A 57,671-nucleotide genomic window follows, 5' to 3' on the forward strand; every position below is an offset into this window, starting at 1 on the left:
CGACAAAAATTAGCAACTCGGGAAAAGATAATACACCTCGATAGTGATGGATAAATCAACGGCACAGCAAAAAACTTCCGGAAGACATTTTTGACATCACTCCGGCGACGGCCTGCAAAAATGACGGTCAAGGATGGCACGTCACGAAAAATAGCGGCTAATCATAGCTCACCAATGCTCCTTTGAGAATGCCGATGTGATCGCGGATGCGTTTATTGCCGCCTGTAAGGGGACGACATCAAGCGACCAATGCGCGACAGACCATGCCAGAAGTGAAGAAAGCGTCATTTCTTGCCCATTCTCCGGCAGTGGTTGATTTAAAAATTGCAACGCAGCAAGCAGCACAGGACGCGGATCGCTGTCCGGTAGTGCGGGGGCGTGATTCTGTTTGGAAAGCTTATTCCCCTCTGTATTCAGAACCAGCGGCAGATGAACATAGGTGGGGATCGCATAACCCAACTGTTGATAGAGCGAAATTTGCCGAACTGTCGGTTCGATAAGATCGGCACCGCGCACGATCTCCGTAATACCCTGATCGTTATCGTCGATGACTACGGCGAGATTATAAGCAAACAGCCCATCACGGCGGTGGATAATAAAATCTTCCTGAGCGAGAGCTTGGTCTGCATACAGCTCGCCACGCAATTTATCGTGAAAGTGAAATACTGGCGTCGTCTGCCGCAGGCGTAGCGCGGCATTGTCGGCGGGCAGGTTGCGTGTCCGACAATAGCCGTCATAGTGCCCGCCTAGCTGCTGAATACGGCTACGCGTGCAGGTGCAGTAATAGCTCATCCCCTGCTGTTGCAACTGCTGAAGAATCTCACGGTAACGCGCATGCCGCTGTGACTGGTAAATCACATCGCCGTCCCAGTACAGGCCGTAGTGTTCTAACTGTGTGAGTATGCGGGAAGCGGCTCCGGGAATTTCCCGTGGCGGATCGATGTCTTCAATGCGTACCAGCCAGCGCCCTTGCTGAGAGCGAGCCTGAAGGTAACTACCCAGTGCAGCGATCAGTGAGCCAAAATGCAGGTCACCAGAGGGAGAGGGAGCAAAACGCCCGACATAACGATGAGTTTCGGTAAAATGATTAATTTCAGTAAAGCGATCGGTTACGGACATAAGAAATTGGTGCTATCTCGTCAGTGTTTTATCCAGACAGAAGATAGAGCGATGAACATTATTCATCAGCGGTAGGTTATCGAAATTGGCCCCTGCGAGGGCAGGAGCCGATTCTGAGCAGGAAGATTATCCTGCCATTTGCTTTTCGCGTATCTCTGCCAATGTTTTGCAGTCGATACACAGATCGGCGGTCGGGCGTGCTTCCAGACGGCGGATGCCGATCTCGACGCCACAGGATTCGCAGAATCCGAAATCCTCATCTTCGATTTTCACCAGTGTTTTGGCGATTTTCTTGATCAGTTTGCGCTCACGGTCACGGTTACGCAGTTCGAGACTGAACTCTTCTTCCTGCGCTGCGCGATCCACGGGATCGGGAAAATTAGCAGCTTCATCGCGCATGTGCGATACAGTCCGATCCACTTCATCCATGAGTTGGTTGCGCCATGCTTCAAGAATACGCTTAAAGTGGGCCAGCTGAGCGTCGTTCATATACTCTTCGCCCGGCTTCTCCTGGTACGGCTCTACTCCGGCAATTGCGAGAATGCTCAGAGAAGATGTCTTACGGTTTTGACCTTCTTGCATGTTGCTTCTCCTACATAACACGACACGCATAATACCCTTTTATGCAGTGAAGTCGCGGCGTTGTTGGCCATAACTCCAGCTCTCTGGGTATATCGGCCCCAAAGGGGGGAAAAAACAGGCCGCTATAAATAGCAGATGAAGATGGGGTTGGCAATGCTTCCTGACACCGGCCTGATAAAGTGTCACGAACAACCTGCATACATTAAATAATAAACAATGTGTTACGCCTTGGGGGGTACGCCCGGCGTGTTATGTAATGCTTGTGCTTTATCCCAACAACGGTAGCTTATGCGTCAATTTAATACCGTCAGGGCATAATGTGGAGCCGTAACATAAAATTTCAACCCCTGCCTGCTGCGCTTCTGTAAATAATTCCGCATAGCGTGAGTCAATATGCCGAGCGGGAGAAACCAGCTGGATCCCTGAATGGAGAACGGCGAAAAAAAGAACGGCGCGTTTTCCATTGGAAACCATCTGTTGCAGTTCACGCAGATGCTTTTGCCCTCTGAGTGTAACCGCATCGGGAAAGTAACCACATTCATGTTGCAATAATGTGACGGATTTCACCTCAATATAGCAGTCAATCTTGTTTGGTGCCTGTAAAAGCAAGTCGATTCGGCTGTTTTCCGTACCGTACTTTACTTCCGTTTTTATGACCGGATAGCGTGCTAGCTCTTCTATGCGATTTTCCAATAAGGCTTCGTACAATAATGTGTTGGCACGCAGAGTATTGACACAAATCCAGTGATTTTGTTGTGTTTCAGTCAGTTCCCAACTGTGCGGATACTTACGTTTAGGATTATCGGACGTTGAATACCAGACGGTGTCGCCGGGTGTGGCACAGCCCGTCATCGCACCGGTATTGGCACAGTGCAGCGTAAGCGTCTCACCTTCCGGGGTCACGACATCGGCCAAAAAGCGTTTGTAGCGCTTAATCAGCCGAGCGGGTTGTAAGCGTGGGGTATAGTTCATGCGTATCCTGTTTTATTCGTTTATACCCGTCATACTTCAAGCTGCTTGTGCGTTGGCAATACTCGGCTCAGTTCTGAGCCTCGCCCTGAAGGGCCGCCGCAAGCGGCGTTCAAATCGGCTAAGCCGATTTGTCCTTACTTACCCCAGTCACTTACTTGTGTAAGCTCCTGGGGATTCGCTCGGTTGCCGCGTTACAAGGCCATAAATGAGCCTTGCCCTAAAGGGTCAACGCAGAGCGTTGCTCAAAACGCTAACGTTTTGTCATGCAACTCGAATTATTTAGGGTATATCTAACTATTCTCTTGTTTGATAAATGACCAACTTTCCAGCTTTTGATAGCGAGTTTTACCGTTGTCGAAAAGAGACTGATAAAGGGAAAAGTGTGTCATGTCGGCCTGCCAACTGAAGGTAGCGGGGGGAATCGCCACGGGACGAGTCGCGCCGCGCAATAGCGTAATATGTGGGTGAAAAGGTAATGCTGTTTGATAGCAGCCGTTGCGTGCCGCCTGAGAGCGCAACAGTTCCGCGAGCTGTAGCAATCCCCGCGGTGCACGGCGACAGCCCAGCCAGACAACGCCGGGACGTGGCCAGTGCCCAGCGTCATTCAGCGTAAGGGAAAAGGCGGGCTGACGGATACGGCTTGCTAAGGTCTGTAAAACCTGTGCCTTTGGCTCACTCACCTCGCCTAAAAACGCCAGCGTCAGATGCAGGTTGGTCGCAGCAACGGGACGGCCGGCTTCCAGAGGGAAGTGTTCGGCACGCCAGCGGATAATCTCTTGCTGTGTGGTTTCCGGTAGCGATAAGGCAAAAAACAGGCGGCGGGTGGCTGACATGGCGATCTCTCTTGTTCTGATTCCATCCGATGCTACATTCATCCAGATGCTACAATGCTCGCCGCTGAAAGTTAACCTTATACGGAGATGTCTGTGATTTTACCGCCCGTCAGCGCCGTGCTGGATGATGTGATAACGGCGCTACATACCGCGCCTCAGGTGCTGCTCAATGCGCCAACAGGGGCGGGGAAATCAACCTGGCTGCCGTTGCAATTACTGCAACAAGGCAACGTGAACGGGCGCATTATCATGCTGGAGCCGCGCCGCTTGGCGGCGAAGAGTGTTGCCTGGCGGTTGGCACAACAGCTCGGTGAGGAACCGGGGCAAACGATAGGCTATCGCATGCGTGCGGAAAGCCGAGTGAGCCACGCAACGAAGCTTGAAGTCGTCACCGAAGGGATGTTGACCCGTTTACTGCAACAGGATGCGGAACTGCAAGGTGTCGCGCTGATCATCGTTGATGAATTTCACGAACGTAGCGTGCAGGCGGATTTGGCATTGGCGCTGCTGCTGGATGTGCAGCAAGGGCTGCGTGAAGACTTAAAACTGCTGATTATGTCCGCGACGCTCGATAATGCGCGGCTGTCAGCGCTGTTGCCGGAAGCCATCTGCGTGGTTTCCGAAGGTCGCAGCTATCCAGTTGAGCGGTGTTATGCGCCGCTAAATAGTCAGGATCGCTTTGAAGACGGTGTTGCGCGGCAGGTGCGGCGTTTACTCAGTGAAGAGACTGGCTCGCTGCTGCTGTTTTTGCCCGGTGTCGCGGAGATTCGCCGCGTGCAGGCGCTGCTGGAAAATAACGTGTCGAGCGAAACCGATCTTTGCCCTTTATATGGCGCCTTGACGCTGGCGGAACAGCAAAAGGCCATTCTGCCCGCGGATCCGGGTCGTCGCAAGGTGGTGTTAGCCACCAACATCGCTGAAACCAGTCTGACAATTGAAGGGATCCGACTGGTGGTGGACAGCGGCCTTGAACGCGTAGCGAGCTTCGATGTGAAAAGCGGCGTGACTCGACTGGTGACGCAGCGAATCAGTCAAGCCTCGATGGTGCAGCGCGCGGGGCGTGCGGGGCGTTTAAGCCCCGGTATTTGTTGGCACCTATGCTCGCGTGAACAGGCAGAACGTGCGGCGGTACAAAGCGAAGCTGAGATACTGAATAGCGATTTAAGCAGCGTCTGGCTGGATTTATTACAGTGGGGCTGTACTGATGTGGCGCAGTTAATCTGGCTGGATACGCCACCGCCACCTGCGCTTTATGCCGCACGTCAATTACTACGCCAGCTTGGTATTACCGATGACCAAGGTCGGTTGACCGCCGAGGGGCGCAAGATTGCGGCACTAGGCAGCGATGCCCGACTGGCGACGATGCTGTATGCCGCGTCACAGCAGAGTGCAGAGGCGTTGGCGACAGCCGGATGTCTGGCGGCGATCCTCGAAGAGCCGCCGCGTAGCGGATCGATTAATCTGGCTGACTGGCTGCATCGTCCATTGCCACACTGGCTACGGCGGGCAAAACAGCTGACGCGCCGTTTATCGACGACCTTGGGGCATATTGACAGCGGGGAAGCCGACTGGCTGTTGGCGCAGGCTTTCCCCGACCGCATCGCCCGGCGGCGCAGTCAGGATGGACGCTACCAGCTTGCTAACGGCAGCGGCGCGATGATGTCGGCTGATGACGCGCTGTCGGGTACGGAGTGGTTGCTGGCTCCGGCGCTCTTACAGAACGATCGATTAGTGCAAAACAAGCAAAGCGCAGAGGCACGGATCCTGCTGGCGTTGCCGCTGGATATTGAACGGCTGGAGCGGCGGCTACCTGGATTAATAAATGAGCGTAACGTGGTGCACTGGGACGAAGAAAAGGGTACTCTGCGCGCCAGCCAGCGCGACCAGATTGGTTGCCTGACTCTGCGAACGCGCCCGCTGAACAAACCTTCTGACGAAGCATTACAGCAGGCGATGCTATTCTGGATTCGGGAGCAGGGACTCAAAGCATTAAATTGGGACGCTGCGGCGTTGCAGCTACGTGCCCGGCTACAGTGCGCTCACCAGTGGTTGCCTGAGGTTGACTGGCCGCGAGTGGATGACGACACGCTGTTGGCAACGTTGGAAATCTGGTTACAGCCGTCACTGTCCGGCGTGCGGGATTTACGTGCACTGCACCAGATTAATTTGAGCGATGCGTTGTTGCGGCTGTTGGATTGGTCGCTGCGCCAGCGGCTGGATAGCGCATTGCCCACGCACTACAGTGCGCCCGGCGGTAGTCGTTTGCCCATCGCCTATTATGACGATAAGCCACCGGTGCTGTCGGTACGGATGCAGGAAATGTTCGGCGAGCAGCAGAGCCCGTTGCTGGCAGAAGGTCGCGTGGCGCTGGTATTGGAACTTTTATCGCCAGCACTGCGTCCACTACAGATTACGCGGGATTTAGCGGCATTTTGGCAAGGCACGTACCGTGAGGTGCAAAAAGAGATGAAGGGGCGTTACCCCAAGCATGTCTGGCCGGACGATCCGGCAAATACGGCTCCAACGAGACGTACCAAGAAATATCAGAATCACTAATTTCAGACGTTTCCGCTTTCCCAAAAAAGGGGCTGGAAACAGAGTAGGCGGCTTGAGCGCAGAGCAGATAGCCGTGAACAACCTGATGGAGAAGTTATTGTAATGTCTCGGGATGACCGCGAACCTATCGGACGTAAAGGGAAAGCGCCAAAACGTAAGCCTGAACGCAAACAGGCCATACGACGTCGTAGGGATGACGACTATGATGATGAAGATTATGACGATTATCAGGACGACTATGACGATGATGACGACGACGGCGATGACACCATGACGCGTAAATCGCAGAGAAAACGGCGCTGGCTGGGGCTGGCGGTCAAGCTATTCCTGATCTTTGCCGTGGCGATGGCGATCTATGGTGTGTATCTCGACAGTCAGATCCGCAGCCGTATTGAAGGCAAAGTCTGGCAGTTGCCCGCCGCCGTCTATGGCCGCATGGTCAACCTCGAGCCGGGCATGGCCTATAGCCAGAAAGAGATGATTAGCCTGCTGGAAGGAATGCAATACCGTCAGGTGAGCCGTATTACCCGTCCGGGTGAATTCAGCGTGCGTGGCAAAAGCATCGATATGCTGCGCCGCCCGTTTGATTTCCCCGATGGGAAAGAAGGGCAGATTCAGGCGCGCCTGACGTTTGCCAACGATCGCCTGTCGCAGATTCAGAATCTAGACAACCAGCGTAACTTCGGCTTTTTCCGTCTCGATCCGAAACTGATCACCATGATGCAGTCGCCGAATGGCGAACAGCGTCTGTTTGTGCCGCGTGCCGGTTTCCCCGATCTGTTAGTGGATACGCTGGTGGCGACCGAAGATCGTCATTTCTATGAGCACGACGGCATCAGTCTGTACTCCATTGGTCGTGCGTTTTTAGCGAATATCACGGCGGGGCGCGCAGTGCAGGGCGGCAGTACGCTGACGCAGCAGTTGGTGAAGAACCTGTTCCTGACTAACGAACGTTCGCTGTGGCGTAAAGCCAACGAAGCCTATATGGCGTTGATCATGGATTATCGCTACAGCAAGGATCGCATCCTTGAACTGTATCTCAACGAGGTGTACCTCGGCCAGAGTGGTAACGATCAGATCCGTGGTTTCCCGCTTGCCAGCCTGTACTACTTTGGTCGTCCGGTGAATGAGCTGAGCCTCGATCAACAGGCGCTGCTGGTGGGGATGGTGAAAGGGGCGTCATTGTATAACCCGTGGCGTAATCCGCAGATTACATTAGAGCGACGTAATCTGGTGCTGCGCCTGTTGCAGAATCAGCAGGTGATTGATGCCGATCTGTACAACATGTTGAGTGCGCGTCCGCTGGGCGTGCAGCCGAAAGGCGGCGTAATCAGTCCTCAGCCCGCGTTTATGCAGATGGTACGTCAGGAACTGCAACAGCGGCTTGGCGACAAGGTTAACGACCTCTCTGGTGTGAAGGTCTTTACCACGCTCGATCCTGTCTCGCAGGATGCGGCGGAGAAGGCAGTAGAAGTGGGCGTTCCGGCACTGCGTGCAGGCCGCAACGTGAGCGATCTTGAAGCAGCGATGGTGATTGTCGATCGTTTCAGTGGCGAAGTTCGTGCGATGGTTGGTGGTGCTCAAACGCAGTACGCCGGATTTAACCGTGCGCTACAGGCGCGTCGTCCTGTCGGATCGCTGGCGAAGCCGCCGACCTACCTGACGGCGTTGAGCCAGCCTGACACCTATCGTATGAATACTTTGCTGGCAGATGAACCACTGTCGCTCAAGCAGTCTAACGGGCAGTTATGGCAGCCGAAGAACTACGATCGTGAATTCCGTGGCCGCGTCATGCTGGTCGATGCGTTGGCAAACTCGTTGAACGTCCCGACCGTCAATCTGGGTATGGCCGTCGGGCTGAATCAGATCACGGAAACACTAAAGCGTTTAGGGGTTCCTGAAAGTGTCATTCAGCCTGTTCCTGCGATGTTGCTGGGGGCGATCAGCCTGACGCCAATGGAAGTGGCGCAGGAATACCAGACGATTGCGAGCGGCGGTAATCGCGCTCCGCTTTCTTCACTGCGTTCAGTGATTGCGGAAGATGGCACGGTGCTGTATCAGAGCTTCCCACAGGCTGAACGAGCGGTGCCGGCACAGGCGGCCTATCTGACGCTATACGGCATGCAGCAGGTGGTCGAACGCGGTACGTCGCGGTCGCTGGCGGTGAAATTCCCGAATTATCATCTGGCAGCAAAAACCGGTACCACCAATGACCTGCGCGATAGCTGGTTTGCCGGGATTGACGGCAAAGAAGTGGCGATTAGCTGGGTAGGGCGTGATAACAACGGCCCAGCCAAGCTGACCGGGGCGAACGGTGCGCTGACGATTTATCGTCGCTATCTGGAAAACCAAACGCCGCTGCCGCTCATGCTGACGCCACCGGAAGGTATTACGACTATGACGGTGGATGCCAGCGGGAACTTTATCTGCAACGGCAGCAGCGCCGGACGCGTATTGCCAGTCTGGACAGATAACCCGCAGGCACTGTGTCAGGCTAGCCAGCCGCAGCCTTCAGCGCAGCAGAGCCAGCAAAATGGAGAAGGCGTCGCTGACTGGATCAAAGAAATGTTTGGTCAGTAATCACTTCTCACTGCCCCAAGGAATTACTGTCTCTTAGTCATATTTTTATGCAGACTGAGAGACAGTTTCGTGCGCTTACAAAACAGTTATTTCATGCTATCTCGTAGCACGCGCCCGACACGAGGCGGCTCAAACGCCGCCGCCCCGTGACCCCAGGCTTTCGGCAGCAATTATGCCGCTGACGCGGTGCCTTCGTCGGTATCTGGCTTAGCCGACCGCTTGCGACGCGTTTACTCGCCCCATTAATGGGGCTCGCCCTTTGGGCCAGCACGAGTGCTGTTCAAAAACGTCTCTGACGTTTTTGTCCGACGTGGCACAAGCTTTCGCCGCGTCCTGCGGCTCATCTGAAGCCAGTTATCTCCTCAGCATAATTTTTTACGCCGGATCACGGCAAAAATCGCGATACTTCTAGATTTGTGTATAAGGCGCAGTGTTAACCTAGTGCTGACAGGTAAAAGCCTTGCGATTGGCATTCCGTTGCGCCTATCATGCTGCCTTTATCGTAATCATTATCGTTCTCTTTTAGAGCGACGATTACGGGAATAGTGAATTCTGCTCACCCCTTTCCTTCGGTGACATGACAAACCAAAAGCGCTATGCAAAATCAAACTGTACTGCCTGATACCACTTTCAAACTGGACGACGTCAGCTTTTCCGTTGCCGGACGCACGCTGCTACACCCGCTCTCTATCACGTTCCCCGTCGGGAAAGTCTGTGGTCTGATTGGACACAACGGCTCGGGTAAATCGACGTTGTTGAAAATTCTGGGGCGTCATCAGCCCGCTAGCGGTGGTACTGCACTGTTGGGCGAACAGGCGACCGGAAGTTGGGACAACAAATTGTTCGCCCGTCAGGTGGCTTATTTACCGCAGCAGCTTCCCGCTGCCGAAGGGATGACCGTGCGTGAGCTGGTTGCCGTAGGGCGTTACCCGTGGCACGGCGCATTAGGCCGTTTCGGCAGCGTCGATCGAGAAAAGGTCGAAGAGGCCATCACGCTGGTGGGGTTGAAGCCGTTTGCTAACCGTTTGGTGGATAGCCTGTCTGGAGGTGAGCGGCAGCGGGCCTGGCTGGCGATGACGGTGGCACAGGACAGCCGCTGTCTGCTGTTGGATGAGCCGACTTCCGCATTGGATATTGCGCATCAGGTTGAGGTTCTGGCACTGATTCAGCGCATGAGCCACGAGCGGGGTATCACCGTGATTGCGGTGCTGCATGATATCAATATGGCTGCCCGCTATTGCGATCATCTGGTGGCATTACGCGGCGGAAAAATGATTGCGCAGGGTGAGCCTGTCGCGCTGATGCAAGGGGAGGTGCTGGAAAATATCTACGGCATTCCCATGGGCATTCTGCCTCATCCGGCTGGTGGCGCACCAGTCAGCTTCGTTTGTTAACTCGGTTTACCTGCTAATGATGCCTGAATTTTCTTCTTTCCCGCGTTCTCCCGATCCACTACGTCGTCGTTTATTGACGGCGCTGCTGCTGTCACCGCTGGTTTATTCAGCGGCGAGCAAGGGGGGGACAAGTGCTTCTCACGATCTAAACCGCATTGTGGCGCTGGAATGGTTGCCTGTTGAACTGCTTCTGGCGTTAGGCATCACACCCTTCGCGATTGCCGACAAACATAATTACAACCTGTGGGTGAAAGAACCCGCACTGCCAGAATCAGTGATTGATGTGGGGCTGCGTACCGAGCCTAACCTTGAATTGCTGACGCAGATTCGCCCATCGCTGATTCTTTATTCCAAAGGATACGGACCTTCGATCGAAAAAATGTCGCGTATTTCTCCACTGCTCGGTTTTGGCTTCAGCAGCGATCAGGGAAAGCCGCTGACGTCGGCACAGGCTTCAGTGATGCAACTGGCCGATGCGCTAAATATGAAGGCGGCTGGAGAACGGCATCTGACGGAGTTGGCGCAGTTTCTCCAGCAGGAAAGAATCACACTTCAGCCTTACACGGAGCGGCCGCTATTGCTTATCACGCTGATTGATAGCCGTCACGTACTGATCATCGCCAAGAACAGTCTTTTTCAGGAAGTGATGGATCATATCGGGATTGAGAATGCCTGGCGTGGTGAAACAAGTTTCTGGGGCAGCACGATTGTGGGCATTGAACGTCTGGCGGAAATCGGCGACGCCAACGTGCTCTGTTTCGAGCATGGCGATAGCGCCATTAGCGCACAGCTTGATAACAATCCGCTCTGGCAGGCTATGCCATTTGTGCGTCAACAGCGTTTACAGCGCGTACCTGCCGTCTGGCTGTATGGCGGAACGCTCTCGGCGATGCGCTTTTGCCGCATATTGAATCAGGCATTGGAGGCGAGAAAGCATGCCTAATTCTCTTTCTGTCGTGCACAAGCGTACTGTGTACCCGATGGTGCTTCCCATTGTTTTAATCGGTTTTCTGCTGTTCGTGATTCTGGGAGTGGGTAGCTACAATTTGCAGCAGCAATTGCCTGTGTCACAGTGGTTTGAGGCGCTGACGCAGCCCACGTTGAACAACATGCAGCAGCTTTTGTTCCACTACAGCCTGTTACCGCGCATGGTGCTGGCGCCGCTGATTGGCGCAGGGCTGGGGCTGTGTGGCGTGCTGTTCCAGCAGGTCTTGCGTAATCCTCTGGCTGAGCCGTCAACGCTGGGGATCGCCACTGGCGCACAGCTAGGCATCACGGTGGTAACGCTGTGGGCGCTGCCCGGTGGGGAATGGGTCCAACAGGCTGCGGCTATGATCGGCGCGCTGGTCGTTGGCGCGTTGGTGTTTGGCGTAGCCTGGGGCAAGCGATTATCACCCGTGACGCTGATACTGGCGGGGCTGGTGCTGAGTTTCTACTGTAGTGCGGTCAATCAACTGCTGGTGCTCTTTCATCATGAACAGCTTCAGGGCTTGTTCTTGTGGAGCAGCGGCGTGCTGAACCAGCAGGATTGGAGCAATGTGCAGTTTGTTCTCCCGCGCCTTCTGGCGTGTTTCTGTCTGTCGCTGCTTCTGATTCGTCCGCTAACGTTGCTGGGGCTGGATGACGGCGTTGCGCGTAATCTGGGGCTTGGGCTGTCGCTGGCACGTCTGAGCGCGCTTGGATTGGCGATTTTCCTGTGCGCGCAGTTGGTGAATGCAGCGGGCATTATTGGTTTTATTGGCCTGTTTGCGCCGCTGCTGGCGAAAATGCTGGGTGCGCGGCGTTTACTGCACCGCCTTTTATTAGCCCCGCTTCTGGGGGCGCTGCTGCTTGGTGTCACCGACCAGGGGGTTATCTGGCTGAGCCGGGTGTGGCTTGAAGTACCGACGGGCGCGGCGACGGCGCTGATTGGCGCGCCGCTATTACTATGGCTGCTGCCGCGTCTGCGTAATAGCGCTCAACCCGCGTTGGTGGACAGTAACAGCACGCCGACGCTCGAACGTAGCCTGTGGGGAAAGTGGTTGCTGCTTGGTATCGTGCTGCTGGGAATGGTGGTCATCACGGCGCTGATGCTGGGGAAAGATGCGCAAGGCTGGCAGTGGGGCGGTGGTGATGTGTTAGCGCAATTGCTCTCGTGGCGCTGGCCTCGCGTGCTGGCGGCGCTAACAGCTGGGGTCATACTGGCGGTGGCGGGAACCCTAATACAAAAATTAACCGGTAACCCGATGGGAAGCCCAGAAGTGTTAGGGATTAGCTCCGGCGCATCGTTCGGCGTCATTATTTTGCTGTTCTTTATCCCCGGCAACGCGTTCGTGTGGTTGCTTCCTGCCGGTAGCGCAGGGGCAGCATTGACGTTGTTGGTCATGGTGATTATCGCCGGACGAGGCGGTTTCTCCACGCAGCGTATGCTGCTGGCGGGGATCGCACTGAGTATGGCGTTCTCTACCGTGATCGCGCTCCTGCTAGCCAGTGGCGATCCACGCATGGCGACGGTGCTGACCTGGCTGTCGGGATCAACCTATGCGGTCGAACCTGTAGACGCGATCCGCACGGCAGCGATCGCGATTCTGCTGCTATTGATCGTCCCGTTGTGTCAGCGCTGGCTGCGTATTCTGCCGCTTGGTACTACAACTGCCAGATCGCTTGGCGTGGCCGTCACGCCAGTTCGCTTGTTGGTTTTGCTGTTGGCTTCGGTGCTGACTGCAATGGCAACCATGATGGTTGGGCCGATGAGCTTTGTGGGCCTCATGGCACCACACATGGCACGGATGCTGGGCTTTAGCCGTGTGTTGCCGCAAATCGCCAGCTCTGCGCTGATTGGCGGAGCGCTGATGGTGATTGCGGACTGGTTTGGCCGGATGATTCTCTTTCCGGCGCAGATTCCGGCAGGGTTGCTCGCGACGTTTATCGGAGCACCTTACTTTGTTTATCTATTACGCAAACAGGTGAAGTAACGCGATCGTTGGCGGGAAGGGAAACTCGCCGATGCCGTGTGATTAGCCGGAGACGTTGATGGCTTCGACCAGCATCCAAAACGTGGTGAGCACCAGAGAAAGCGCCATGATGCCGTTGAAGGCTTTCAGTTTCCACGGTTCCTGAAGATGTTTACCGATGCGATCGCCGAGTAGCGCCCAGACTAAAATGCAGGGCAGATTGAGCGCCATAAAGGCGATCATAATGGTGAAAATGCCGTTGCTGGCGGTATAAAGCAGCGCAATGTTGCTGGACATCAGCCAGGCTTTCGGGTTTACCGCCTGAAATAATGTCCCTTGCAGTACAGTCATCGGCTGTACTCGCCCTTGTAATTCTGGTGCCGACGAGCGCACAATTTTCCACGATAGCCACAGTAAATAGGCGCATCCCAACACCGTAAGGGGAAGGCGGATCGCGCCCAGCCAGCTCAGCAAAAGCTCCAATGCCACGCCCATCAACACCGTTTGGAGCGCACAGCCAATTAAAATACCCATCAGCATCGGTAGCGTACGACGCAGGCCAAAATTGACGCCTGACGTTGCCAGCAGCAGATTATTTGGCCCCGGTGTGATCGACATGACGGTGACGTAACTGAAAAAAGAAGGATCGAGCATGGTGTTATCCTGATGATGGGGAAGATCACTATAGTAGGCAGAAAAAATAAATGGTTACAGATACACAAAATGTTTATTGTTATGGGTACAAAATGCATTAGTTGTTAACTGTACTCATCGGCTGGCGGAGGAACTGTGTCCATCATCGACTCACAAGAAAGTACGCTCTATCAACAACTGGCAGAAACCTTCGCCACGGCCATTCATCAAGGGACGTTAGCGCCAGGAAGCCGCTTGCCGTCGATTCGCCGTGTCGCCGGATCGCATCAGGTGAGTGTGAATACGGTGCTGAATGCCTGGCGTATTCTCGAAGATCGCGGGTTGATCGAAGCGCGACCGCAGTCTGGCTACTTTGTGCGAGGACGTCTGCCGTCGCTGACAGAGAGCAAACCTCACCGTGCACAGGTAATTGTGCCGGGCAGTGAGAAACTGGATCTGATTGATACCGTGTTTGCTGCTCAAACTCACCCCGACTACATCAACATTTCTCTGGCGTGCCCGCAGCATACTGATTTCTACCCTACCGAAAAGATCGGTCGTATTGCCGCTTCGCTGCTGCGGCGACAGCCTGAGCTGATTGGCCGCTATGCGCTGCCGCCGGGCAGTGAACGGCTGCGGCGTGAAGTAGCGCGGCGAGCGATGGATTTAGGTATGACATTGACCCGCGAAGACATCACGATTACGCATGGCTGCATGGAGGCGCTACAGCTGGCGCTACGTACGGTTACGCAGCCGGGTGACTGCGTGGGGTTGGAAACGCCAACCTATTTTTATCTCTTTCCTCTGTTAGCGAGTCTGGGATTGAAAACGGTAGAGATTCCTACCGATCCGCAGCGTGGCCTCTCGCTGGATGCGCTGGAACTGCTGCTATCAGAAAATCGGTTACAGGCGATTATTGCCATGCCGAACGCGCAGAATCCGTTAGGGTGTAGCATGACGCTGGCGGATAAAAAGCGGCTGGCCAAGCTGGTCAATGATTATCAGGTGCCACTTATTGAGGATGGGTTATACAGCGAACTCCAGTTTACCTGGCCGCTGTCGCCGACGGTGAAAGCCTTTGACCGCGAGGGGTGGGTTATTTACTGTTCCAGCTTTACGAAAACGCTGGCACCTGATTTTCGTATCGGCTGGATGGCGTCGGGGCGTTTTCGGGCACAAGTGGCGCGGCTGAAAGCGGTATCGTCAATGGCGGAATCGGCGCTGTTATCGGAAACGCTGGCGCAGTTTCTGGAGTCCGGTGGTTACGATCACCATCTGCGCACGCTGCGTCGCCGCTATGCTGCGCAGATGGATGAGGCGCGTGGACTGATTGCCCGGTATTTTCCACAGGGCACGCGCGCGACGCAGCCGCAGGGCGGGTTTGTCTTTTGGCTGGAATTACCGGGCGGTGTAGATGGGGTTGAGTTATTCCATCGTCTGTTGCAAGAGAAGATTTGCGTCACGCCCGGCGAACTCTACACGCTGAGCGGCCGCTGTAAGCATGCGCTTCGGCTGTCTTGCTGCTACCCGTTTGATGAACGATACACGTATGCGCTTAAGCGTGCGGGCGCGCTGGCGTGTGAAATGAGCGGCATCGATCCAAATAATGAAAGCTAGCTATACGGTCTATTGAATCTGGTTTATAAGCAAATGACGGCGTCAGTGAATGACGCCGTTGTACAGTAAATTCGCTTTACAGGCGTGAGAAGCAGAGCTGTGCCGCTTCGATAGTGCGTTCGATGTCCTGTGGCGTATGCGCCAGAGACATGAAACCGGCTTCAAAAGCGGACGGTGCGAGATAAATCCCTTCTTCCAGCATCATGTGGAAGAAAAGCTTAAAGCGTTCGACGTCGCACTTCATCACATCCTGATAGCAGGTAACGCTGTCGGCATCGGTAAAGAACAGGCCGAACATGCCGCCCGCCTGATTAACCACCAGCGGAATGTTTTCGGCTTTCGCAGTAGCCAGCAGGCCATCGGCCAACTGATTGGTCAACGCGGTGAGCTTTTCATGTACACCGGGTTTCGCCACTTCGGTCAAACAGGCAAAGCCTGCCGCCATGGCAATCGGGTTGCCGGACAGCGTTCCCGCCTGATAAACCGGGCCCGTTGGTGCCAGTGCCTGCATGACTTCACGCTTACCGCCGAATGCGCCGACTGGCATGCCGCCGCCGATGATTTTCCCCAGACAGGTCAGATCCGGCACGACGCCATAGTGCGACTGTGCACCCGCCAGCGCGACACGAAAGCCAGTCATGACTTCATCGATGATGAACAGAGCACCAAACTCGTCGCACAGGGCACGCAGGCCGGGAAGGAAATCTGGCAGCGGTGGAACGCAGTTCATGTTGCCTGCGACGGGCTCGACGATGATCGCGGCGATCTCGTCAGGATATTGCTCAAAGGCGGCGCGTACCGATGACAGATCGTTATAGACGCAGGTCAGCGTATGACGAGCGAAATCGGCCGGAACGCCGGGAGAGTTCGGTTGACCTAACGTTAGCGCACCGGAACCGGCTTTTACCAGCAGGCAGTCGGCGTGACCATGATAGCAGCCTTCAAATTTGATGATTTTATCGCGGCTCGTATAACCCCGCGCCAGACGGATTGCACTCATGGTGGCTTCTGTGCCGGAGTTGACCATCCGCACCATATCCATACTGGGCACCAGCGAGGTGACCAGACGTGCCATCTGTACTTCCATCTCGGTAGGCGCACCAAAACTCAGACCGCGTTCTGCGGCAGCAATCACTGCATCACGAATCGCCGGGTGATTATGACCCAGTACCATTGGGCCCCACGATCCCACGTAATCAATGTACGCGTGTTGGTCGACGTCGTAGAGGTAGGCACCGTCTGCTCGCTCGATGAACAACGGCGTGCCGCCGACGCCGTTAAAGGCGCGAACAGGTGAATTCACACCGCCGGGAATAAGTTGCTGTGCCGCAGCATACAGGCTTTCAGATTTGTTCATTACGCGGTCCTGACTGGTCTTGATCGTAAAATGTAGGGGTATTCTAATGAACTGACCGCTGTTATGAAATCGCTGTACAGGTTTTCACTTGAAAACGCATAGCGTCATACCCACTGAGAGTACTGGCTAGGGGAGAGATGACTCGGCATAATGCGGCGATTATTTAAACAATTTACCCGTCATACTTCAAGTTGCATGTGCGTTGGCTTCCCTTGCTCACCCCAGTCACTTACTTGAGTAAGCTCCTGGGGATTCGTGCGGTTGCCGCCTTCCTGAAACTCGAATTATTTAGGGTATGGCTGTCAAATCTTGAACGTTTTCTAATCCTGCCGGATAATAAGCGTATGAATATGGGTCTATCACCTGATAAGCCCTGAGTTGGGAGTAAAAATATGAGCGACGATATAGCAGCACTGCCTCTGCAATTTACCGATGCGGCGGCAAGCAAGGTGAAAAACCTGATTGCTGATGAAGAAAACCCAGAGCTGAAACTGCGCGTGTATATCACGGGCGGCGGCTGTAGCGGTTTCCAGTATGGTTTTACCTTTGACGATCAAATCAACGATGGCGACATGACCATTGAGAAACAGGGTGTGGCGCTGGTGGTTGATCCGATGAGCCTGCAATATCTGGTTGGCGGTGCGGTTGATTATACCGAAGGGCTTGAAGGTTCTCGTTTTATCGTGACGAATCCGAATGCGAAATCTACCTGCGGCTGTGGTTCCTCTTTCAGCGTCTGATCCCATATTGCGGTTATTCACCGACTAAAAAATAAAAACCGTGTCTTACTGAGACACGGTTTTTTTATAGCAGACATTTTTTATAGTAGACAATAAGCCTGTCACAGCGGTGTTGAAACATCCCCGTGTTTTACTGTGATTACCATTCGACCGTAATTAAACGTGTTTCCATACCTTGCGTCGTTTTTGTCGCAGAGGATGAGAATTTGGCCTGATTGACCTGAATACGTGACTCAGTAATTTTAGGTTGGGGTACAGAGGTTACGTTACAGTTCATTTGATGTTGACCGGATTGCGGCGTTACACCACACGACGGCAATATCGTCAATTGAGCATTAATTTGCCCGCCGCTACTTCCTGCATAGGCAGTTCCACAAGCCGCGATCAGCAGGCTTGCGCAAAGCAACGCACTTTTCATGTTTATTTTACCTGGTGTTAAAGGAACCGATATCGGTTCAAAATTTTCTAATTTTGCATTGCTTTGGCTTTATCGCCGGGTGGTAATCAACACCTTTTATTGATGTCTATGATTCCACCGTTACGGTCAGATTATCGGCAAATGTTGGCGAAATAAAAGTTTGCTAGTGTTACAACTTGTATATTAATGAAGCTATTGTTATCAGAATGATTTCATAGTGTTAATTAACGATCATTTTGCTGACGAAGAGGTGGGCCTTAATTCTGCTAATTGAGAACAAATTTGCTGTGCAGCCAATAGCAAACGGGGGCCGCTGCGGCTAAACCAGTCTTCATTGACAGTAATAATCGGAACCGCTAACTGTGGTTGCCAAAATGCCTGTGCAGTGGCAATTTTGTCTGGCTCGCCGCTGATGATAATGGCCTGCGGCTGCCGTCTTAACACCTGCTCACGACTTACCTGCGGCCAGGGCACTGGGCTGTCGCCAAAGATATTTTCTGCGCCGCACAGTGAAACGATCTGGCTCTGTAGCGTCGCTTTTGAAGAGGTAAATAGCGGCTGAGTGCCAAATTGAATGAAGACTCGCAATGGCGCTGTGTGTGCCGCCTTATGCTTCTCATCCGCGAGTTGTTGTTCGCCTATTTGCTGCTGAAAATCTGTCGCAGCCTGTTCGGCTTGTTCAGGGTGACGGCTATAGGCTGCCAATTGTCGCAATGACGCTGGGATATCGTCTAAGGTTTTCGCGTCCAGATAGATGATGGGAATCGAGAAATTAGCGAGCTGTTCCAGCGGACGCTGCGGGTTACCCTCGCGCCAGGCCAGAATAAGATCGGGCTTGAGTGCGAGGATCCGCTCAAGGTTGATTCCCTGCCAGGAGGCAACCTGTTCCAGCTTTTTCGCTTCTGGCGGGTAATCTGACCAGGCGCTGACGGCAATCAGCTGTTCGCCCATTCCAGCCGCATAGGCCATTTCCGTCGCGTGTGGTGCGAGGCTGATAACACGCTGTGGAATAGCATAAGCGGCGGCGCAGAACAGCAGCCCTGTCAGCCAGCAGAGGAGCCTGAAGGTCATCGATTAGTGAGCAGTCAGCTTGGCCAGAATGGCTTCTACCATCCGCGTTGATTGCTGTGCCGCAACGCTCAGGAACTCATCAAAACTCAGGTGTGAGGCTTTATCCGCCACATCAGAAATCGCGCGAACCACTACAAACGGTACGCCAAATTGATGGCAGACATGTGCGATTGCGGTGGCTTCCATTTCCACGGCAATAGCCTTCGGGAAGGTGGTACGGATGCGTGCTAACGGCTCTGCGCCGTTAATGAAGGCATCGCCGCTGACAACTAAACCGCGCACGGCGTTCAGCTGTAAATCGGCAATGGCTTCCTGTGCCAGCGCGATGAGTTTTTCATCGGCAGAGAAAGCGGCAGGGCAGCCCGCCATCTGACCAGGTTCATAGCCAAAGGCCGTCACGTCGGCATCGTGGTAGCGTACTTCATCGGAAACGACGATATCACCGACGTTCAGTGTGGATGCCAGGCCGCCAGCGGAACCGGTGTTAATCACTACATCCGGCTTGCTATGTTCCAGCAGCAGCGTGGTACCCAGTGCGGCGGAGACTTTACCGATACCGGATTTCAGCAGTGCGACGTCTACGCCGTTGATTTGTCCGGTGTAGATTTCGCAACCCGCACGCTGGAAGGTCTGACGATTTTCAATCCGATCGCGCAGCAGCGTTACTTCTTGTTCCATCGCGCCGATAATGCCGACTTTCATAAGGTTCCCCGAAAATTCTGTTATAAATGGATGGTGTATACCTAATACTGGTCACTGAAATCCCATTTTAGGGGAAACACAGGGGGAGGTTCCCGCAGGGATGCATTACCCTGTGGTCGCACCGTGTATCTCGATCGTTAAATGACCAGCATTAGGTGTATATCGCGGACGTTAGTCTATCATGGCTAGTGGGATGAGATGGAGTATCCATCATTGTACTGTTGCGGGATGACAGGGAGAACCGTATGTCTGATATCGATTTCGCCAAAAAAATGAGCTTTCAGCGGCATTTCAGCCGACCTAAAACAGTTGATAGCGAATATGCGATTGTGCGTCAGTTCGAGAGCGATCGCGGTCGTATCATTAACTCCGCTGCCATTCGCCGCTTACAGCAAAAAACCCAGGTTTTTCCGCTGGAACGTAATGCAGCCGTCCGTTCCCGTCTAACCCACTCGATGGAAGTTCAGCAGGTTGGCCGTTACATCGCAAAAGAGATTTTGCACCGTCTGCAAGCCGACGGCCGACTGGAATCGCTCGGGCTAGCGGATAGACAAACGCCGTTTGAAAGTCTGGTTGAAATGGCCTGTCTGATGCACGACATCGGCAATCCGCCGTTTGGCCATTTTGGAGAATCCGCGATTAATCAATGGTTCAGAAAATTGCTGGATAGCCATTATCTGGACAGTGAATCCCCGGAACGTGTTGATGATTGTAACGTCCCTACGCTGCGGATGCAGCAGGATGGGCTGGACGATCTGCGCAGGCAGATCCGGCAGGATCTGAGCCATTTTGAAGGCAATGCGCAGGCGATCCGACTGGTGCATACGTTGCTGAAACTTAATCTCACCTACGGTCAGGTGGCCTGTATCCTGAAATATACCCGCCCCGCATATTGGCACGGCAAGCTTCCGGAGGATTACAACTATTTGATGAAGAAGCCGGGTTACTATCTGGCAGAAGAAGCGTTTGTCTTACGGTTGCGTGAAGAGCTGGATATGGGGGAATTTCATCGCCACCCGCTGAGCTACATTATGGAAGCAGCCGATGATGTCTCGTACTGTATCGCGGATTTAGAAGATGCCGTCGAGAAAGATATCCTCACAATAGAAGAACTGTATGATCTGTTGCGTGAAAATTGGGGGGAAGGAACGGAGAAAGACATTTTCGCCAAAACGATTGAATATGCCTACAAAGAGCGTGAGCGTTTAAAATGGCGCAGTCACGACGACCAGTTCTTTATGAATCTCCGCGTTAACACCGTGCAGCAGATGGTGCCCCATGCCGCGAAGCGTTTTATCGATAACCTGCCAGCGATCTATGCCGGATCGTTCAATCAGGCATTGCTTGAGGACGATAGCCCGCAGAACCGTCTGTTAGGCATCTTCAAGCGTGTCGCCTTAAAGCACGTTTTTAATCATCATGAAGTTGAGCAACTGGAGTTACAGGGCGACCGCGTGATTCGCGGCCTGCTGGATATCTATAGCCCGCTGCTCGACATGCCCTATCAGGATTTTAGCCAGCTTGTCAGCGACGATATGCACAAACGTTATCCGATTGAAACTCGGCTTTATCACAAGTTATCCAGCAAGCATTGTCTGGCCTATCGCGAAGCTGTCACTGCGTTGGAAGGTGTCGCCGAACCTGAGCGGATCGTCCGTGAATATTATTATCGGGCGCGTCTGATTCAGGATTACATCAGCGGTATGACGGATTTGTACGCCTACGACGAATACCGCAAGCTGATGGCGGCGGATTAGCGATGAACAGGCTGCAACGGAAATCGCGAGTTTTGTAAAGCCTTTCAATATTTCCTTACGCTTCACGATCTTCCCCTCGGGAACATTGTTGGTTCATATTTATCTCATACAACGACCACTGAGTGTACCCGGTGTCGGGTACACGGGCCGTAAGACTCGCGTGTTGATTACTATGAGATAACCTCCTATGAAAAGAAAATCACTGGTTCTGAGTGCGCTGGCGTTAAGTCTGGCGATGGCGATGGGCTCCACCACGGCGAATGCGGCTGAGTCAGCGGCGTCTGCTGCGTCATCGGGTCAATTGCCCAGCCTGGCCCCTATGCTGGAAAATGTTATGCCTTCTGTCGTAAGTATCTACGTGGAAGGGCATACCACCAATGCGGGTAAAGAAAACAATGCAGGCAAAGACGGTATTCCGCCGCAGCTTCAGCCGTTTTTTGGTGAGAACTCGCCGTTCTGCCAGGAAGGATCGCCGTTCCAGTCGTCGCCGATGTGTCAGGGCGATAGTGACGACGGTGATGACAGCGGCCAACCGCAACCCAAACAGGAAAACTTCCAGGCGCTGGGCGCGGGCGTCGTGATTAATGCGGAAAAAGGCTACGTGGTGACCAATAGCCACGTGGTGGATAACGCCGATAAGATTCAGATTCGACTCAGTGATGGCCGCAAATATGACGGCAAAGTGTTAGGCAAAGATCCGCGTTCAGATATCGCGCTGGTGCAACTGAAAGACTTTAAAAATCTGACGGCCATTAAGGTTGCGGATTCCGACCAACTGCGGGTCGGTGATTACACTGTAGCGATTGGTAACCCGTATGGTCTGGGGGAAACCGCGACATCGGGTATTGTGTCCGCGTTGGGACGTAGTGGCTTGAATATTGAAAACTATGAAAACTTTATTCAGACCGATGCAGCGATCAATCGGGGGAATTCCGGCGGCGCGCTGGTGAACCTGAATGGGGAGCTGATTGGGCTGAATACCGCGATTCTTGCCCCGGATGGCGGCAGTATCGGGATTGGTTTCGCTATCCCCAGCAATATGGTGAAAAGCGTCGTCGCACAGATTGTCGAATTTGGTGAAGTGAAGCGCGGCGAACTGGGCATCACGGGTACCGAGCTGAACTCTGAACTGGCGCAGGCGATGAAGATTGATGCACAGCGCGGCGCGTTTGTGAGTCAGGTGCGAGCGAAATCGGCAGCAGATACAGCGGGTATCAAGGCGGGCGATGTGATCGTCACGCTGAATGGCAAAGCAGTTAGCAGTTTCTCCGCGCTGCGTGCACAGGTCGGTTCGCTGCCAGTAGGAAGCAAAGTCGCACTGGGGCTGCTGCGTGATGGCAAACCGCTGACGGTTGATGTGACGCTGCAACAGAGCAATCAGACTCAGGTGGCTTCCGGTAATCTCTACTCCGGCATTGAAGGTGCTGAACTGAGTAATACTCAGGTTGACGATAAAAAAGGCGTTAAGGTGGATAACGTTAAACCCGGTTCCGCAGCGGCTAAAGTGGGGCTGAAGAAGGACGACATTATCCTCGGCGTTAACCAACAGGCGGTACAGAATATCGGCGAATTGCGTAAAATTCTGGACAGCAAACCGGCTGTCTTGGCGCTGAACGTTCGCCGCGGTGACAGCACGATTTATCTTCTGGCTCAGTAATCGAAATGTTTAACGTGTAAGTTAATAATTACCTTTTAATACAATGTCTTGATTTGATTTCCTAGTCGGGTGCTGAGGTGCCCGGCTATTTCTTATTTCTGCATAAAAGCGTTTTTGTGAGTTCTTCCACAGATTTAACCTAATTCCTATTTCTTTGTTAATTTGCACAATGTGTGGCGCACGGTGCGGCGGTATGCTGGTGCAATTGTCAATGTTCCTCTCAGAGGTAAAAATGGCGTCGTATCATCTCAATGCCAAGATGGCACAGGATATTGTCGCGCGAACCATGCAGATCATTGATAGCAATATCAACGTAATGGATGCTCGCGGTAAGATTATCGGCAGTGGCGATCAGGAGCGATTGGGGGAATTGCACGAAGGGGCGCTGCTGGCGCTTTCGCAGGGTCGGGTCGTCGATATTGATGACGCCGTGGCGCGTCACCTGCACGGCGTGCGTCCGGGTATCAATTTACCCCTGCGCATCGACGGTGAAATCGTTGGGGTTATCGGCCTGACGGGGAACCCTAGCCAACTGCGGCAATACGGTGAGCTTGTCTGCATGACGGCGGAAATGATGCTGGAGCAGGCAAGGCTACTGCATATGCTGGCACAGGATAGCCGCTTGCGCGAAGAGCTGGTGTTGAACCTGATCCGTACCGACGATCTGTCTCCCGCTCTTATGGAGTGGGCGCAGCGCCTAGGTATCGATATGAATAAACCCCGCGTTGCAGCGGTGATTGAAGTGGATAGCGGGCAGCTTGGTGTAGATTCGGCAATGGCAGAGCTACAGCAGTTGCAGACGCTGCTGACCACGCCGGAGCGTGACAATCTGATCGCTATTGTCTCCCTGACGGAAATGGTGGTACTAAAACCGGCGCTGAACAGCCACGGGCGTTGGGATGCGGAAGAACACCGCAGACGCGTGGATACGCTAATGTCACGGATGGCAGAAAGCAGTCGGCTGCGGGTGCGACTAGCGCTGGGGAACTATTTTGCTGGTCCCGGCAGTATTGCACGCTCTTACCGTACGGCGCGTACGACAATGAGCGTAGGCAAGCAGCGAATGCCCACCCAGCGTTGTTATTACTATCAGGATCTGATGTTGCCTGTGTTGTTGGATAGTTTGCGCGGTGGGTGGCAGGCAAACGAACTGGTGCGTCCGCTTTCGAAGCTCAAGGCAATGGACGGTAATGGCCTGCTGCGCCGGACGCTAGGTGCCTGGTTCCGTAATAACGTTCAACCCGGTGCGACGGCGAAAGCGCTGTTTATTCACCGTAATACGCTGGAGTATCGTCTTAATCGTATTTCTGAACTGACGGGATTAGATTTGGGGAATTTTGACGACCGCCTGCTGCTGTATGTCGCCTTGCAACTGGATGAAGAAGAGTAGGGCAGAAGAGAAACGGCTTTACGCCCACGTTTAGGTAATCTGAATTTCTACCGTGTCCCCTGATGCCGTATAGCAGCAGGGTTAACCGTTGCGGTCTTCAGTCGTAACAAAATTGCTTAGACTGAAAACTATGACATAACCATTAACAATATAACGCGATAGCATAAATTATCGCGAAACAATATTTTTGCCCCTTCATTATATCCACTATTGTCACTTCCATGTTGTCAGCCTGATAGCCGCATCAACGGCGTCAATCGATCGCATTCATCATTATTTTATCTAAATACTTTCAAGCATTAAGGTTAGGGAGTGATAAGAATGTCAATACGTCGTCTGGGGTTATCTGTTGCTACGGCAGCGCTGTTATTTTCTGGTGTGGCCTCGGCGGCTACCGAATTATTAAACGTGTCTTACGATCCGACGCGTGAACTGTATCAGCAATACAATGCAGCGTTTATCAAGCATTGGAAAGCGACCTCGGGTGAAGATATCACAATCAAAAACTCGCACGGAGGCTCTGGAAAGCAGGCGCGTTCTGTCATTGATGGCTTACAGGCTGATGTGGTGACGCTGGCGCTGGCAGGTGACATTGACGCATTAAACCTGAACCAACCGCTGATCGATCCTAAGTGGCAGGCGCGTTTACCTGACAACAGCACGCCTTACACTTCCACCATCGTTTTTCTGGTGCGTAAAGGTAATCCGAAGCAAATCAAAGACTGGAACGATCTGGTGAAACCGGGCGTTGAAGTGATCACGCCAAACCCGAAAACGTCCGGTGGTGCTCGCTGGAACTTCCTCGCTGCATGGGCTTATGCCAAAGCGCAACCGGGCGGCAATGAAGAAAGCGCACTGAAATTTGTCACCGAATTGTATCGTCACGCTCCAGTACTGGATACCGGTGCGCGTGGCGCGACCATCAGCTTTGTACAACGTCAGTTGGGTGATGTGCTGCTGGCGTGGGAAAACGAAGCTTACCTGTCTCTGAAAGAGCAGGGCGGCGACCAGCTTGAGATCGTCACACCGTCTCTGTCAATTCTGGCTGAACCTCCGGTTGCTGTCGTCGATAAAGTTGTTGAGCGTAAAGGGACGCAGAAACAGGCTGAAGCTTATCTGCAATATCTCTACAGCGATGAAGCACAACGCATCATCGGTAAGAACTTCTACCGCCCACGTAACGCCAAGATTGCCGAAGAGTTTAAAGATCAGTTTGCTCCGGTGAATCTGGTCACGATCGACAAGGATTTCGGCGGCTGGAAAGCGGCACAGGACAAATTCTTTAACGATGGTGGCGTGTTCGACAAAATCTTTAAAGAGATTAATAAGTAAGTTTGTAATGTCTGACGGATTAAGGCCGCTATTACCGTAGCGGCTTTTTCAGGTTAAAAAGGCAGGTAACAACCTGCCTGAAATGCTCTGTCAGGTAGTGCGTGTCGGCAAGCAGTTGTTGGCTGGATAGTGAGTATGAAAATTAAAGGCACGGTATGTCACAGCGTTCTTCCTCAGTGATCCCCGGTTTCGGGCTAACGTTAGGGTTTAGTCTGAGCTATTTAGGATTAATCGTTCTTATTCCGTTGGCAGCGATGTTTTTGTATGCCAGCCAACTAACCTTCGGTCAGTTTTGGGATCTGATCACCAGCCGCCAAGTGCTGTTTTCTCTGCGGCTTTCGTTTGGTACGGCGCTGGCAGCAGCTTTTATTAACGGTATTCTTGGGACGCTGCTGGCGTGGGTGCTCGTTCGTTATACTTTCCCAGGTCGTAAAGTGATCGATGCCATGATCGACATGCCCTTCGCGCTGCCAACCGCTGTGGCAGGGATTGCCCTGACGGCGTTGTATGCACCGAATGGCCTGGTTGGTTCGTTGTTTCCTTTCAAAATTGCCTATACCAGCATTGGTATCACGCTGGCGCTGATCTTCGTTACGTTACCTTTCGTCGTCAGAACGCTGCAACCGGTGTTGGCTGATATTCCCAAAGAAGTGGAAGAGGCCGCCGCCTGCCTTGGCGCACGCCCGCTTCAGGTTTTCCGTCATGTGTTACTTCCCGCGCTGTTACCAGCATGGCTGACTGGCTTTGCTTTAGCTTTTGCCCGCGGCGTAGGGGAATACGGTTCTGTGGTGTTTATCGCGGGAAATATTCCCTTTAAAACCGAAATCCTACCGCTGCTGATTGTCTCTAAGCTCGATCAGTATGACTACAAGGGAGCAACCGGGATTGGCGTGTTCATGCTGCTGGTTTCTTTCATTATGCTGCTGCTGATTAACGTGTTGCAGCGCCGCATTCAACCGAAACTGTAAGGGCTGGTCGTCATGGAACAGGTTATTTCCGCTCAGGACAGCGCGGCTAAAAGAAAAAAACAGCCCGCAGCCTATTACATTCTGGTTTCACTAGCGTGGATCGTTTTTTTCCTGATTCTGGTGTTGCCGCTGATGATGGTAGTGACTCAGGGTCTGGATAAAGGTATTGGCGCATTTTGGGACGCGATTAGCGAACCGGATGCGATCTCTGCGCTTAAACTGACGTTACTCGCAACCGTCATTTCCGTGCCGTTAAACGTTGTGTTCGGGCTGGCGACGGCGTGGTGTGTGACGAAATTCGAATTTCGTGGTAAGAGCTTTCTGCTGGCACTAATCGATTTGCCATTTTCCGTATCACCCGTTGTTGCGGGGCTGGTGTATGTGCTGCTGTTTGGGGCGCAAAGCAAGATCTATCCCTTCCTGCTTGAACACGATCTGCAAATTGTTTACGCCGTTCCGGGTATTGTACTGGCGACGATTTTCGTCACATTGCCTTACGTTGCCCGTGAGCTGATTCCGCTGATGGAAGAGCAAGGTTCGCAGGAAGAAGAAGCCGCACGGCTGCTGGGAGCGAATGGCTGGCAAATGTTCTGGCACATTACGCTGCCGAATGTGAAATGGGCGCTGATTTACGGCGTAGTGCTGTGTACCGCACGTGCAATGGGGGAGTTTGGTGCCGTTTCCGTCATTTCCGGTCATATTCGCGGCCTGACTAATACGCTGCCGCTGCATATCGAAATTCTTTATAACGAGTACAACATCGTTGCTGCCTTCAGCGTGGCGATTCTGCTGCTGATGATGTCGCTGGTGGTACTGTTACTGCGCCAGTGGAGTGAAGGTCGATTGACGAAGCAAATACAGAAACAACAGGAGTTGGCCAAAAATGAGCATTGAGATTCGCAATATTAATAAACAATTTGGCCAGTTTCGGGCGCTGAACGAGATTAATTTGTCGATCCACAGCGGCGAGCTGGTGGCGCTGCTGGGGCCATCGGGCTGTGGTAAGACGACGTTGCTGCGTATTATCGCCGGGCTGGAGCAGCCGGATAGTGGCAGTATCATCTTTCACGGTCAGGATGTATCCGTCCACGATGTGCGTAAACGTAACGTAGGATTTGTCTTCCAGCATTACGCTCTGTTCCGCCACATGACGGTGTTCGATAACGTCGCCTTTGGGCTGCGGATGAAGCCGAAGAATATTCGCCCATCGAAGAGTGACATCGAAAAGAAAGTGCATGAGTTGCTGAATCTGGTGCAGTTGGACTGGCTGGGAGATCGCTATCCTGAACAGCTTTCCGGCGGCCAGCGTCAGCGTATTGCGCTGGCACGTGCGCTAATCGTTGAACCGAGTATTCTGCTGTTGGATGAACCTTTTGGTGCACTGGATGCCAAGGTGCGTAAAGAGCTGCGTCGCTGGCTATCTCAGTTGCATGAAGATATCGATCTGACATCGGTATTTGTGACACACGATCAGGAAGAGGCGATGGAAGTCGCTGACCGTATCGTGCTGATGAATAAAGGCGTGATTGAGCAAATTGGTACGCCAGCAGAGGTATATAACAACCCGGCCAGCGAATTTGTTTACCATTTCCTTGGCGACAGTAACCGGTTGAAAGTGGCGCAAACGGAAGAAACCATTCTGTTCCGTCCGCATGAAGTGTCGTTGTCTGTTCAGGCTCAGGATGGCTATCAGGCGGTGACGGTTCGCGATATTCGTCCGCTAGGCGCCTTGACGCGCCTGTCGTTGAAATTGGGTGAGCAGTCGGAGCTAATTGAAGCCGAAGTCGCAAAAGACGATGTGAGTCTGGAAGGATTGCAGAAAGGTGACGTTATTCAGTTCAAGCCCAAGCGCTATAATCACGACTGGGAAATCTGATCGGCAGGCCGACGATAGCAATAAAAAAACCCGCGAAATTCGCGGGTTTTTTGCGTTTTCGGTTAATACTTTCGGCTGAAAGTATTAACGATAAGCAGGATTAGAGGCAACAGAGTAACGACCGCTGCCAACCAGCATGATGATAATGCCAGCAAAGAAATAGAGTGCTTCGACTTCCAGTGCCCATGCGCCGACATTGGTCAGGGTGAAGAATTTACCTGTACCTACCATCAGCGTAGCGACAACCAACGTCAACGCGGCAATCAGGCCAGAAATACGGGTAAACACGCCCAGAATAATCAGAATCGGCGCAACGACCTCACCCACATAAACACCATAAGCGATAAAACCTGGCAGGCCAGCGCCTTGCAGCATCTGTACGATCCAGCCTACGCCGTGCTCAACTTTTGCTACACCGTGAAACAGCAGCAAAATACCCACGGTTAAACGCAGTAAAAGTTTACCTGCATCGGGATGATCGGTTAAACGCGTGAACCACTGATTCAACTGAGAAATCATACTAGACAACCTCATGAGTAAGCGAAAAGTGCTATTGGATATAAGGCGGCAGTGTCGTCGATTTAGCGCCTGAATAGAAAACAAATAAATTTGATATTTTCTGTCAAAAAATTAGGTGAAGCGTTTCAACGCGGATAAGCATAGCACCGCAATTGTGGCGGTCTAATGATGATGAGAATAACGCAATAACAATACATTATGAAAAACATGTTATGAAAAACGCCCACAACCTGAACTGCTGAAGGTCAGAGAATAGCTTATAGAGAATCGTTTATAGGGAATGCTGCTCGGGGCTTATCACGGATGCGATAGGCCCCTTTTCATAACCTGTTTATGCTTCGCCAAGCAGGGCTTTTTTAGCGGCGTTGAGAAAGTCGTCCGATAAGGTATCGCCAGCCGTTGCACGGGCTAATGTCAGTGCGCCGGATAACAGTGCTAATTGCGCCAGAGCATGCATCCTGCGCTGTTCTTTATCTTCTATCGTGGAGATGGACTCCAGTCTGTCCAGCATGGCTCTGACGCCGCTGAGATAAACCTCACGTACCGGCTTGCCTTCACTTTCTCTGGCGATGTCGCTAGCTAAGGCGGTGATTGCACAGCCATCTTTGGCTCCGTCACGGTGGGCGGGGGAGAGGTAATGTTCAACAAGCGTTTGCAGGCCATGATGATTTGGCTGATGGCTTATTTCCTGCCAGCGGGAACCGGAATCTTCAAGCGCTTTACGGCTGGCGATAGCGACGAGTTCATCTTTAGAGGCAAAATGACCATAAAAGCCGCCATGGGTTAACCCAGCCGCAGCCATCAAGTCGTTCACGCTGACGCCGTTGAGGCCCTGTTCACGAAAGAGCTGTGAGGAAACCTGGATAATTTCCTCTCGGTTACGCTCCATCTGCTGTTTTGATACACGGGCCACTTTGTTCTCCTTCCTCTGTCAGGCATCATCTTAAAGTATGAAAAAACCAGACTCAATAGATGATGCCTTTCATCAATAGTCAGATCAGGCTCGCGGTGGCCACGCTGTATTGATATGGGCGCTGTCTCCTCCCTGAGCCCGAGGCAACGTCCCCGCGATCTGATCGTGCGGCGTTCCTAGCGAAATAGCACTGACTTCATCCAGTCGCGCGACCTGAGCTTCGCTTAGCGTCACATTTAATGCGAGTAGCGTATCGTCCAGCTGTGCCAGCGTGCGAGAACCCAGAATGGGGATCAGGCTGGTGCTGGAGCGGGCGGATTTATGCCGTAACCAGGCGATGGCAACCTGTATTGGCATGACGTTCAAATCATTTGCAACGCGAAATACTTCATCCAGCAAGGTCGTATCTTGCTCGATGTGCACTAATCTTCCACCAAAACCGATCAGACGGCCTTCTTTACTTTGACGGTATTTACCCGTCAGCAAGCCACCGCCCAGCGGAGACCAAAGCGTTGCTGCCAGCCCCATTGCTTCTGCCATCGGCAGCAGTTCTCGCTCTGCCGTACGCTGTACCAGACTGTATTCCACCTGAATACCCGCAATTCGCGACCAGCCGCGCAGTTCCGCGATGGTGTCCGCTCGGGCAATGCGCCAGGCTGGGAAATTAGAGAAGCCTGCGTACTGGATTTTCCCAGCCCGAATGAGATCGTCGAAAGCACGAACAATCTCTTCAAGCGGGGTTAATTGATCATCAAAGTGCGCCCACAGCACATCGATACGATCGGTTTGTAGCCGTTTAAGGCTGTTTTCTACCGACGAAATCATATTCTTACGGCTATTGCCGGTTCGGGAAATTCCGGCATCCGCGATGGCACTTAAGGTGTATTTCGTCGCCACGACAAAATGATCGCGGTCTGCGGCAATGAACTCTCCGACCATCTGCTCAGATTGACCAAACTGGTAAGCATCAGCCGTATCGATGAAGTTGCCGCCAGCATTCGCATAACGATCAAATACCTGTTTAGCCTGTTCTTTTTCAGAACCATAGCCCCAGCCAGTGCCAAAATTTCCTGTTCCGAGAGCCAACTCAGAGACGCGTAAGCCCGTATTCCGTCCAAACGTCGTGTATTTCATACTGTTCATCCATATTTAAATGTTGATTGACATTTATTATATATGTCACACATCATTTATGAGTGCAAGCAAGGTGGCATTATCTTTACAAGGGGTGATGCTGATAGGGTTGCTTAACTGAATGAATTGCGTTTTTAATCTATATTCAACGCCGCTATGACATAAACCTTAAAAAGGAAATATCCATGTCTGACGATATTCTGTTTAGTCCCTTCACGGTAAAAGGGTTAACCCTTCCCAATCGCATCGTTATGGCGCCCATGACGCGTAGTATGGCGCAAGAGGGGATTCCCGGCCCAGCGAATGCGCAATATTACCAGCGACGTGCTGAGGGAGGTGTAGGACTGATTCTAACGGAGGGGACTGTGGTCGATCGTCCCGCTTCGCGTAACATGCCAGGAATTCCATTTTTCCATGGTGAGGCGGCGCTGGCAGGCTGGGATGCGGTGGCTAAAGCAGTTCATGCCGCAGGTGGTCGTATTGGTCCACAAATTTGGCATACGGGCTCAACGCACGGTCGCGGTTGGGAACCTGATGCTCCTGTTGAGAGCCCTTCTGGGTTGGTTGGGCCTGATGAGCCTCGTGGTGTGGTGATGACGGAAGAAGATATCGCCGATACCGTGGCGGCTTTCGCCCGTGCGGCAGCCGATGCTAAGCGGCTGGGGTTTGACACGCTGGAGTTGCATGGGGCGCATGGCTATCTGATCGATCAATTTTTCTGGCCGGGCACGAATAAGCGTGAAGATGCCTTTGGTGGTGCAACGATCCGCGAACGCTCTCGCTTTGCCGCTGAGGTAATTCGTGCTGTCCGGGCCGCTGTTGGTGAGGATTTCCCGCTGATTCTGCGCGTGAGTCAGTGGAAGCAGCAAGATTACAGCGCACGGCTTGCCACCTCTCCACAGGAGATGACGGACTGGTTGGCACCGCTAGTTGAGGCTGGTGTGGATGTTCTCCACTGTTCCCAGCGCCGTTTCTGGGAGCCGGAATTCCCTGAGATTGATGGGGATGAAGGGCTGAACTTCGCTGGTTGGGCGAAGAAGCTGACAGGTGCGGCGACAATCAGCGTTGGCTCGGTAGGGTTAAGCTCGGATTTCTTTGCTGCGTTTGGTGGTGAAGGTTCTGGTGCGGCGGCGCTGGACAATCTGTATGCACGAATGGAGCGGGAAGAATTTGATTTGATCGCGGTCGGCCGGGTACTGCTCTCGGATGCGCAATGGGTGCAAAAAGTGCGTTCTGGACAGACTGATAAATTACGCGGTTTTGATGCAGCGGATTTAGCCGTACTGGCGTGATGTTTGGGGGCCGTGGCTGATAAGTCGCGGTACTTCAATTGCGTATTGGAAAGGTTAATACAGAAAGATTAGCGCAGGTTCTCACCTACACGACACGTGCAATAGATAACGTTTAGTGGGTTTACTTCAGAGATGAGTCACTTTGCGGAAGTGGTGGGTCGTGCAGGATGACTCGGCCTTTGGCCTCGCCCCTTCGGGGTCAACGCTAGCGCGTTGTTGTCTCGTTTCACTCGGCTCGAACCTGAGCGCAGGTTCTCACCTACACGACACGTGCAATAGATAACGTTTAGTGGATTTACTTCAGAGATGAGTCACTTTGCGGAAGTGGTGGGTCGTGCAGGATGACTCGGCCTTTGGCCTCGCCCCTTCGGGGTCAACGCTAGCGCGTTGCTGTCTCGTTTCACTCGGCTCGAACCTGAGCGCAGGTTCTCACCTACACGACACGTGCAATAGATAACGTTTAGTGGATTTACTTCAGGGATGAGTCACTTTGCGGAAGTGGTGGGTCGTGCAGGATTCGAACCTGCGACCAATTGATTAAAAGTCAACTGCTCTACCGACTGAGCTAACGACCCGCAGAAGTGGTGGGTGATGACGGGATCGAACCGCCGACCCCCTCCTTGTAAGGGAGGTGCTCTCCCAGCTGAGCTAATCACCCACTTCTGTACTACATTTACTTCAACTTCTAATAAGAAGACCAGCTGGTAGAGATTGGTGGGTGATGACGGGATCGAACCGCCGACCCCCTCCTTGTAAGGGAGGTGCTCTCCCAGCTGAGCTAATCACCCAATCTCAAATCTTCTTACTCTACACAGCGAGCAACTCTTACTTAAAATCCGTAAGGAGTGGTGGGTGATGACGGGATCGAACCGCCGACCCCCTCCTTGTAAGGGAGGTGCTCTCCCAGCTGAGCTAATCACCCCCGCTGTGTGGAGTCGCATTATAGGGATCCTTGAATATGAGTCAACGCTTTTTAAAACTAAAATGGTTGTTCGTTGCAAAATTAGGCAAGGCGTCGTATTTATCGCCGTTAGCGCTGTATCCTTGTGCAATTCAGTCAGCTATCTTGCTCCTTCAACCACAATAAAAGCGCGTGCGGCATGTTACGGCGTTGAGGAATCGAAGCAGAGTGATAGAATGTTGCCCACTTTTGTTCTCTGAGCTCATGTCGGTCTATGCCGACAGCCGTTGCGTAATAAGGCTGTAATCCCAAATGAAAATCAAAACCCGTTTCGCCCCTAGCCCTACTGGCTATCTTCACGTTGGCGGCGCTCGTACCGCACTGTATTCTTGGCTATTTGCCCGTCACCAGGACGGCGAGTTCGTGCTGCGTATTGAAGATACCGATCTGGAGCGTTCAACTCAGGACGCGATTGATGCCATTATGGATGGTATGAACTGGCTGAGCCTGAACTGGGATGAAGGCCCGTACTACCAGACTAAACGTTTTGACCGCTACAACGCCGTTATCGATCAGATGCTGGAAAACGGTACGGCATATAGATGCTACTGTTCGAAAGAGCGTCTGGAAGCACTGCGCGAGCAGCAGATGGAAAATGGTGATAAGCCACGTTACGACGGCTGCTGTCGTGGTTCTCACAAGCATCATGCTGACAGTGAGCCGCATGTTGTGCGTTTTCTTAACCCACAGGAAGGTTCAGTCATCTTTAATGACCGAATTCGTGGGCCGATCGAATTCAGCAATCAGGAACTCGACGATCTGATCATCCGCCGTACCGACGGCTCGCCGACCTACAACTTCTGTGTCGTCATCGATGACTGGGATATGGAAATTACGCACGTTATCCGTGGTGAAGATCATATCAACAATACGCCGCGCCAGATCAACATCCTGAAAGCTTTGGGCGCACCGGTACCGGAATATGCGCATGTGTCGATGATTTTGGGTGACGACGGTAAGAAGTTGTCCAAGCGTCACGGTGCTGTCGGTGTGATGCAATACCGCGATGATGGCTATCTGCCGGAAGCATTGCTGAATTATCTGGTGCGTTTAGGCTGGTCATCTGGCGATCAGGAAATTTTCTCTATTGATGAGATGAAATCTCTGTTCTCACTGGATGCGGTCAGCAAATCCGCAAGTGCCTTCAATACTGAGAAGCTGCAATGGCTGAACCATCATTATATTAACCATCTGCCAGCAGAATACGTGGCAACACATCTGTCATGGCATATTGAGCAGGCAGGAATTGATACTCGCACCGGACCACAGTTGAGCGAACTGGTCGGCCTGTTGGGCGAACGTTGTAAAACGCTGAAAGAAATAGCGGATTCTTGCCGCTATTTCTATGAAGATTTTGCTGAGTTTGATGCGGATGCCGCGAAGAAGCATTTGCGTCCGGTTGCGCGTCAGCCACTTGAACTGGTACGTGAGAAGCTGGCAGCGATTACTAGCTGGACGCCGGAGAACATTCACCATGCTATTCAGGGCACGGCAGATGAACTGGGTCAGGGTATGGGTAAAGTCGGCATGCCGCTGCGCGTTGCGGTAACAGGGGCTGGTCAGTCTCCGGGCGTTGACGTGACTGTACATGCGATTGGCCAACAGCGTTCGCTGGCGCGTATTGATAAAGCACTGGCTTTCATTACCGAGCGTGAAGCACAGCAGTAATCGCTATCGCGTAAATAGCATTGCACAAAATAAGCCCCGGCCTGAGAGCCGGGGTTTTTTATTGTTTTATCTGAGAGCGGTGTTGCCTGATAACTATTGACCGGCGATAGCCACCGCTTTGCCGATGGCATCGGGAATCACGTCACCATGTCCCTTTCCAGGGAACAGAATAAAGTCGGCTTTTGTGCCTTGTTCATTGAGTTGTGTGGCTAGCGTTTTTGCTCTTTCCACCATTTTTCTTTGGCTGAGTCGTTCTGCCCGTTTTTCATCAACGGGTTGACCCGCCCGCGTTTTGACTTGCTCATCTTCATTTGCCCCTGCTGTAACGGTAATTGACAGCGGTGGTGTAGCGAGCAGCGGCGTTCTTGCCGGAATCACAATGCCATTTCCCCACCAGATAGATGGGCTTGCAGCAACATAACGCTGGAAAGATTCGGTGTGGTTAAAAAGCGTATAGAGAGTAAATAGGCCACCGAAAGAGTGCCCGGCAAGCGTTTGTTTTTGTTTATTAACGGCATAGTTTGCTTCAACCCAGGATTTTACCGTGGATTGCAGGAATTGATAAAACGCCTCGGCCTCACCGCCTGTAGCAAAATCTGGATCGGTGAGTGTGGTTGGTGGCGTGTAGTCTCGCGTTCTGGCGGGAACATCGTAAGGCTTATCGATCGGATAACCGATAGCGACAATCAGCGGTGCTGCGCCATTTTTCGCGTTATAGCTGTTTATAGCAACAGGAAACTGCGCATTGCCGTCCAGCATGTACAGCATCGGATAACCGCCTTCTGGCGCGGGTTGGCGGGGAAGTGCGATGAAAATCCGATAGGTATGCTGTGCATCACTTTGTATCTCAATCTGTTTGATCTCAAATTGAGCTTTTGCTTGTTCGGTAATATCAGGAATAGTTGGCTCAGCCCGAACGGGCGAGATGCTAGATGCGGATACCATCAGAGAAAATACAATCATAGGAAAATAGCGCATGTGCTGGGGCTTAATAGAAGACAAAAGCGTAACGTGAATCAATGATAATAAATCGCGTTATCGTTGGCAGCTTTTATTGTGCTTGTGATGATATGACACCGGAATTGCCGCCTGTTTTTTCTTACCTTTGGCGTCTTTTTCAGCGGTTGACCGGATAACCGGATTTAGCCGTTGACACTGCTAATCGGGTTTCATATTATGCGACGCGTTCGCACAGTACTTGCCTTTATGGTGACGCTGTAAGATACGGGGCTATAGCTCAGCTGGGAGAGCGCTTGCATGGCATGCAAGAGGTCAGCGGTTCGATCCCGCTTAGCTCCACCAAACACTCCCTTTGTTTGGTTAGTTATCACGAACATTTCACACGTTGTGGGGCTATAGCTCAGCTGGGAGAGCGCTTGCATGGCATGCAAGAGGTCAGCGGTTCGATCCCGCTTAGCTCCACCAAATCATCGCATTACTTCTGATTTCATTCCGTTTTTTCAATTTCTCCGTATTCAATCAACGTTTTTCATTTGCTTAATACGTTTGTCAGTGATTCCCTGTAAACGGTTCTTGGTAAACGCTAGTTGGCTGCCTTCATTTTTTGAAGACAACCAAACCGTTATCGCTTAAGCCTCTTCCGGGAGCCTTGGCGTCCAGTCTATTGGCGACAATCCTTGCTGTTCCAGAAGCTGATTAGCCTGCGAAAAATGCTTGCAACCCAAAAAACCACGATGTGCAGACAGTGGAGAAGGGTGTGGCGATTTCAGAATATGGTGACGCTGTTGGTCAATGATGTTGCCTTTTTTCTGTGCATGCGAGCCCCACAAAAGAAAGACCACACCTTCCCGCTGTTCATTCAATGCAGCAATAACGCGGTCAGTAAAGGTTTCCCAGCCCAGATTGGCGTGAGAGTGCGCCTGTCCAGCTTCAACGGTTAGTACTGTGTTTAACAGTAAAACGCCTTGCTCCGCCCAGCTTTGCAGAAAACCGTGTCGTGGGATTTCAAATCCAGGGATATCGCTCGCCAGTTCTTTATAAATATTACCCAGAGAAGGCGGAGCGGGTACACCCGGACGTACCGAGAACGACAGCCCATGTGCCTGATTCGGGCCGTGATAAGGGTCTTGCCCCAGAATGACGACTTTGACCTGATGCAGTTCGGTAAAGCGAAATGCGTTAAAAACATCTTTCTGCGGGGGATAGATCGTCTTACCAGCAGCCCGCTCTTTCCCTACGAACTCAAGGGTATTGATGAAATAAGGCTGCTGCTTTTCTTGTGCTAGCACGTCATGCCAGGTAAGGAGGGTCGCCATCATGCACTCTTTTTTACAGGTTGAATGGTGTTGTAGGTAGCTTACCGATCTATTGTGCTGAGGTAAAACCGTAACCGCTATTGTCGGGTGAAAGAACGTTTTTTTGAAAAAAAATTGAAAATTTACAAAAATATTTGCAATTCGGTGTCTTGGTAAAATTGATATAAAACAATAAATTGCCTTCGTGTGGTTAAATGGTGGGTTTTTAAAATTGATTTAAGTCAAGGATGCCTAGCTATCAGGCTGGTATATAAGGGAGTAGATACAAACAGTTTTATACGATCGTTACGAAATCTGGCCGTTTTTAACTAAGTCAGTTTTTAACTACGTTCGTTTTTAACTAAGACAATAACACGCCGTTTTACGGAGGCAATTATGGTTACTGGTATTCAAATCACCAAGGCTAACGACAGCGCGCTGATCAATTCTTTCTGGTTGCTGGATGAAGAAAAATCACAGGCGCGTTGCGTGTGTGCTAAATCGGGTTATAGCGAAGATCAAATCGTTCCGGTGAGCGATCTGGGGCAGATTGAGTATCGTGAAATTCCGCTGGAAATCAAACCTGAAGTGCGTGTGGAAGGCGGTCAACACCTGAACGTAAATGTTCTGCGCCGTGAGACGCTGGAAGATGCCGTTAAGCATCCGGAAAACTATCCACAGCTGACTATCCGCGTATCTGGCTACGCTGTGCGTTTCAATTCACTGACGCCAGAGCAGCAGCGCGACGTTATCGCGCGTACTTTTACCGCAAGCCTGTAAGTTGTTACTTAAGCTTTAACAGAAAGGGAGCCGAAGCTCCCTTTTTTATGTCTCTATTTTATAGAAACTTTATTCAGCCGACGGTTCGTCGGTTTTCTTTGTTGGTTGACGACGCTTACCAACATTTTTACTGTCGCGATCGCGAACCTTCACTTTAATTTTTTCTTTTTCCTTCTCTTTTTTCTCTTTCCGCTTGGCGAGCACTTTTTTCGACGGTTTGCCCGTCGTTTTGGCGCTTGGCGCTTTGGTCTCTGGGCGAAGCTCTTCAATGACGCGCGGTTTTAGCGGCTCATTCAGGTAGCGGCTGATTTTTCCCAGCAGCAGGTGATCGTGAGCTTCAACGAAAGAGATGGCACAGCCTTTGCGACCCGCGCGGCCGGTGCGGCCGATACGGTGAAGGTAAGTATCTGCTGTGCGCGGCAAGTCGAAGTTAAATACGTGGCTGACATCGTCAATATCGATGCCACGCGCTGCGATATCGGTTGCCACCAGCACGTTAACCCGACCGTCGCTCATGCGTTTGATCGCCTCGTTGCGCTTGGCTTGCACCATTTCGCCTTCGAGATAGCATGAGTTAATGCCAGCTTCATGCAGCCAGGATACGAGCTCATGCACCCGCTCACGCTTGCGTACAAAGATGATAGAACGCGTAACATCTGGCTGTTTTAACTGATGGCAAAGCAGGGCCGTTTTGTGTTTGAGATCGTCGGCACGGTAATACCATTGCAGAATTTTTTTACGTTCCCGACGTGATGGATCGGACTCGATCTCAACCGGTTCGTTGAGCAGACGCTCGGCGAAATCCTTGATCGCGTCCCCTTCCAGCGTCGCAGAAAACAGCAGGGTTTGCTTGCGCCAGCGGGTTTCTCCGGCGATGTGTTCAATATCTTGGGCAAAGCCCATATCCAGCATTCTGTCCGCTTCGTCCAGAATCAGCGTTTCTACCGCGCGGCAATCAAAGTTTTCTTCTTTGATGTATTGCATCAGACGGCCAGTTGTCGCGACGACGACATCCTGATTTTCACTGAACACTTCCGCGTGGTTCATATATGCCACGCCGCCAGTGATAGTGGCGATATCCAGATGCGTATGTGCTGCGAATGCTCGCGCCTGATCGGCTACCTGCATGGCGAGTTCACGCGTTGGCGTGAGGATCAGAATACGAGGTGGACCTGATTTTTTACGAGGGAAATCGATAAGATGCTGCAAAACCGGCAGCAGATAAGCGGCGGTTTTACCTGTTCCTGTTGGCGCGGAGCCCAGTACGTCACGGCCTTCCATCGCCGGAGGAATTGCCTCGGCTTGAATCGCAGTCGGACGTTCATAACCCATATCACGCAGGGCGTCTAACAGGCTTTCATCAAGATCGAGCTCGGAAAAATTGGTTACAGTCATGGTCTACCTCTATTTGGGGCGCCGATTATAGACGGATTGGCCGGTTTCTTCACCTGTTTAAGCAGACATCGGCACTTTTCCTGCATTGATGTTTCACCTATGCTACTGCGGTTTGCGTTTGGAATCTTATTTTCATGAGTCATCAGGCTGATAATAAACTGACATTGCGTCGGGATGGATTTACCTTCAAGCAATTCTTTGTGGCGCACGATCGCTGTGCAATGAAGGTGGGGACCGATGGCATTCTTCTGGGTGCGTGGACACCGGTGTCCTCAGCCACGCGGGTCCTGGATATCGGCAGTGGTTCTGGCCTCCTCGCGTTGATGCTGGCGCAACGTTCCGAGCCGCATGTTCGGATTGATGCCGTTGAGCTGGATAGCGCCGCCAGTCAGCAGGCGAGAGAAAACGTTGCCGTTTCTCCATGGGCGGAAAGAATAGCGGTTTATACTGAAGATATCGTGGATTTCACCGCGACGCGATTCTCTGAGTATTCGTTGATTATAAGCAATCCGCCTTATTTCTCGCCGGGGATCGCGTGTGGTTCAGCTCAGCGTGAGCAGGCGCGCTACACCACATTGTTAACCCATGAAGTGCTATTGGGCTGCGCTCATCAACTCTTGATGCCTGAGGGGATTTTTTGCGTAGTGCTGCCCGTTCAGGTTGCGGAGCACTTTATCCCGCTGGCGCAGCAACACAATTGGCACGTCCAACAGCAGCTTCTCGTATCTGAACAGGAAGATAGACCAGCGCATCGCGTTTTGCTGGCGCTGTCTCGCGAAGAAAAGGAGTGTGTGAGTTCTTGGTTGGCTATACGTGATGCAGAAAGACGTTATTCGACGGATTTTCAGCAACTGACAAAAGATTTTTATCTTTTCATGTAGGTGGCAGACGCTTTGTTGCCGCGTCTGCCTTTTCTGAACTACGATTTTTATGAATTATGGCACCAGAATCGTTGGTGTCGGTGCTTCGAACTGTTCTGGATAGTCCAGCGTATAATGCAGCCCGCGGCTTTCTTTCCTTTCCAACGCACAGCGGACGATGAGTTCGGCGACCTGCACCAGATTACGTAGCTCCAGCAAATTGTTGGAAATGCGGAAGTGGGAGTAGTACTCATTAATTTCCTGCTGAAGCAGATGGATTCGGCGTTGCGCCCGTTCCAGCCGCTTGGTGGTCCGCACGATCCCAACGTAGTCCCACATAAACAGACGCAGTTCGTGCCAGTTATGCTGGATCACTACCTGTTCGTCGGAGTTGTCGACCTGGCTTTCATCCCAATCCGGCAATTTTTTTACCGCTTTGATTTGCGGTAAACGCTGCAAAATATCCTCGGCGGCTGACCAGCCATAAACCAGGCATTCCAGCAGTGAATTGGATGCCATGCGGTTTGCGCCGTGCAATCCGGTATAGCTGACTTCGCCAATCGCATACAGGCCGTCAAGGTCGGTACGCCCATGCTGGTCGACCATCACTCCGCCACAGGTATAGTGCGCTGCCGGGACGATCGGTATGGCTTCTCGCGTCAGATCAATGCCGAGAGACTGTAGCTTTTCATCGATAGTAGGGAAGTGCTGTTTGATGAACGCTTCCGGCTTGTGGCTGATATCCAGATACATACAGTCTGCACCAAGCCGTTTCATCTCATGGTCAATCGCTCGGGCGACCACATCACGCGGAGCCAACTCGCCCCTTGCATCGAAATCGGGCATAAAGCGGGAGCCGTCAGGGCGCTTGAGGTATGCGCCTTCACCGCGTAACGCTTCCGTTAGCAGGAAATTTCGCGCCTGCGGATGGAACAGGCAGGTCGGGTGAAATTGATTGAATTCCAGATTTGCCACACGACAACCCGCACGCCACGCCATGGCGATACCGTCGCCGGAGGAAATATCCGGATTCGTGGTGTATTGATAAACTTTGGATGCGCCACCGGTCGCTAAAACTACCGTTTTCGCCCGGCAGGATTCGACGCGTTCCCGTTCACGGCTCCATATATAAGCACCAATAATACGACGAGTACCGGGCAAACCCAGCTTATTGGAGGTAATTAAATCGACGGCGTTACAGCGTTCCATAATCTTAATATTCGGATGGGATAACGCTCTCTGCACCAGCGTATTTTCCACTTCTTTTCCGGTTGCATCCGCTGCGTGCAGAATCCGACGGTGGCTATGTCCACCTTCGCGCGTGAGATGATAGCGTTCTTCGCCGCTGGTGCTGGTTTCGGTATCGAATAGCACGCCTTGTTCTATCAGCCATTGCACGCAGTGTTTGGCATTACTGGCGATGAATTCAACGGCCTCCCTTTCACACAGGCCATCACCAGCGATCAATGTATCGTCGATATGAGAATCAATTGTGTCGGTTTCATCGAAAACGGCTGCGATGCCGCCTTGAGCATAAAACGTCGCGCCTTCGTTGAGTGGGCCTTTGCTTAGTACCGTCACGTTGGCCTGTGAAGCCAGCCGCAGCGCGAGTGAAAGCCCGGCAGCACCGCTGCCAATGATTAAAACATCACAGACGTGTTCAGTGGTCGTTTGCATGGTCGTGTCGTGGATGCAAAAAGAAGAGGAATTCCGATGTTAGCACCCAACGGTTGATTGCAGTATGGGTTTTTAGCCCCTTACGCTATAAAGAATAAGCGGATGATGGAGCATGGTGAATCGTGCGAATACCTTGGATTTATCGTATCATCCTCGCAAGAACGTAGAACCCTCAGATGAAGACAATTTTTTTGATGAAGACAATGTGTAATGAAGAGAATGCGTCATGATACGCATCGCAAAGACGAGTAACGGCGCTAAGTAAAAGAAAAATGATGGCTCGGAACTTTATTGAATGTCTTGGTTCTAATGAGGAGCTTGCTCTAAATATGACTTATATAGCTGGCAGTACTATTTTATGTGTGGAGAACGGTTTGAGTAGAGATTACCTCGGATGAGCGAGCAACTGGCAGATCAGGTTCTGGTCGAGCGAGTCCAAAAAGGCGATCAAAAATCGTTTAACTTGTTGGTCGTTCGTTATCAGCATAAGGTAGCGAGCCTGGTATCGCGGTATGTTCCTCAAGGGGACGTGCCGGACGTGGTACAGGAATCGTTTATTAAAGCGTATCGCGCGCTGGAATCATTCCGCGGCGATAGTGCGTTCTATACGTGGCTGTATCGTATTGCAGTGAATACGGCCAAGAATTATCTGGTAGCTCAGGGCCGCCGCCCGCCTTCCAGCGACATTGATGCTAATGACGCAGAAAACTACGAAAATGCGGGCGCACTGAAAGAAATATCGAACCCTGAGAATTTAATGTTGTCAGAAGAATTACGAAGCATAGTTTTCCGAACCATCGAGTCTTTGCCGGAAGATTTACGTTTAGCGATTACGCTGCGTGAGTTGGACGGTTTAAGTTACGAAGAGATTGCTGTGATTATGGATTGTCCCGTCGGCACTGTTCGTTCTCGTATTTTCCGAGCGCGGGAAGCTATTGATAATAAAGTACAACCGCTTATTCAGCGCTAACGAGTGTTTTCTGTTATGCGCATGACTAATGATGGATTTGACAAGGTAAGGGTGTCGGTATGCAGAAAGAGAAACTTTCCGCTTTAATGGATGGCGAAGCAGTAGATTCCGAACTGTTAGGCGCATTGTCACGCGATGACGCGTTACAGCAAAGTTGGCAAAGTTATCATCTAATTCGTGATACGTTGCGGGGTGATGTCAGTGAAAACGTGATTCACCTGGACATCGCTTCTCGCGTTGCCGCTGCAATCGAAAAAGAGCCTGTTCGTCTGGTTCCACAAGCGCAGCCTGAATCTCAGCCACAACCTGTCGAATGGACGAAAATGCCTTTCTGGCACAAAATCCGTCCGTGGGGTAGCCAACTGACGCAAGTCGGTGTCGCCGCCTGCGTGTCCTTAGCGGTGATCGTCGGCGTACAAAATTATCAGCAGGGTAACGCACCTGAACATGTTGTCGAATCCGGCGTGTTTAGCACCTTACCCGCTATGGGAACTGCCTCTCCAGTGAGTCTGGGCGTGCCGTCTGAAAATGTTGCCCCTCACAGTGGTCAACAGAAATCCGATATGCAGCGTAATCGTCTTAACGCCATTTTACAGGACTACGAATTACAGCGCCGGCTACATGCTGAGCACGCTCTGCCGCAAGACGATCAGCAAGCGGCCATTCAGGTTCCCGGCACTCAATCATTAGGAACACAGTCTCGTTAATGAAGCGTGTTTGGTCCGCCGTCTGTTTTCTGATTGGCAGCCTGTTTTATTCTACCTTCGCCCCGGCTCAGAATGTTGAGCCGGGCGCGTTGCTGCAACAGATGAATAGCGCCGTTCGTTCTCTGAATTACGAAATTTCATTTATTAACATCACTCTGCAAGGATTTGAGTCAGTGCGGTATCGCCATGCCGTAGTCAATAATCGTTCCTTGGCGCAGTTGCTGTTTATGGATGGGCCGCGACGCGAAATTTTGCAGCGTGGTAATGAGGTCAGCTACTTTGATCCCGGTTTTGAGCCGTTTACGCTAGCCAGCGATCATATCGTAGATTCTCTCCCTTCTCTGGTTTTCGCTGATTTCCAGAAACTCTCGCCTTATTATGATTTTATTCCCGCCGACGGAAGGGTGCGTATTGCCGATCGTCTGGCATCAGGGATTCGAGTCATTTCCCGAGATGGTACGCGCTACAGCTACATGGTGTGGATTGATGCGGAATCGAAACTTCCCTTGCGCATTGATCTACAGGATCGCAATGGTGACAAACGGTTGGAGCAATTCTTAACAACATCGCTGATTGTTGATGATGATGTGGTTAGCGTGATGCGTCCGTTGGAAGGGATCAAACTTCCCCCTGTGTTACCCACGCCTGCTACAGAAAAAGGTGATTTTACCTGGGAGCCAGAATGGCTGCCTGCGGGGATGAAAGCGCTTTCGCACAGCAAAAAAGTATTGCCCGGCTCGTCTATTCCGATTGAAACACGTCTGTACAGCGATGGTTTGTTTAGCTTCTCGATTAACATTAGCCCGTCTTCTGACGTGAGTGAGGAACAGTCTCTGCTCACGGGACGACGTTCTATTCATACCGTCATGCGGGGAAATCGCGAGATTACCGTTGTCGGTGATATTCCCCCCTCGACGGCTAAGCGCGTGGCTGACAGTATCGTTCTGAAGGCGCAACCATGATCAAAGAGTGGGCAACGGTTGTGTCATGGCAGGATGGCATCGCAGAGTTGCGGTGTGAGCCGAGTGCGGGATGTGGCAGTTGTAAATCCCGTTCGTCGTGTGGGACGGGCTTGTTAAGCCAGCTCGGGCTTTCCGCTGAAAATACGCTGTATGTTCCTTACGATCGACCTTTAGAGGTCGGGCAAAAAGTGGAATTGGGTATTTCAGAAGGGCGATTACTACTTTCTGCTGCTCTGGTTTACTTCGTCCCGCTGGTTGGATTGCTGATCGGGGCGGCGATATTCCAAACGCTATTCGGTACCGATTTGGCTGCCGTTATCGGCGCGTTGTTGGGCGGGGGGGGCGCGTTTATCGGCGTGAAGCAATGGGCAAAACGGTTAGGTAAAAATAAGCGTTATGAGCCTGTTATCCTGCAAATTGCGTTGTCTGGCACTCTCTTACAAAATTGACCTGTGAGCCTGAGCATAAATGGCGTGCGATGCGGAGACTGTGTTCAGTATTTTGTTATCTTTCGACACGATGTTTACCACGTAATGACACTTTACTTCCTGCTTTCCTCTTGTTGTCCTGCTATTCCAAATAAAACCGTCATAATCAAGGGGAATGCACCGGACATGACTAGGTTTTCACGCTTCTCGCATGTAGAATGCTGCGATTCAGGTGGAATAACATCGCTGCTGTTTCCACCTATGCGCATGCCCATCGGCAAGAATTTCAGGAATATCAAGGTAGAAAAATTTTTATAATGAAGCATATACGAAATTTCTCCATTATTGCCCATATCGACCACGGTAAATCAACGCTATCTGACCGTATTATCCAGATTTGTGGCGGTTTAACCGAGCGTGAAATGGCTGCGCAGGTTCTGGATTCCATGGATCTGGAGCGTGAACGCGGAATAACGATTAAAGCACAAAGCGTGACGCTGGATTATAAAGCGCAGGACGGCCAAACCTACCAGCTAAACTTCATTGATACGCCTGGGCACGTTGACTTCTCTTATGAGGTTTCCCGCTCGCTCGCTGCCTGTGAGGGCGCGTTGCTTGTTGTTGATGCTGGGCAGGGGGTTGAAGCTCAAACGTTGGCCAACTGCTATACCGCGTTGGATATGAATCTGGAAGTGGTGCCGGTTCTGAACAAGATCGACCTGCCTGCTGCTGACCCAGATCGTGTTGCTCAGGAAATTGAAGATATCGTCGGTATTGATGCTACCGATGCTGTGCGCTGTTCTGCAAAAACAGGGATTGGCGTGCCGGATGTATTGGAGCGCCTGGTTCGTGATATTCCAGCGCCGGAAGGCAGCCCTGATGAACCGTTGCAGGCGCTGATTATCGACTCTTGGTTCGATAACTACCTTGGCGTTGTGTCGCTGGTACGTATCAAAAACGGCACAATGCGCAAAGGCGACAAAATTAAGGTAATGAGTACAGGTCAGGTTTATAACGCCGACCGTCTCGGTATTTTTACACCGAAGCAGATCGACCGCGATGTATTGAACTGTGGCGAAGTAGGCTGGCTGGTTTGCGCCATCAAAGATATTTTGGGTGCGCCAGTCGGGGATACGCTAACGTTGGCGCGCCATCCGGCTGAAAAAGCGCTGCCGGGCTTCAAAAAAGTCAAACCTCAGGTTTATGCCGGTCTGTTCCCGATCAGTTCCGACGACTATGAAGCATTCCGTGATGCGTTAGGCAAGTTGAGCCTCAATGATGCCTCTCTGTTCTATGAGCCGGAAAGCTCCACTGCGCTAGGCTTTGGCTTCCGCTGTGGCTTTCTTGGTCTGTTGCACATGGAGATCATTCAGGAACGTCTGGAGCGTGAGTACGATCTGGAACTGATCACCACGGCACCAACAGTAGTGTATGAAGTAGAAACGACGGCGAAAGAAACCATTTATGTTGATAGCCCGTCTAAACTGCCGCCGTTGAATAATATCCAGGAACTGCGCGAACCGATTGCCGAGTGTCACATGCTGATGCCTCAGGAATATTTGGGCAACGTAATTACGCTCTGTATTGAGAAGCGTGGCGTGCAGACGAACATGGTGTATCACGGTAATCAGGTGGCGTTGACGTATGAAATCCCGATGGCTGAAGTGGTGCTCGATTTCTTTGATCGCCTGAAATCAACCTCTCGTGGCTATGCATCGCTGGATTACGGCTTCAAACGTTTCCAGACATCGGACATGGTGCGCGTTGATGTATTAATCAACAACGAGCGTGTCGATGCATTAGCTCTGATTACTCACCGTGATAATTCACAATATCGTGGTCGTGAATTCGTCGAAAAGATGAAAGAACTTATTCCGCGTCAGCAGTTTGATATTGCGATTCAGGCTGCGATTGGTAACCACATTATTGCGCGCTCTACGGTTAAGCAATTGCGTAAAAACGTACTGGCCAAGTGTTATGGTGGCGACGTCAGCCGTAAGAAGAAACTGTTGCAGAAACAGAAAGACGGTAAGAAACGGATGAAGCAGGTCGGCAACGTCGAACTGCCGCAAGAGGCGTTTCTGGCAATTTTGCACGTCGGCAAAGACAGTAAATAAATTCTGAGGAGTTGGCATGGCCAATATGTTTGCCGTAATTCTGGCATTGGTGACGCTGGTCACGGGGATTGTCTGGTGTTTAGAGCGCTTCGTCTGGGAACCCGCTCGTCGGAAAAAATTTGCCGCTATGAGCGGTGCCGACCTGGCTGATGGCGCGGTTTCATCGAAAGCCATTGTACAACCTGGCTGGATCGAGACGATAGCATCCGTATTCCCTGTTGTTGCTTTGGTGTTGGTTGTGCGCTCCTTTATTTATGAGCCGTTTCAAATTCCATCTGGTTCGATGATGCCGACGCTATTGATCGGTGATTTTATCCTGGTGGAAAAATTTGCCTATGGCATTAAAGAACCCTTCACGCAACAAACGCTGATTGAAACGGGGCACCCGAAGCGTGGCGATGTGGTGGTGTTTAAATATCCGTCCGATCCGAAGGTGGACTTCATCAAACGGGTGGTTGGCGTGCCTGGCGATCGCGTCAGCTATAACCCGATGACCAAGCAGGTCACGATTCGTCCATCCTGTCAGGGGCAACAGGCGTGTGATACGGCTCTGGCGGTCACGTACAGTAATGTGCAACCTAGTGACTTTGTTCAGACTTTCAATCAGCCCGGTGTGGAAGCGCGTGGTGGTTTCTATCAGGTGCCTGCCAATGACAACAGCGTAGAGGGGGTTCGCATGGGCGCACGCAAAGAGTCATTAGGCAATGTAACACACAATATTCTGTTGGTGCCGGGTCAGCAGGATCAACTCGGTGGTTATTATAAGCAATCACAGCAGCAGCTTGCGACATGGGTTGTCCCGACCGGGCACTACTTCATGATGGGTGATAACCGAGACAACAGTCTGGATAGTCGCTACTGGGGTTTTGTACCGGAGAGAAATCTGGTCGGTAAAGCTACTGCTATCTGGATGAGCTTTGAGAAGCAGGAAGGTGAATGGCCTACTGGTGTACGTTTGAGCCGCATCGGTGGTATTCATTAATCAAAAGTAAACATTGATCAAAATAAGATACAGGCAGCATTCTGATGCTGTCCGTTGTAGAATATTTTCTGAAACGTTATTTTTGAAAGAACATGCCCTAAATAGTACGAGTTGCAGGACAAAACGTTATCGTTTGAACCATGTTAACGAACATGCAACGCGAAGTATGACGGGCAGAAAGGCAGGTTCTCTTATGGGAGCCAATGCAAACGAAACAGTTTTGACCGAATTGGTAAGCAGGGCTGTTCCGTATGCTGCTGTTTTTGACGCATCGTTGATCTATTGGTAACACATGAATCCCATCCTGATAAATCGTTTACAAAGAAAGCTGGGCTATACTTTTCAGCAGTACGAGCTTTTGTTACAGGCGTTGACGCATCGTAGCGCCAGCAGCAAACATAATGAAAGACTCGAATTCCTGGGTGACTCCATCCTGAGTTTTGTGATCGCCAATGCGCTGTATCACCGTTTCCCCAAGGTTGATGAAGGGGATATGAGCCGGATGAGGGCAACGCTGGTACGGGGAAACACGCTGGCGGAAATCGCGCGTGAATTCGAACTGGGAGAGTGTTTGCGCCTCGGTCCCGGTGAATTGAAAAGCGGTGGTTTCCGTCGTGAATCGATCCTGGCTGATACGGTCGAAGCGCTGATTGGTGGCATTTTCCTCGACAGTGACATCCTGAATATCGAGCGTTTGATCCTGAATTGGTATCAAACGCGTCTGGATGAAATCAGTCCTGGCGATAAGCAAAAAGATCCGAAAACGCGGTTGCAGGAATTTCTGCAAGGGCGCCACTTACCTTTGCCAACCTATCTGGTTGTGCAGGTTCGTGGGGAAGCACACGATCAGGAATTTACTATCCACTGTCAGGTGAGCGGCTTTAGCGAGTCGGTCATTGGTACAGGATCGAGCCGTCGTAAAGCTGAACAGGCTGCGGCTGAACAAGCGTTGAAAAAACTGGAGCTTGAATGAGCGAAGTACAGACACACTGCGGTTTTGTCGCGATTGTTGGTCGACCTAACGTCGGAAAATCGACGTTATTGAATCAATTATTGGGGCAGAAGATCTCAATTACGTCACGTAAGCCTCAGACGACGCGGCATCGCATTATGGGTATTCACACTGAAGGGCCTTATCAGGCTATCTATGTGGATACGCCGGGATTGCATATTGAAGAAAAGCGCGCGATTAACCGCCTGATGAACCGTGCGGCGAGTAGCTCGATTGGTGACGTTGAGCTGATCATTTTCGTTGTCGAAGGTACGCACTGGAACGACGACGATGACATGGTGTTGAATAAACTGCGTGACCAGAAACTTCCTGTGCTGTTGGCAATCAATAAAGTCGATAACGTCACGGATAAAACCAAGTTACTGCCGCACATTCAGTTCCTTAGCCAGCAGATGGACTTCCTTGATGTCGTACCAATCTCTGCGGAGAAAGGCACCAATGTTGATACGATTGCCAGCATTGTGCGTAAACACTTACCGCAGACAACGCATCACTTCCCGGAAGATTACATCACCGATCGTTCTCAGCGTTTTATGGCCTCGGAAATAATTCGAGAAAAGCTGATGCGTTTCCTGGGTGAAGAATTACCGTATTCTGTAACGGTCGAAATAGAGCGTTTCGTGACGAATGAACGCGGCGGCTATGACATCAACGGTCTGATATTGGTTGAGCGTGAAGGCCAGAAGAAGATGGTCATTGGCAACAAGGGTGCCAAAATTAAAACCATTGGAATCGAGTCTCGTCAGGATATGGAAGAGATGTTCGAAGCCAAAGTTCACCTTGAGCTGTGGGTCAAAGTGAAATCCGGCTGGGCAGATGACGAACGAGCCCTGCGTAGCCTGGGTTATAGCGAAGACTTGTAAGGTTCACGCCGATGGAAGGCTGGCAGCGCGCATTTGTCTTACATGGGCGACCTTACAGTGAAACCAGCTTATTGCTGGATCTGTTTAGCGAAAGCGATGGTCGGGTTCGTGTGCTTGCCAAAGGCGCACGAGCTCGCCGCTCTAGCCTGAAAGGTTGCTTACAGCCTTTCACTCCGCTGCTGGTGCGCTGGAGTGGGCGGGGAGAAGTGAAAACATTACGCAGTGCGGAGCCTGTTTCGCTGGCGTTGCCACTGACAGGTTCGATGCTGTATAGCGGTTTATACGTTAACGAACTGCTGTCTCGTGTACTGGAGCATGAAACCAATTATTCTGCTCTTTTCTTTGATTATCTCCACTGCTTACAACATCTTGCTGTACAAGATGCTTCTCCAGAACCGGCATTAAGGCGCTTTGAACTCGCGCTACTGGGCTATTTGGGATATGGCGTCGATTTCCTGCATTGTGCGGGTAGCGGTGAACCTGTGTCAGATACTATGACCTATCAGTATCGAGAGGAAAGAGGATTTATTGCCAGTCTGGTTGTCGATAATAAAAGTTTTACCGGGCATGAACTGCATTCACTGGCATCGCGTGAATTTCCTGATGTGGGCACACTGAAGGCTGCAAAGCGTTTCACCCGCATCGCGTTAAAGCCGTATCTGGGGGGAAAACCGTTGAAAAGTCGCGAGCTATTTCGACAGTTTGTTCCTGCTGCTAATTTGTCCAAACCCACATCTTCTGATAAATAATCCTCTTCCTTCAGTACCCTGACGCTGTGACATCGGTGTAAACTGCCACGTAACGTGCATGACTTTACCGAGGATTTATCATGGCTGAATTGTTGCTTGGCGTTAATATCGATCACATTGCGACACTGCGTAATGCACGTGGAACGGCGTATCCCGATCCCGTTCAGGCGGCTTTTATCGCTGAGCAGGCGGGAGCGGATGGCATCACGGTGCACTTGCGTGAAGATCGTCGTCATATCACGGACCGTGATGTGCGGATCCTGAGAGAGACACTCCAAACCCGTATGAATCTGGAAATGGCTGTCACTGAAGAAATGCTGAATATCGCCTGTGAGGTGAAGCCGCATTTTTGCTGTCTGGTCCCAGAAAAACGCCAGGAGGTAACAACAGAAGGTGGGCTAGATGTGGCAGGGCAGCAGGAAAAAATTGATAACGCGGTGGCCAGACTTATCCAGGCAAACATATTGGTATCGCTCTTTATCGATGCAGATAAACGGCAAATTGATGCCGCTGTTGCCAGCGGAGCACCTTATATCGAAATTCATACCGGGGCGTATGCCGATGCGCCAGATGATGAAACTCGCCAGCATGAGTTCGAGCGCATTCGTGATGCTGCGACTTACGCAGCGGCGCAAGGGCTCAAGGTTAATGCCGGTCATGGCTTAACGTACCATAACGTTCTGCCGATTGCGGCGTTGCCGGAAATGCACGAATTAAATATCGGGCATGCGATTATCGGGCGCGCGGTGATGAGCGGGCTGAAAGATGCCGTTGCCGAAATGAAGATGCTGATGCGGGAAGCTCGTCGCTGATGGCGATTCTTGGGCTGGGAACGGATATTGTCGAAATTGCCCGTATTGAAGTAGTGATTGAACGTTCAGGCGAGCGATTGGCTCGCCGCATTCTGACGGATGCTGAATGGGCGCATTATCAGCAGCATCAGCAGCCTGTTCGTTTCCTCGCCAAGCGCTTTGCCGTGAAAGAAGCGGCAGCAAAGGCCTTTGGTACCGGAATCCGTAACGGGCTCGCGTTCAACCAGTTTGAGGTTTTTAATGACGAACTGGGTAAACCTTGCCTGCGGTTTTTTGCTAAAGCGGCAGAGCTGGCTGAACAAATGGGTGTCAGACACGTCCATGTGACGCTGGCTGATGAAAGACGCTATGCCTGTGCGACGGTGATTATCGAAAGTTGACCGCGCATAAATGGATTATCAAATCCTGTCGGCGTGATGCATGAGCACGTATTTTTCCCACAACTGCTCATTACCTTCAAGATGGTTTGGGTCTTTGACGATCGTATTGTCGATTGGACAGACTTTCTGACATGTCGGCGTGTCATAGTGACCAACACACTCAGTGCAGAGAGTGGTATCAATTTCATAAATGTCCATGCCCATGGAAATGGCCTGATTAGGGCACTCAGGTTCGCACATGTCACAGTTAATGCATTTATGGGTGATGAGTAACGCCATGATGTTCTTCTACCTTACAAACAGGGCGCAGATTATACCTGTTGATGCCCGTTTAGACACGCGTAACTGTCATTGATCGACAATATACAGTGGGCCGGCTCCCTGTTGTCTTCGCGCACCTTTCTTCTAGGGCGGTTTACTGTGCTTTAGTAGGCCTTCAGCATGCAATCTATTGGCTGCATAAATAGTGAGGTTACAGGGTAAAATTACCATCTGTTCGTTAAATTGGTTTTATACCTATGCTTTAGACTGTATCAATCAGCCAGTGCAACTGTGTTTCTTGGGTTTTAATTCATTGATTTACAGTTTAAATAAATTTAGTTGTGATATTGAACCACTTATTTTTGTAATATCATGGACATTGATTTAATCGGAATTAGCGATGACGTTTGCATCAGGAGTGTCGATGACGGTGCATGTCCATATGATATAATTTTATAACTAATAGTGTCAGTTTAATGGCGGAACTCATAGTGCAGCAGGAAGGTCATCTTAATCAGGTTGGGGTAGGATTTTTCCAACAGGAAAGCGCGGGAACATTAGACGCTGATTATTGGCTCCAATGTCAACGGCGGTATACTTTTCAGCCCATTTATCGAACATCCGGTAAATTAATGGCTATTGAGTTACTGACTTCTGTTTTTTCTCCCATCCTGCCGCAAAAATTCATCTCTCCTGAAAAATACTTCGCGAATATTGATGTTGAAACCCGTCTGTTAATTATTGTAGAGCAACTACAACTTTTATCTCAGTGGCATGTTCGATTTATTCGCGACGATCTTTTTGCCTCTGTCAACATTGATGGCATGACGTTATTGGCGTTGCAAAATAATCTTGAAGCCAAACGACTGATCGCAACAATGCCCTGGATTCGTTTTGAAATGATCGAAAATCAGGGAGGGCTACCAAAAGAAATCTTAACTAAGCTCCCTGAAGCACAAACCCTCTGGCTTGATGATTTTGGCTGCGGTATGGCGAATTTTTCATCACTGATGTTGGCTCAGTATGACTGTATCAAAGTGGCCCGCGAACTTTTTATTCTCCTGCAACAAAGTAGTGAAGGGCGCACGGTGTTCCCTGCATTGATCGCACTACTTTCACGCTTTTGTAATTATGTGGTCATTGAGGGCATCGAGACACAGGAGGAATGGACAATTGTTCAGGCATCGCATGCCTATGCTGCTCAGGGATACTATCTCTCTCGCCCACAACCGTTCGAAAATTTTGAGGCGTTGAAGCTCGAGCTATAGGTGATAACCTGCTGTTTAGGCTATCACTTCACTTAGCCGATTTTTGCCGTCCGTTCTCTACTTTCCTGCCATATCAATTCATTACATTTCTTAATGCTTTGTTGCCGTATAAAAAAACACCTCTTCAGTTGCTTTGTTTTCTTCCCTCTATTTCAAGTGATAATGCTGTTTTTTGTTTTGTTTTTGTTATTTAATTCTTATTTTATTTGTTATGTTAGTGTTTAATTTCTAAAAAATAGCGAGATAGGAAACGGAAGATTTTTCATCAAATTATGACACATATAATCGCACACTTGCGTTAATGATTTTGTTTTTTTCTTTTAATTATTTGATTTTCAAGGGTAAAAAAATATAATGTTTACTGTTAACGATCGAAAATCATTTTGTGATAGATTTTGTTGATTAAAACAATGATACTTATTGGTATAATTGATTTGCTTACAAAAAATTGATGTTCAAAATACATCGCTATACACCTTTAGGAATATTCTTTTATTCCATTAGAAAATCTTATAACACGAACAATTACTACTATTAAATTAAGATACTCTTTTGAATTTGCTGTTTTTATCTGCGCACAGTCATATGTGAGGGCTTTATGCTGACGTTGCTATGTTTCTAAATACTCCTGCTTCATGGAGCGTTTTCTCTTTCATCCTTTCTGCTCTCCGGAAATGTACCAATCCCGAGAATCTTCGGGGGAGGGAGTTGTTGCCGGGATTTTTCGTCATCAGCGTTGTGATTTGTACGATCAGGATCACTCGGGCCTGAGGAGAGTGTTATTGTGTATGAAATTATAATAACCTTGCTATTACTATTGTTGTTGTTTTCTTCTGTGAAAAATAGAAAAATTAAACAAAAGTTTAAAGTTGAGCAGAAAAAACAAGATTTTCTTAACATGACTTTCTTTGCAATGGAATATAGTCCTGCGTCAATTATGATAGCAGATGAAAATTGTGAAATTATTTACGTAAATCGCCAGTTTATTACCATGTCTGGTTATATGCCGGATGAGGTTATTGGCAAAAAAACAAATATATTGAACTCCGGTATGACCAATGCCAGCGTCTATGAAGATCTATGGGCTACCATAAATAAAGGTAATATTTGGAGTGGTGAGTTCGTTAACCGGCGCAAAGATGGGCAGCTGTATTGGGAAAAGGCCAATATCGTTAAGATATATAATAAAGCGAGTAACACGACTCAATATGTCGGTATTAAGTTAGATATTACGGAACGGAAATCGCAAGAGCATCATGATAATTCATACAACCGTGCGCTGGAGCTGTTATCAAGCGGTGCGCCGCTAAAGGATATTCTGGATGCGATCATTTTCAGCGTTGAGGAAAAAAATCCTGGCCGCATCGTCTGTTCTGTACTGTTAGTCGATAAAGACAAAAAATGTCTGACGCTGGGATCTGCGCCTAGCCTGCCAGGTTTTTATAAAAATGCTATTCACAATGTGAAAATCGCCGATGGTGTAGCGTCTTTTGGTACGGCGGCTTATACCGGTAAACGGGTAATCGCTGACGATATCTCTGTCCATCCAGACTGGTCGTTGTATAAAGGGCTTGCATTATATGCTGGGCTGCGTTCGTGTTGGTCTGAACCTATCATCGGACAGAACAAAGAAATATTAGGTGTTTTAAGTGTTTATCATCGAAAAGTATATGTTCCAACCGAAGAGGAAATTTTCTCTATAGAGAAATCGGCACAGCTGATTGCGATCGCCATAGAACGCTATCATGCCATTGATATGCTGCGGCGCAGTGAGGAACACTATCGCCAGTTGGCACACTATGACTCATTAACGTCATTGGCTAACGGCCTGACATTCGCGGAACAAATGGAACAGGCGATTTTGTTATCGAAACAAACAGGTAGAAAAATCGCGCTGATGTTCCTGGATCTCGACAAATTTAAACAGATAAATGATTCATTCGGACATGCTGTTGGCGATTTGTTACTGAAAGAAGCCGCTGCGCGTATGCGTGGTGCGGTTAGGGATTCGGATACGGTATATCGCCGTAGCGGTGATGAATTTATTATTCTGCTTCAGGGTATTAAAGAAATTGATAATACGCTTTATGTCGCAGATAAAATTCATAACGCATTGAACAAGCCGTTTGAGATCAATGGAAAAACGCTTGATATATCATGCAGTATCGGTATTGCATTGTACCCAGAGCACGGTTCCGACTCTCTGACGCTGGCAATTAATGCTGATTCAGCTATGTATCAGGCTAAAGCGATGGGGCGGAGCCAAACTCAGATTTATCACGATATGGACGATCGTTGATGAATATACTCGTCATACTTCAAGTTGCATGTGCGTTGGCTGCGTTCACTCACCCGAATCACTTACTTGAGTAAGCTCATCGGGATTCCTTCTCTTGCCGCCTTCCTGAAACTCGAATTATTTAGAGTATAAAATAGAAAATGCATTATTTTTATGAAATGCCTTTTTATTATCTTTCTCGTAGAGCCTCTGCTTTTGCTCGAATAATCGGCTTTAACAAATAACTGAGGATTGTTTTCTTTCCCGTTATTATATCAACAGAGGCCACCATACCAGGAATGATAAGAAGCGGTTTATCGGCTGTACCTAAATAATTCTTATCAGTCCGCAGTCGGATAATATAAAAGCTGTTCCCTTCTTTATCGGTTACTGTGTCTGGGCTAATTTGTTCCAACTGACCTTTTAAACCGCCGTAGATGGTGTAGTCATAGGCTGTCAATTTTATTATGGCATCCTGACCTGGATGTAAAAAGGCGATATCCTGCGGGCGAATTTTAGCTTCGACTAACAGTTTGTCATCCAGCGGAACAATTTCCACCAGATCACTACCCGGCTGAATGACGCCCCCGATAGTATTTACCAGAACCTGCTGCACGATACCGCGAACCGGTGATACAACTAGCGTTCGGTTGACCCGGTCTTCAAGTGCTTTACCCGTGGCTTCAATTTTGTTCAGGTTGGTTTGTGCTTCACTGAGCTGAGATAATGCCTCGCTTTTGTAGCGGCTGCGCGTTTCCTCTATTTTATTCTCGCTCTCTTTAATCGCAGACTCCGCCCGCGGAATGGAGAGTCTAATGGAGTCAAGCTGACCACGCGTTTCTACTTCAGCACGGCGCAGACGTAAAACCTCTACTTTAGAAATGGCACCTTCTGCGATCAGCGGTTCTGACATTTTAATTTCTTGCTGAAGCAGGCCCAGACTATTGCGGAATTGGATCTCCTTGGCTGCGAAATCGCGCAGTTCCTGACGGCGCTGAATCAATTGCTCTTCCAGACCGGATATTTCGTTATGCAGCTGCTGGCGACGGCTATTATAAAGCTCTTGTTCTCCTGCCGCGATTTTAGGGGCTTGCATCGTAATCTCTTCGGAAAGCACTAACGCCTGACCGCTAATTTCGGCTTTCAGACGTTCAATTCGTGACAGCAGCGCAAGCCGATCGGCTTCGGTTTCACCGACATTAGAAGCAAAGCGCGTATCATCAAGGCGTAGCAAAGAGTCGCCAGCATTCACGACCTGCCCCTCACGGATGAATACTTCCGTGATAATACCCCCTTCCAGGTTTTGAATTTTTTGCAGCCGGGAAGAAGGAATCGCTTTCCCGTCGCCTCGCGTGACTTCATCAATATTCGCTAGCCCGGCCCACAGGATGAAAAACAGGAAAAAAGCACCGATAGCCCACAGCGTGAAGCGAATAGAGCGTGGCGAATCCTCAGCCATTGCCCGACTCACTTCTGGCATCGTTTGCAGGCTTTCTTCGTCTCCGCCGACAAAATATCGTTTGATTCGTTTGATATATTTACCGAGACGCATTGATCTGCCCCTTCTTCAACGCATCCATCACGATCGCTTTCGGCCCATCAGCAATGATTTTACCTCGGTCAACAATCACTAAACGATCGACCAGCGCCAGCATCGAAACTCGATGGGTCACCAGCAAGAGCGTTTTCTCTGCAATTACGGGGATCAGAGCCTGCTTTAGTCGATCTTCGCTGGTGTTATCCATCGAACTGGTGGGTTCATCGAGCACCAGAATCGGCGGATCGAGCAACAGCGCTCTGGCTATTGCGACAGCCTGACGTTGCCCGCCGGAGAGCTGTTGACCGCGTTCGCCAACCTGAAGGTTGTAGCCATCGGGGTGCAGACGTGCGAACTCATTCACCCCGGAAATTTCCGCTGCTCGCAACATGGCTTCATCTTCG

52 protein-coding genes, 6 tRNA genes and 2 other RNA genes (2 of these 60 cut by a window edge) are annotated in these 57,671 nt (G+C 50.9%); 33 read left to right on the plus strand and 27 right to left on the minus strand.

Annotated features, from left to right (window positions below; genetic code table 11):
- The 5 genes from pcnB to thpR all read right to left on the minus strand — a co-directional run.
- On the minus strand, positions 1–29 hold the start of the coding sequence (gene pcnB, locus KP22_RS15855; RefSeq protein WP_209428709.1) for a polynucleotide adenylyltransferase PcnB. It extends 1,384 nt beyond the left edge of the window; 29 of the gene's 1,413 nt are visible here — the first part of the coding sequence; the start codon lies at positions 27–29; the stop codon falls past the left edge of the window.
- A gap of 139 nt (positions 30–168) precedes the next feature.
- A complete protein-coding gene (gene gluQRS, locus KP22_RS15860) occupies positions 169–1,119 on the minus strand; it encodes a tRNA glutamyl-Q(34) synthetase GluQRS (RefSeq protein ID WP_052012548.1) in 951 nt (316 codons plus the stop codon).
- 126 nt (positions 1,120–1,245) lie between these two features.
- Complete coding sequence (gene dksA / locus KP22_RS15865) at positions 1,246–1,701, minus strand: RNA polymerase-binding protein DksA (protein ID WP_005969032.1); 456 nt, start codon at positions 1,699–1,701, stop codon at positions 1,246–1,248.
- Positions 1,702–1,968: 267 nt separating this feature from the next.
- On the minus strand, positions 1,969–2,673 hold the full coding sequence (gene sfsA, locus KP22_RS15870) for a DNA/RNA nuclease SfsA (RefSeq protein ID WP_039325158.1): 705 nt from the start codon (positions 2,671–2,673) through the stop codon (positions 1,969–1,971).
- Positions 2,674–2,963: 290 nt separating this feature from the next.
- Complete coding sequence (gene thpR, locus KP22_RS15875; protein ID WP_039307170.1) at positions 2,964–3,506, minus strand: RNA 2',3'-cyclic phosphodiesterase; 543 nt, start codon at positions 3,504–3,506, stop codon at positions 2,964–2,966.
- A 93-nt stretch (positions 3,507–3,599) separates the two neighbouring features.
- On the opposite strand from thpR, the gene hrpB reads away from it, so the two are divergent.
- From hrpB to fhuB, 5 genes are all read left to right on the plus strand, one after another.
- Positions 3,600–6,062: an ATP-dependent helicase HrpB gene (gene hrpB, locus KP22_RS15880; protein ID WP_039325178.1), complete on the plus strand. Its 2,463-nt coding sequence runs from the start codon at positions 3,600–3,602 to the stop codon at positions 6,060–6,062.
- Positions 6,063–6,164: 102 nt separating this feature from the next.
- Complete coding sequence (mrcB, locus tag KP22_RS15885) at positions 6,165–8,642, plus strand: bifunctional glycosyl transferase/transpeptidase (protein WP_039307173.1); 2,478 nt, start codon at positions 6,165–6,167, stop codon at positions 8,640–8,642.
- Between the two features lie 596 nt (positions 8,643–9,238).
- On the plus strand, positions 9,239–10,036 hold the full coding sequence (gene fhuC, locus KP22_RS15890) for a Fe3+-hydroxamate ABC transporter ATP-binding protein FhuC (RefSeq protein ID WP_039307175.1): 798 nt from the start codon (positions 9,239–9,241) through the stop codon (positions 10,034–10,036).
- Positions 10,037–10,052: 16 nt separating this feature from the next.
- Positions 10,053–10,979, plus strand: a complete 927-nt coding sequence (fhuD, locus tag KP22_RS15895) for a Fe(3+)-hydroxamate ABC transporter substrate-binding protein FhuD (RefSeq protein ID WP_039325159.1) — start codon at positions 10,053–10,055, stop codon at positions 10,977–10,979.
- Complete coding sequence (gene fhuB / locus KP22_RS15900) at positions 10,972–12,990, plus strand: Fe(3+)-hydroxamate ABC transporter permease FhuB (RefSeq protein WP_039325160.1); 2,019 nt, start codon at positions 10,972–10,974, stop codon at positions 12,988–12,990. The genes fhuD and fhuB overlap by 8 nt, the downstream gene beginning before the upstream one ends.
- A 42-nt stretch (positions 12,991–13,032) precedes the next feature.
- Here fhuB and KP22_RS15905 read toward each other — a convergent pair whose 3' ends face one another.
- Complete coding sequence (locus KP22_RS15905) at positions 13,033–13,623, minus strand: LysE family translocator (RefSeq protein ID WP_039307180.1); 591 nt, start codon at positions 13,621–13,623, stop codon at positions 13,033–13,035.
- 135 nt (positions 13,624–13,758) lie between these two features.
- Here KP22_RS15905 and KP22_RS15910 point away from each other — a divergent pair, with 135 nt between their 5' ends.
- Complete coding sequence (locus tag KP22_RS15910; RefSeq protein ID WP_039325161.1) at positions 13,759–15,219, plus strand: aminotransferase-like domain-containing protein; 1,461 nt, start codon at positions 13,759–13,761, stop codon at positions 15,217–15,219.
- A 76-nt stretch (positions 15,220–15,295) separates the two neighbouring features.
- Here the strand turns inward: KP22_RS15910 and hemL are convergent, their stop codons facing one another.
- Positions 15,296–16,576 carry a glutamate-1-semialdehyde 2,1-aminomutase gene (gene hemL / locus KP22_RS15915; protein WP_039307185.1) on the minus strand — a complete coding sequence of 427 codons (1,281 nt, stop codon included), beginning with the start codon at positions 16,574–16,576 and terminating at the stop codon, positions 15,296–15,298.
- A 392-nt stretch (positions 16,577–16,968) separates the two neighbouring features.
- Here hemL and erpA point away from each other — a divergent pair, with 392 nt between their 5' ends.
- Positions 16,969–17,316, plus strand: coding sequence for an iron-sulfur cluster insertion protein ErpA (erpA, locus tag KP22_RS15920; protein ID WP_005969047.1), 348 nt, complete (start codon positions 16,969–16,971; stop codon positions 17,314–17,316).
- Positions 17,317–17,455: 139 nt separating this feature from the next.
- On the opposite strand, the gene KP22_RS15925 is transcribed toward erpA, so the two are convergent.
- From KP22_RS15925 to mtnN, 3 genes are all read right to left on the minus strand, one after another.
- Positions 17,456–17,734 (minus strand): hypothetical protein, encoded by a 279-nt coding sequence (locus KP22_RS15925; protein WP_039307187.1) that lies wholly within the window; start codon positions 17,732–17,734, stop codon positions 17,456–17,458.
- A 231-nt stretch (positions 17,735–17,965) separates the two neighbouring features.
- Complete coding sequence (gene btuF, locus KP22_RS15930) at positions 17,966–18,805, minus strand: vitamin B12 ABC transporter substrate-binding protein BtuF (protein ID WP_039325162.1); 840 nt, start codon at positions 18,803–18,805, stop codon at positions 17,966–17,968.
- Between the two features lie 3 nt (positions 18,806–18,808).
- Positions 18,809–19,507, minus strand: a complete 699-nt coding sequence (gene mtnN, locus KP22_RS15935) for a 5'-methylthioadenosine/S-adenosylhomocysteine nucleosidase (RefSeq protein ID WP_039325163.1) — start codon at positions 19,505–19,507, stop codon at positions 18,809–18,811.
- A gap of 245 nt (positions 19,508–19,752) precedes the next feature.
- Here mtnN and dgt point away from each other — a divergent pair, with 245 nt between their 5' ends.
- The 7 genes from dgt to KP22_RS15970 all read left to right on the plus strand — a co-directional run bounded on the left by dgt (position 19,753) and on the right by KP22_RS15970 (position 28,487).
- Positions 19,753–21,264 (plus strand): dGTPase, encoded by a 1,512-nt coding sequence (gene dgt / locus KP22_RS15940; RefSeq protein ID WP_039307193.1) that lies wholly within the window; start codon positions 19,753–19,755, stop codon positions 21,262–21,264.
- Between the two features lie 187 nt (positions 21,265–21,451).
- Positions 21,452–22,921 carry a serine endoprotease DegP gene (gene degP / locus KP22_RS15945; RefSeq protein WP_039307196.1) on the plus strand — a complete coding sequence of 490 codons (1,470 nt, stop codon included), beginning with the start codon at positions 21,452–21,454 and terminating at the stop codon, positions 22,919–22,921.
- A 232-nt stretch (positions 22,922–23,153) separates the two neighbouring features.
- Complete coding sequence (locus KP22_RS15950) at positions 23,154–24,311, plus strand: CdaR family transcriptional regulator (protein ID WP_039325179.1); 1,158 nt, start codon at positions 23,154–23,156, stop codon at positions 24,309–24,311.
- Positions 24,312–24,638: 327 nt separating this feature from the next.
- A complete protein-coding gene (locus KP22_RS15955) occupies positions 24,639–25,643 on the plus strand; it encodes a sulfate ABC transporter substrate-binding protein (protein ID WP_414625932.1) in 1,005 nt (334 codons plus the stop codon).
- A gap of 155 nt (positions 25,644–25,798) precedes the next feature.
- Positions 25,799–26,611 carry a sulfate ABC transporter permease subunit CysT gene (gene cysT / locus KP22_RS15960; protein WP_039307199.1) on the plus strand — a complete coding sequence of 271 codons (813 nt, stop codon included), beginning with the start codon at positions 25,799–25,801 and terminating at the stop codon, positions 26,609–26,611.
- A 12-nt stretch (positions 26,612–26,623) separates the two neighbouring features.
- On the plus strand, positions 26,624–27,505 hold the full coding sequence (gene cysW, locus KP22_RS15965; protein WP_039307201.1) for a sulfate ABC transporter permease subunit CysW: 882 nt from the start codon (positions 26,624–26,626) through the stop codon (positions 27,503–27,505).
- Entirely contained in the window at positions 27,495–28,487 is a 993-nt protein-coding gene (locus KP22_RS15970) for a sulfate/molybdate ABC transporter ATP-binding protein (protein ID WP_033071017.1), read from the plus strand. Before cysW ends, KP22_RS15970 begins: the two co-directional genes overlap by 11 nt.
- A gap of 84 nt (positions 28,488–28,571) precedes the next feature.
- Here the strand turns inward: KP22_RS15970 and KP22_RS15975 are convergent, their stop codons facing one another.
- The 3 genes from KP22_RS15975 to KP22_RS15985 form a co-directional block, all read right to left on the minus strand.
- Complete coding sequence (locus KP22_RS15975; RefSeq protein WP_039307204.1) at positions 28,572–29,006, minus strand: DoxX family protein; 435 nt, start codon at positions 29,004–29,006, stop codon at positions 28,572–28,574.
- 331 nt (positions 29,007–29,337) lie between these two features.
- Entirely contained in the window at positions 29,338–29,919 is a 582-nt protein-coding gene (locus KP22_RS15980) for a TetR/AcrR family transcriptional regulator (RefSeq protein WP_039325164.1), read from the minus strand.
- Between the two features lie 84 nt (positions 29,920–30,003).
- Entirely contained in the window at positions 30,004–31,053 is a 1,050-nt protein-coding gene (locus KP22_RS15985) for an aldo/keto reductase (RefSeq protein ID WP_039307209.1), read from the minus strand.
- A 185-nt stretch (positions 31,054–31,238) separates the two neighbouring features.
- On the opposite strand from KP22_RS15985, the gene KP22_RS15990 reads away from it, so the two are divergent.
- Positions 31,239–32,345 (plus strand): NADH:flavin oxidoreductase, encoded by a 1,107-nt coding sequence (locus KP22_RS15990; RefSeq protein WP_039307211.1) that lies wholly within the window; start codon positions 31,239–31,241, stop codon positions 32,343–32,345.
- Positions 32,346–32,496: 151 nt separating this feature from the next.
- On the opposite strand, the gene KP22_RS21935 is transcribed toward KP22_RS15990, so the two are convergent.
- The 6 genes from KP22_RS21935 to KP22_RS16010 form a co-directional block, all read right to left on the minus strand.
- Positions 32,497–32,624: non-coding RNA, RtT sRNA (locus KP22_RS21935), on the minus strand.
- A 46-nt stretch (positions 32,625–32,670) separates the two neighbouring features.
- Positions 32,671–32,798: non-coding RNA, RtT sRNA (locus KP22_RS21940), on the minus strand.
- A gap of 46 nt (positions 32,799–32,844) precedes the next feature.
- Positions 32,845–32,920 (minus strand) — tRNA-Lys (locus KP22_RS15995).
- Positions 32,921–32,927: 7 nt separating this feature from the next.
- A tRNA-Val gene (locus tag KP22_RS16000) sits at positions 32,928–33,003 on the minus strand.
- Positions 33,004–33,057: 54 nt separating this feature from the next.
- Positions 33,058–33,133: transfer RNA gene (locus tag KP22_RS16005), tRNA-Val, on the minus strand.
- A 58-nt stretch (positions 33,134–33,191) separates the two neighbouring features.
- Positions 33,192–33,267: transfer RNA gene (locus tag KP22_RS16010), tRNA-Val, on the minus strand.
- A gap of 291 nt (positions 33,268–33,558) precedes the next feature.
- On the opposite strand from KP22_RS16010, the gene gltX reads away from it, so the two are divergent.
- Positions 33,559–34,974: a glutamate--tRNA ligase gene (gene gltX, locus KP22_RS16015; RefSeq protein WP_039309246.1), complete on the plus strand. Its 1,416-nt coding sequence runs from the start codon at positions 33,559–33,561 to the stop codon at positions 34,972–34,974.
- Positions 34,975–35,067: 93 nt separating this feature from the next.
- Here the strand turns inward: gltX and KP22_RS16020 are convergent, their stop codons facing one another.
- Positions 35,068–35,937, minus strand: coding sequence for an alpha/beta hydrolase (locus KP22_RS16020; protein WP_244880038.1), 870 nt, complete (start codon positions 35,935–35,937; stop codon positions 35,068–35,070).
- 263 nt (positions 35,938–36,200) lie between these two features.
- Between KP22_RS16020 and KP22_RS16025 the strand changes: the two genes are divergently transcribed.
- Positions 36,201–36,276, plus strand: a tRNA-Ala gene (locus KP22_RS16025).
- A 47-nt stretch (positions 36,277–36,323) separates the two neighbouring features.
- Positions 36,324–36,399, plus strand: a tRNA-Ala gene (locus KP22_RS16030).
- Between the two features lie 164 nt (positions 36,400–36,563).
- Here the strand turns inward: KP22_RS16030 and ung are convergent.
- The gene (gene ung / locus KP22_RS16035) at positions 36,564–37,250 is read right to left on the minus strand and encodes a uracil-DNA glycosylase (protein ID WP_039308775.1); all 687 of its coding nucleotides are present in this window, start codon (positions 37,248–37,250) and stop codon (positions 36,564–36,566) included.
- 375 nt (positions 37,251–37,625) lie between these two features.
- Here ung and grcA point away from each other — a divergent pair, with 375 nt between their 5' ends.
- Positions 37,626–38,009, plus strand: a complete 384-nt coding sequence (grcA, locus tag KP22_RS16040; RefSeq protein WP_005973551.1) for an autonomous glycyl radical cofactor GrcA — start codon at positions 37,626–37,628, stop codon at positions 38,007–38,009.
- A gap of 69 nt (positions 38,010–38,078) precedes the next feature.
- Here grcA and srmB read toward each other — a convergent pair whose 3' ends face one another.
- The gene (gene srmB, locus KP22_RS16045) at positions 38,079–39,404 is read right to left on the minus strand and encodes an ATP-dependent RNA helicase SrmB (RefSeq protein WP_039308772.1); all 1,326 of its coding nucleotides are present in this window, start codon (positions 39,402–39,404) and stop codon (positions 38,079–38,081) included.
- 134 nt (positions 39,405–39,538) lie between these two features.
- Between srmB and trmN the strand changes: the two genes are divergently transcribed.
- Entirely contained in the window at positions 39,539–40,285 is a 747-nt protein-coding gene (gene trmN, locus KP22_RS16050) for a tRNA(1)(Val) (adenine(37)-N(6))-methyltransferase TrmN (RefSeq protein ID WP_039325166.1), read from the plus strand.
- A 54-nt stretch (positions 40,286–40,339) separates the two neighbouring features.
- On the opposite strand, the gene nadB is transcribed toward trmN, so the two are convergent.
- Entirely contained in the window at positions 40,340–41,941 is a 1,602-nt protein-coding gene (gene nadB / locus KP22_RS16055; protein WP_039308766.1) for an L-aspartate oxidase, read from the minus strand.
- A 394-nt stretch (positions 41,942–42,335) separates the two neighbouring features.
- On the opposite strand from nadB, the gene rpoE reads away from it, so the two are divergent.
- From rpoE to rseC, 4 genes are read left to right on the plus strand one after another with little or no spacing between them, the layout of a single operon-like run.
- The gene (gene rpoE / locus KP22_RS16060; protein ID WP_005973561.1) at positions 42,336–42,911 is read left to right on the plus strand and encodes an RNA polymerase sigma factor RpoE; all 576 of its coding nucleotides are present in this window, start codon (positions 42,336–42,338) and stop codon (positions 42,909–42,911) included.
- A 59-nt stretch (positions 42,912–42,970) separates the two neighbouring features.
- Positions 42,971–43,618 carry an anti-sigma-E factor RseA gene (rseA, locus tag KP22_RS16065; RefSeq protein ID WP_039308763.1) on the plus strand — a complete coding sequence of 216 codons (648 nt, stop codon included), beginning with the start codon at positions 42,971–42,973 and terminating at the stop codon, positions 43,616–43,618.
- Entirely contained in the window at positions 43,618–44,580 is a 963-nt protein-coding gene (rseB, locus tag KP22_RS16070) for a sigma-E factor regulatory protein RseB (protein WP_039308761.1), read from the plus strand. The genes rseA and rseB overlap by 1 nt, the downstream gene beginning before the upstream one ends.
- On the plus strand, positions 44,577–45,029 hold the full coding sequence (gene rseC, locus KP22_RS16075) for a SoxR-reducing system protein RseC (RefSeq protein WP_039325167.1): 453 nt from the start codon (positions 44,577–44,579) through the stop codon (positions 45,027–45,029). The genes rseB and rseC overlap by 4 nt, the downstream gene beginning before the upstream one ends.
- 92 nt (positions 45,030–45,121) lie before the next feature.
- Here the strand turns inward: rseC and KP22_RS16080 are convergent, their stop codons facing one another.
- A complete protein-coding gene (locus tag KP22_RS16080; protein ID WP_039325169.1) occupies positions 45,122–45,334 on the minus strand; it encodes a hypothetical protein in 213 nt (70 codons plus the stop codon).
- Here KP22_RS16080 and lepA point away from each other — a divergent pair.
- The 7 genes from lepA to acpS all read left to right on the plus strand — a co-directional run bounded on the left by lepA (position 45,326) and on the right by acpS (position 51,923).
- A complete protein-coding gene (lepA, locus tag KP22_RS16085) occupies positions 45,326–47,125 on the plus strand; it encodes a translation elongation factor 4 (RefSeq protein WP_039308756.1) in 1,800 nt (599 codons plus the stop codon). The genes KP22_RS16080 and lepA overlap by 9 nt on opposite strands.
- Before the next feature lie 16 nt (positions 47,126–47,141).
- Positions 47,142–48,107 carry a signal peptidase I gene (gene lepB, locus KP22_RS16090; RefSeq protein ID WP_039308753.1) on the plus strand — a complete coding sequence of 322 codons (966 nt, stop codon included), beginning with the start codon at positions 47,142–47,144 and terminating at the stop codon, positions 48,105–48,107.
- Between the two features lie 292 nt (positions 48,108–48,399).
- The gene (gene rnc / locus KP22_RS16095; RefSeq protein WP_012822897.1) at positions 48,400–49,080 is read left to right on the plus strand and encodes a ribonuclease III; all 681 of its coding nucleotides are present in this window, start codon (positions 48,400–48,402) and stop codon (positions 49,078–49,080) included.
- Positions 49,077–49,982, plus strand: coding sequence for a GTPase Era (gene era, locus KP22_RS16100; RefSeq protein WP_039308749.1), 906 nt, complete (start codon positions 49,077–49,079; stop codon positions 49,980–49,982). Before rnc ends, era begins: the two co-directional genes overlap by 4 nt.
- Before the next feature lie 11 nt (positions 49,983–49,993).
- On the plus strand, positions 49,994–50,731 hold the full coding sequence (gene recO, locus KP22_RS16105; RefSeq protein ID WP_039308746.1) for a DNA repair protein RecO: 738 nt from the start codon (positions 49,994–49,996) through the stop codon (positions 50,729–50,731).
- Between the two features lie 80 nt (positions 50,732–50,811).
- Positions 50,812–51,543, plus strand: a complete 732-nt coding sequence (gene pdxJ, locus KP22_RS16110; protein WP_039308743.1) for a pyridoxine 5'-phosphate synthase — start codon at positions 50,812–50,814, stop codon at positions 51,541–51,543.
- Positions 51,543–51,923: a holo-ACP synthase gene (gene acpS / locus KP22_RS16115; RefSeq protein ID WP_011094792.1), complete on the plus strand. Its 381-nt coding sequence runs from the start codon at positions 51,543–51,545 to the stop codon at positions 51,921–51,923. The genes pdxJ and acpS overlap by 1 nt, the downstream gene beginning before the upstream one ends.
- 18 nt (positions 51,924–51,941) lie before the next feature.
- Here the strand turns inward: acpS and KP22_RS16120 are convergent, their stop codons facing one another.
- Positions 51,942–52,202 (minus strand): YfhL family 4Fe-4S dicluster ferredoxin, encoded by a 261-nt coding sequence (locus KP22_RS16120; protein WP_039325170.1) that lies wholly within the window; start codon positions 52,200–52,202, stop codon positions 51,942–51,944.
- Positions 52,203–52,660: 458 nt separating this feature from the next.
- Here KP22_RS16120 and pdeH point away from each other — a divergent pair, with 458 nt between their 5' ends.
- Together pdeH and KP22_RS16130 are read left to right on the plus strand one after the other, a co-directional pair.
- Positions 52,661–53,452 (plus strand): cyclic-guanylate-specific phosphodiesterase, encoded by a 792-nt coding sequence (gene pdeH / locus KP22_RS16125; protein WP_072012604.1) that lies wholly within the window; start codon positions 52,661–52,663, stop codon positions 53,450–53,452.
- Between the two features lie 784 nt (positions 53,453–54,236).
- Positions 54,237–55,751 (plus strand): sensor domain-containing protein, encoded by a 1,515-nt coding sequence (locus tag KP22_RS16130; RefSeq protein WP_039308734.1) that lies wholly within the window; start codon positions 54,237–54,239, stop codon positions 55,749–55,751.
- Positions 55,752–55,920: 169 nt separating this feature from the next.
- On the opposite strand, the gene KP22_RS16135 is transcribed toward KP22_RS16130, so the two are convergent.
- Both KP22_RS16135 and KP22_RS16140 read right to left on the minus strand, forming a co-directional pair.
- Positions 55,921–57,282, minus strand: coding sequence for an HlyD family type I secretion periplasmic adaptor subunit (locus KP22_RS16135; RefSeq protein WP_039308731.1), 1,362 nt, complete (start codon positions 57,280–57,282; stop codon positions 55,921–55,923).
- On the minus strand, positions 57,269–57,671 hold the final stretch of the coding sequence (locus KP22_RS16140) for a type I secretion system permease/ATPase (protein WP_039308728.1). Its footprint extends 1,814 nt past the window's final position; only the last 403 of its 2,217 coding nucleotides appear in the window; the start codon falls outside the window, past its right edge; it ends in the stop codon at positions 57,269–57,271. The genes KP22_RS16135 and KP22_RS16140 overlap by 14 nt, the downstream gene beginning before the upstream one ends.

It is taken from the genome of Pectobacterium betavasculorum (assembly GCF_000749845.1).
Lineage (GTDB): Bacteria > Pseudomonadota > Gammaproteobacteria > Enterobacterales > Enterobacteriaceae > Pectobacterium > Pectobacterium betavasculorum.

Excerpts from the sequence above, each read along its gene's own strand:
- acpS (WP_011094792.1), top strand. The coding sequence starts at position 51,543 with ATGGCGATTCTTGGGCTGGGAACGGATATTGTCGAAATTGCCCGTATT.
- rseB (WP_039308761.1), top strand. The coding sequence starts at position 43,618 with ATGAAGCGTGTTTGGTCCGCCGTCTGTTTTCTGATTGGCAGCCTGTTT.
- mtnN (WP_039325163.1), bottom strand. The coding sequence starts at position 19,507 with ATGAAAGTCGGCATTATCGGCGCGATGGAACAAGAAGTAACGCTGCTG.
- era (WP_039308749.1), top strand. The coding sequence starts at position 49,077 with ATGAGCGAAGTACAGACACACTGCGGTTTTGTCGCGATTGTTGGTCGA.
- grcA (WP_005973551.1), top strand. The coding sequence starts at position 37,626 with ATGGTTACTGGTATTCAAATCACCAAGGCTAACGACAGCGCGCTGATC.
- recO (WP_039308746.1), top strand. The coding sequence starts at position 49,994 with ATGGAAGGCTGGCAGCGCGCATTTGTCTTACATGGGCGACCTTACAGT.
- nadB (WP_039308766.1), bottom strand. The coding sequence starts at position 41,941 with ATGCAAACGACCACTGAACACGTCTGTGATGTTTTAATCATTGGCAGC.
- KP22_RS16120 (WP_039325170.1), bottom strand. The coding sequence starts at position 52,202 with ATGGCGTTACTCATCACCCATAAATGCATTAACTGTGACATGTGCGAA.
- fhuB (WP_039325160.1), top strand. The coding sequence starts at position 10,972 with ATGCCTAATTCTCTTTCTGTCGTGCACAAGCGTACTGTGTACCCGATG.
- gltX (WP_039309246.1), top strand. The coding sequence starts at position 33,559 with ATGAAAATCAAAACCCGTTTCGCCCCTAGCCCTACTGGCTATCTTCAC.
- mrcB (WP_039307173.1), top strand. The coding sequence starts at position 6,165 with ATGTCTCGGGATGACCGCGAACCTATCGGACGTAAAGGGAAAGCGCCA.
- pdeH (WP_072012604.1), top strand. The coding sequence starts at position 52,661 with ATGGCGGAACTCATAGTGCAGCAGGAAGGTCATCTTAATCAGGTTGGG.
- fhuC (WP_039307175.1), top strand. The coding sequence starts at position 9,239 with ATGCAAAATCAAACTGTACTGCCTGATACCACTTTCAAACTGGACGAC.
- KP22_RS15975 (WP_039307204.1), bottom strand. The coding sequence starts at position 29,006 with ATGATTTCTCAGTTGAATCAGTGGTTCACGCGTTTAACCGATCATCCC.
- rnc (WP_012822897.1), top strand. The coding sequence starts at position 48,400 with ATGAATCCCATCCTGATAAATCGTTTACAAAGAAAGCTGGGCTATACT.
- ung (WP_039308775.1), bottom strand. The coding sequence starts at position 37,250 with ATGGCGACCCTCCTTACCTGGCATGACGTGCTAGCACAAGAAAAGCAG.
- rseA (WP_039308763.1), top strand. The coding sequence starts at position 42,971 with ATGCAGAAAGAGAAACTTTCCGCTTTAATGGATGGCGAAGCAGTAGAT.
- KP22_RS15925 (WP_039307187.1), bottom strand. The coding sequence starts at position 17,734 with ATGAAAAGTGCGTTGCTTTGCGCAAGCCTGCTGATCGCGGCTTGTGGA.
- dksA (WP_005969032.1), bottom strand. The coding sequence starts at position 1,701 with ATGCAAGAAGGTCAAAACCGTAAGACATCTTCTCTGAGCATTCTCGCA.
- KP22_RS15990 (WP_039307211.1), top strand. The coding sequence starts at position 31,239 with ATGTCTGACGATATTCTGTTTAGTCCCTTCACGGTAAAAGGGTTAACC.
- trmN (WP_039325166.1), top strand. The coding sequence starts at position 39,539 with ATGAGTCATCAGGCTGATAATAAACTGACATTGCGTCGGGATGGATTT.
- KP22_RS16020 (WP_244880038.1), bottom strand. The coding sequence starts at position 35,937 with ATGATTGTATTTTCTCTGATGGTATCCGCATCTAGCATCTCGCCCGTT.
- lepA (WP_039308756.1), top strand. The coding sequence starts at position 45,326 with ATGAAGCATATACGAAATTTCTCCATTATTGCCCATATCGACCACGGT.
- cysW (WP_039307201.1), top strand. The coding sequence starts at position 26,624 with ATGGAACAGGTTATTTCCGCTCAGGACAGCGCGGCTAAAAGAAAAAAA.
- KP22_RS15985 (WP_039307209.1), bottom strand. The coding sequence starts at position 31,053 with ATGAAATACACGACGTTTGGACGGAATACGGGCTTACGCGTCTCTGAG.
- dgt (WP_039307193.1), top strand. The coding sequence starts at position 19,753 with ATGTCTGATATCGATTTCGCCAAAAAAATGAGCTTTCAGCGGCATTTC.
- KP22_RS15970 (WP_033071017.1), top strand. The coding sequence starts at position 27,495 with ATGAGCATTGAGATTCGCAATATTAATAAACAATTTGGCCAGTTTCGG.
- erpA (WP_005969047.1), top strand. The coding sequence starts at position 16,969 with ATGAGCGACGATATAGCAGCACTGCCTCTGCAATTTACCGATGCGGCG.
- degP (WP_039307196.1), top strand. The coding sequence starts at position 21,452 with ATGAAAAGAAAATCACTGGTTCTGAGTGCGCTGGCGTTAAGTCTGGCG.
- btuF (WP_039325162.1), bottom strand. The coding sequence starts at position 18,805 with ATGACCTTCAGGCTCCTCTGCTGGCTGACAGGGCTGCTGTTCTGCGCC.
- gluQRS (WP_052012548.1), bottom strand. The coding sequence starts at position 1,119 with ATGTCCGTAACCGATCGCTTTACTGAAATTAATCATTTTACCGAAACT.
- fhuD (WP_039325159.1), top strand. The coding sequence starts at position 10,053 with ATGATGCCTGAATTTTCTTCTTTCCCGCGTTCTCCCGATCCACTACGT.
- thpR (WP_039307170.1), bottom strand. The coding sequence starts at position 3,506 with ATGTCAGCCACCCGCCGCCTGTTTTTTGCCTTATCGCTACCGGAAACC.
- cysT (WP_039307199.1), top strand. The coding sequence starts at position 25,799 with ATGTCACAGCGTTCTTCCTCAGTGATCCCCGGTTTCGGGCTAACGTTA.
- sfsA (WP_039325158.1), bottom strand. The coding sequence starts at position 2,673 with ATGAACTATACCCCACGCTTACAACCCGCTCGGCTGATTAAGCGCTAC.
- srmB (WP_039308772.1), bottom strand. The coding sequence starts at position 39,404 with ATGACTGTAACCAATTTTTCCGAGCTCGATCTTGATGAAAGCCTGTTA.
- KP22_RS16080 (WP_039325169.1), bottom strand. The coding sequence starts at position 45,334 with ATGCTTCATTATAAAAATTTTTCTACCTTGATATTCCTGAAATTCTTG.
- rseC (WP_039325167.1), top strand. The coding sequence starts at position 44,577 with ATGATCAAAGAGTGGGCAACGGTTGTGTCATGGCAGGATGGCATCGCA.
- KP22_RS16135 (WP_039308731.1), bottom strand. The coding sequence starts at position 57,282 with ATGCGTCTCGGTAAATATATCAAACGAATCAAACGATATTTTGTCGGC.
- hemL (WP_039307185.1), bottom strand. The coding sequence starts at position 16,576 with ATGAACAAATCTGAAAGCCTGTATGCTGCGGCACAGCAACTTATTCCC.
- KP22_RS15905 (WP_039307180.1), bottom strand. The coding sequence starts at position 13,623 with ATGCTCGATCCTTCTTTTTTCAGTTACGTCACCGTCATGTCGATCACA.
- lepB (WP_039308753.1), top strand. The coding sequence starts at position 47,142 with ATGGCCAATATGTTTGCCGTAATTCTGGCATTGGTGACGCTGGTCACG.
- pdxJ (WP_039308743.1), top strand. The coding sequence starts at position 50,812 with ATGGCTGAATTGTTGCTTGGCGTTAATATCGATCACATTGCGACACTG.
- KP22_RS15950 (WP_039325179.1), top strand. The coding sequence starts at position 23,154 with ATGGCGTCGTATCATCTCAATGCCAAGATGGCACAGGATATTGTCGCG.
- rpoE (WP_005973561.1), top strand. The coding sequence starts at position 42,336 with ATGAGCGAGCAACTGGCAGATCAGGTTCTGGTCGAGCGAGTCCAAAAA.